Here is a 55,901-nt window from a genome sequence, read left to right as displayed (position 1 = left end):
CCACGCCAAGCGCATCACCGGCATGCCCGACGTGGTGCATCCCGACCACGAGCGGAAGATCCGGCCGGGCGGAGGAAGACAGGAACCGGAGAACGAGTGGCTGCATGCGGCAGGAATCTATCACGCCGCGTGTGCGCCGCGCCGCTAGAATGCGGTCAGGCCACGACAATCCAGGAACACGCATGGGCGACATCGACATCCGCCACCCCCATTCGCTGCCAATGCCCCGCGTACGCGAGGCGATCGAGCAGGCGGCAAGCAGGCTGTCGGAGAAGTTCGGCATCGACTACGCGTGGAACGGCGACAGCGTCGACTTCCGCCGCCCGGGCCTGGACGGCAGGATCGACCTGGCCCCCGAGGAACTGCACGTGACCGCGAAGCTCGGATTCCTGCTTTCGGCGATGAAGGGGCCGATCGAGAGCGAGATCCGCCGCGTCCTGGCCGAGCGCCTGGGCAACTGAAACCTTCAACCAGTCCCACCCCGATCCGGAGGCACCATCATGGCAACCGACAGCAAGGGCAGCAGGAAGGCGAAAGACGGCAAGTCGAAGGAGAAGAAGGCGAAGCGGGCCGCCGGCCCGGACAGCCGGACGAAGGCCGAGCGGCAGGCGGAGAAGCTGGCCAAAAGCCTGGGCGAGTCCGCCCAGCACGTCTGGCTGGCCGGCATCGGCGCCCTTGGCCGCGCCCAGGTGGAGGGCAGCCGGCTGTTTGCTTCGCTCGTGGAGGAAGGCGAGGAACTGGAGCGGCGGGCCCGCACCGCGGCAAGCGACCGTGCCGACGACGTGATGGCCGCCGTGGGCACCGGCATGGATGACGTGCGCGGCAAGGCCGAAGACACTTGGGAGCGCTGGGAAAAGGCCCTGGACGAGCGCATGCAGCGCACCCTGTCGCGGATGGGCGTGCCCAGCCGTGACGACGTGGCCGAACTGGAGCGCAAGGTCGGTGCGCTGGAAGCCGAACTGCGCCGCGAGCGCGCCGCCAGCGCCCGCAAGCCCGCCGCCCGCAAGACCGCGGTGCGCAAGGCGCCGGCCACGACCCGCACCGCGGCAGTGAAGAAGGCGGCCACCGCCAGGAAGAAATCCGCGGCCACCACCGGCACCGCCGCCAAGTCCGCCCGCTGACCGGCCCCGCGGGCCGGGGTGCGGCGGGCCTTTGGCCTGCCCTGCCCGGCCCGCGGCGCCCGATCCGTCCGGCGGTTGGGTTAACCTTCCGGTGCAAACCTTGCAGGGGGATCTGTGGTGGGCGGAATCACGCACTGGCTCGTCGCCTTGGCCGTCGCATTGCTCACGGGCGGCCTGCTGACGGTCTTCATCTGGCACGTCCTGCGCCGGCGCGACGAAACCGCGGCCGGCATCCGGGCCCTGGCCGGCACGTCCTGGCGCGAGTTCATCAACCTGGTGCTGGCGGCCCTGGCCCGGCGCGGCTACACGCGCGTGGTCGACAAGGAAACCGCTTCCGGGGACGGCGATTTCATCCTCGAACGCGACGGCGAGCACTGGCTGCTGTCCTGCAAGCACGGAAGCGCCTACGTGCTCGGCCGACCCGAAGTCGAGCAGCTGGCCAACGACATCCGCCTGGCCAACGCCGCCGGCGGCTTCCTGGTCACCCAGGGGCGGATCCTGGACGACGCGCGCGAGCCGGCCGCCCGGCGCGGGATCGAACTGCTCGACGGCCAGGCCCTGTGGCCCGAGCTGCGTGACCTGACCCGGGCCGACCAGCTGGCCTCGATCCGCGAATCGACCCACACGCTTGCCCGCCAGCGCACCCTGCTGTCCTGGCTGCTGGCCCTGCTGGCAGGCGTGGCCACCTTCATCCTCCTGCCCGAGCCCGCCGCGCAGGCGCGGCCATCGGCCCCGGCGCCCGCACCCGCAATCGCCGACGAGGCCGGACAGGCCCCGGAACCGGCGGCAACCAGCTTGACCCTGGAGCAGCAGCGCGAAGCCGTGGCCAGCGCCGTATCCACGCTGCCGCTGGTGACCCACGCGCTCTGGAGCACCCACTCCACGCTCGAGGTTCACCTGGCCGAAACCGGCCAGGACGCGATGCCCGGCATCTGCCCGCTGGTGGAGCGCTACCCCGACCTGGCCGCCTCGCGCATCCAGCTCACCCCGCCCGCCGGCAGCGGCGAGCAGGTTCGCTTCCGCCAGTGCCGCGCGTACTGACTGGAGAGCGCACAATGAAAAACCCCGGCCGCAGCGTTCGCTGGCGGCCGGGGCTGTGCTCCCAGGGGTGGGACTCGGGTCAGAAGAAGTTGCGGCGCACCGTCAGGTACCAGTTGCGCGGCGGCGCGTAGTACGCGGTCTGGATGTTGGCCACCGAGGAGAACTCCTGGCCTTCGACCTTGTAGTACTCGTCGGTCAGGTTGCGCACCCCGGCGCGGATCTGCCAGGCGTACTGCGGGGAGTCCCACGAGGTGAACAGCCCGGCCGTGGTGTAGGCGTCCTGCATCAGGCCCGGACGGTTGTCCACCGACAGCCAGGTGTCGCCGCGGTAGGCCACGTCGCCGCCCACGGTCAACAGGCCGTTGTCGCCCAGGTCGAAGCCGTGCTGCAGGGCGATGCGCGCGCTCCAGTCGGGCGAGAACGGCACGTGGTCGTGCAGGGTCGGGTTGTATTCCGGGTTGGTCGGATCGGTGGTGCGCAGGTCTTCGAAGGCCTTGTAGCTGGCATCCATCCAGCTCACCTGCCCGCTCAGCCGGGTCGCGTCGCCCAGCAGCGCGACGCCCTCGAACTCGAAGCCGTTGACCTCCATCTCGGCCGCGTTGAGCACCGGGAAGGAGAACGTCGGCACCGGCGAATCCGGGTTCAGCACCTCCGACACGCGGGCCTGGAAGTCCTCGTAGCTGCTGTGGAAGGCGGCGATGTTGGCGGTCAGGCGGCCGTCGGCCGAGCGCATCTTCACACCCGCCTCGTAAGTCCACACGAACTCGGGGTCGAACACCGCCGAGGTGGTTTCCAGCGCCGTGTTGGCACGGCCGTTGAAGCCGCCCGACTTGAAGCCGCGGTTGGCGGACACGTAGCCCATGATGTTGTCGCTGAAGGCCTTCTGCAGGCTCACCGACGGCGTCCATGCATCCCAGCTCTCCTTGCCGCTGAAGGCCACGGTTTCGTTGAGGCTGACGCCCAGGATGCCCTCCAGCCAGGGCGCCCAGTAGGTGCTGGTGGTGCGCCAGTAGTCCTTCTCGTCGCGCGAATAGCGCAGGCCGGCGGCCAGTGTCCAGGTCGGGGCGAACTCCCAGTTGACGTGGGCGAAGGCCGCGATGCTCTCGGTCGACAGGTCGTCGTTGATGGTGCGCAGGAAGTCGATCGGCGTGCCCAGGAAGCCGAAGAAGTCGCTGGCGTATGCCTCCTGGTAGGACGGCAGCTCCTCGCTCATGTAGTACGCGCCGAAGATCGCCTGCAGGTTGCCGCCGTTGTCGTACTGCAGCTGCAGCTCCTGGCTGAACTGCTCCTGGTCGACCTCCACCAGCACGTCGCCCAGCTCCCACTCGGAGGCATCGATGTCGATGAACGAGCTGGTGTCGAGCTTGCGCCAGGCGGTGATGCTCTTCAGGCCCCAGGCGCCGCCGAAATCCCATTCCAGGTTGGCGCTGACGCCCTTGTGGGTCATTTCCTGGCCCTGGCCGGGCCGGAACGAGGTGCGGGCCTCGAAGTCGTAGTCCGGATCCGGCTCAAGCAGCACCACCGGCCCCAGCGCCAGGTCGGTGCGGATCAGCGGCGCGGTCGGGTGGCCCAGGGTCAGCCCGTTGTCCTGGCGGGTGTAGTCGGCCGACAGCGTGGCGCTGAAGGTGTCGGTGGGCCGCAGCGCCAGCTTGCCGCGCAGGGCCAGGGTGTCCTCGCCGTTGTACTCGTCGCCGGTCACCGGATCGTCCACGTAGCCGTCGCTGGTCAGCCAGGCACCGGCCAGGCTGAAGGCGGCGCTGTCGCTGAGCTGTTCACCCAGGTAGGCGCGCCCGTCGATGCGGCCGAAGCTGCCCATGCCGAACTCGACCGCCGCGCCCTGGTCGTCGAACGGATTCTTGGTGTTGACCTTGATCGCGCCGCCGGTGGAGTTCTTGCCGTACAGCGTGCCCTGCGGGCCGCGCAGCACTTCGATCTGCTGCACGTCGAACAGCGAGAACAGCGCGCCGTTGATGCGCGAGTAGTACACGTCGTCCACGTACATGCCCACGCCCGGATCGAAGGTCTGCAGCGAATCGGGCTGGCCGATGCCGCGGATGAAGACGTTGACGGTGTTGGACGAGCCGCGGCCGGGCACGATGTTGAGGTTGGGCACCGCGCCCTGCAGGCCGCTCACGTCGTTGGCCTGCAGGTCGCGCAGCTGCTCCTCGCCGAACGCGCTCACCGCCACCGGCACGTCCTGGATCGACTCGGTGCGCCGGCGCGCGGTCACGGTGACGCCGTCCAGGGTGGTGGCCTGCACCTGTTCCTGCTGCCCGTCGGGCGCGGCCGTTTCCTGCTCCTGCGCGTGCGCGCCCAGCGACGCCATGCCCAGTACCACCGCCACGCTCAGAATATTGCGCTTCATCAAGTCTCTCCCCACGGGTCTGCGGATGTTGCGCCCGGCAGGGCGCGTCACGGCCGGTTCGGCCACGCTGCAAGCCTAGGGTCGGCCCCGGGGGGCGGCACTTGTACCTTCGGACAATGTAAGCGCCATCGGCGCGCGGGGACACTGGCGGCCGCTTTCGCCGGATCCCGTACCCATGTCCCTGCTGATCGTGCTCGGCGCGCTGAGCTTCCTGATGTACGTCGCCTACCGCGGCCACAGCGTGATCCTGTTCGCGCCGGTGGCGGCGATGGGCGCGGTGCTGCTGACTGATCCCGACCTGGTGGCACCGATGTTCACCGGGCTGTTCATGGATCGCATGGTCGGCTTCCTGAAACTGTACTTCCCGGTGTTCCTGCTGGGCGCGGTGTTCGGCAAGCTGATCGAGATTTCCGGCTTCTCCAAGTCGATCGTGGCCGCCACCATCCGCCTGTTCGGCCCGCAGCGGGCGATGCTGTCGATCGTGACCGTGTGCGCGCTGCTGACCTACGGCGGGGTGTCGCTGTTCGTGGTGGTGTTCGCGGTCTACCCGTTCGCCGCCGAGCTGTTCCGCCAGGCCCAGATCCCCAAGCGCCTGATCCCGGGCACCATCGCTCTGGGCGCCTTCACCTTCACCATGATGGCGCTGCCGGGCACGCCGCAGATCCAGAACATCATTCCCACCGCGTTTTTCGGCACCGACTCCTGGGCCGCGCCGGTGCTGGGCACGATCGGCTCGGTGCTGATCTTCGCCGGGGGCATCAGCTACCTGGAGTGGCGGCGGCGCAGGGCCGTCGCGGCCGGGGAAGGCTACGGCGAGAACCTGCTCAACGAGCCCGAACCCTTCGTTGGCGACCGCTTGGCCAACCCGCTGGTGGCGCTGCTGCCGCTGGTGCTGGTAGGCGTGTCCAACAAGCTATTCACCGACCTGATCCCGCACCTGTACGGCGCGACCCACAGCTTCAACCCCTCCTCGATGGGCGGCGCCGAGCCGATCGTGCAGGAGGTCTCGCGGGTGGCCGCGATCTGGGCGGTCCAGGGCGCGCTGCTGGTGGGCATACTGGCGGTGCTGTTCCTGGCCTGGAAGCCGGTGACCGCGAAGTTCGCCGAAGGCACCAAGGCCGCGATCGGCGGCGCGCTGCTGGCGTCGATGAACACGGCTTCCGAATACGGCTTCGGCGCGGTGATCGCGGCCCTGCCCGGCTTCCTGCTGGTAGCCAACAGCCTCAACGCGATCAACGACCCGCTGGTGCACGAGGCGGTGACGGTGACGGCGCTGGCCGGCATCACCGGATCGGCCTCCGGCGGCATGAGCATCGCCCTGGCGGCGATGTCGGAGACCTTCATCGCCAACGCCCAGGCCGCCGGGATCCCGATGGACGTGCTGCACCGGATCGCCGCCATGGCTTCCGGCGGCATGGACACCCTGCCCCACAACGGCGCGGTGATCACCCTGCTGGCGGTCACCGGCCTCACCCATCGCCAGTCCTACGGCGACATCTTCGCGATCACGGTGATCGGTACCTCGGTGGTGTTCGTGATGATCGGTCTGTTCTATCTGACCGGCTGGGTGTGACCCTGCCCGCGGGCTAGACTGGGCCCATGCCGCTGCACGCGGGGACGGGGGAACCCATGTTCGACGCCTTCAACATCTACGTCACGCTGGTGCTCGCCGGCCTGCTGATCCTGACTCTCGGATACATCATGCGCCGCGGAAAGCCCGGCCTGGTGCTGATGAGCATCGGCATCATCTTCCTGCTCGGAACGATCGTCTACTACGTCGCCACCGTATTGGCCTGATCGCAGCGGCCGGTCAGGCTTCGGGCAGCACCCGCACCGCCAGCACCCGGCGGAACTGGATCCGCAGCAGATCGCCGACTTCCAGTCCGTGGAGCGCTTCGCGGTGCCGCGGCTCGCGCACTTCCAGCACCTGGATGCTGCCGTTGGGGGACTCGACCGAAATCGTGCTGGCGCCGGTATCGATCGCGACCAGCGGCGACATCACCACCACCACTTCACGATCCACCACGCCCGGGCGGTCGGGATCCGGGTGCTGCCTGTCTTCCCAGATGTAGGCGCCGGGCTCGGCGCTGCCGGCCGGCTGCATGTCGAACACCAGCGAGCGGCGAAAATAGACCTCTACCCGGTCGCCCGGCTGCATGGTCTCCAGATGTTGCACCTGCTCCTCGATCCGGAACGTGCGCTCATCGCCCTGCCCATCGCGCAGCGTCACCAGCCGCTGCGCCGCATCCACCGCGGTGACCTGGCCCTGCCAGGCGATTTCGGCCTCCACCATCTGTTCCTGTGCGTTGGCAGCCTGCGCAGCTCCGGCATTGGGGACAGCCTCGCCCTGCGACTCCACCCCGGCACAGGCGGCAAGCGGCAGAAGGAGGCACAGCGCAAGCGGTGAAGCGGAGATACGGAACTTCATGACGGCTCCTGGTGTGAATGGTGGGTCGGTGCCGCGGGAGTATAGCCACAACGCTGGCAGGCGCTTCCTTCGGCTCGCTGCCGGGGGTCTCCATCCAGGCTTGCTTCTTCGGTTCACGTTGCCGCGACCTGACGGGCCCCGCCGCGGCCGGCAGGCCTTTGCGCTCCATGTCCCCCGGCCTGCGCTGCGCTACGGCCTCCTCCTTTACTTACGCGCAAAGGCCTGCCGGCTGCAACGGGGCTTCGGCTTCGGGGACGGGGACGGGGACGGGGACGGGCTTTGACAGGCAACGAAAAAGGCGGGCCGAAGCCCGCCTTTTCCGTTTCCGTTTCCGGAGTGCGTCAGGGTGTCACTCGGACACGCCCTCGCCTTCCTCCACGGCCTTCATCGACAGGCGGATGCGGCCCTGCTTGTCGACTTCCAGCACCTTGACCTTGACCACGTCGCCTTCCTTGAGCTTGTCGGAGACCTTCTCCACCCGCTCGGAGGAGATCTGCGAGACGTGCACCAGGCCGTCCTTGCCCGGCAGGATGGTCACGAACGCGCCGAAGTCCATGATCTTGACCACCTTGCCCTCGTAGATCCGGCCCGGCTCCACGTCCGAGGTGATCTGCTCGATGCGCTCCTTGGCGGCCTGCGCGGCGGCGGCGTTGACCGAGGCGATGACGATGGTGCCGTCATCCTGGATGTCGATCTGGGTGCCGGTTTCCTTGGTGATGCCCTGGATGGTGGCACCGCCCTTGCCGATCACCTCGCGGATCTTGTCCGGGTGAATCTTGATGGTCAGCAGGCGCGGGGCGTACTCGGAGAGCTCCTCGCGCGGGGTGGTCAGCGCATTGGCCATCTCGCCCAGGATATGGAGGCGGCCACGCTTTGCCTGCTCCAGCGCCACCTTCATGATCTCCTCGGTGATGCCCTCGATCTTGATGTCCATCTGCAGCGCGGTAATGCCGGCATCGGTACCGGCCACCTTGAAGTCCATGTCGCCCAGGTGATCCTCGTCACCGAGGATGTCGCTGAGCACCACGTAGTCGTCGCCTTCCTTCACCAGGCCCATGGCGATGCCCGCCACAGGGGCCTTGATCGGCACGCCGGCATCCATCAGCGCCAGCGAGCTGCCGCAGACCGAGGCCATCGAGGACGAGCCGTTCGACTCGGTGATCTCCGACACCACGCGGATGGTGTACGGGAACTCTTCCATCGACGGCATCACCGCCAGCACGCCGCGCTTGGCCAGGCGCCCGTGGCCGATTTCGCGGCGCTTGGGGCCCATCATGCGGCCGGCCTCGCCCACCGAGTACGGCGGGAAGTTGTAGTGGAACAGGAAGTGCTCCTTGTACTCGCCGCCAACCGCGTCGATGATCTGGCCGTCGCGGGCGGTGCCCAGGGTGGCCACCACGATCGCCTGGGTCTCGCCGCGGGTGAACAGCGACGAGCCGTGCACGCGCGGCAGGATGCCGACCTTGGAGCTGATCGGGCGCACCTGGTCGAGCGCGCGGCCGTCGATGCGAACCTTGGTCTCCAGCACCGCGCGGCGCATGGTCTGGTATTCCTGCTCACCGAACTCCTTGCCCAGGTCGCCGCTGGCCCACTCGTTCTGCTCGGCCTGCGGGGCCAGCGCTTCGAGGATCTGCTTCTTCAGGCCGGAAATGGTGTCGCGGCGCTCGATCTTGTCGCGCACCTGGAACGCCTCGGACAGCTTGCCGCCGATGGCGTTGCGCAGCGCGTCGACCAGGCTCTCGCTGCGGGCCGGCTGTTCCCACTCCCACTTCGGCTTGCCGGCTTCGGCAACCAGCTCGTTGATGGTGTCGATGGCGACCTGCATCTGCTGGTGACCGAACATCACCGCGCCCAGCATCACTTCCTCGGACAGCACGTTGGCTTCCGATTCCACCATCAGCACGGCGTCCCGGGTGCCGGCCACGACCAGCTCCAGATCCGAATCCTGCAGCTCGGTGGTGGTCGGGTTGAGCAGGTACTGGCCGTCCTTGTAGCCGACCTTGGCCGCGCCGATCGGGCCGGCGAACGGGGCGCCGGTCAGGGCGACGGCGGCCGAGGCGCCGAGCAGGGCCGGGATGTCACCGTCCACTTCCGGGTTCAGCGACATCACGGTGGCGATGACCTGCACTTCGTTGCGGAAGCCGTCGGGGAACAGCGGGCGGATCGGGCGGTCGATCAGGCGCGAGATCAGGGTTTCCTTCTCGGTCGCGCGGCCTTCGCGCTTGAAGAAGCCGCCCGGGATGCGCCCGCCGGCATAGAACTTCTCCTGGTAATCGACGGTCAGCGGGAAGAAGTCCTGTCCTTCGCGCGCGGTCCTGTTGGCGACCGCGGTGACCAGCAGCACGGTGCCTTCGCACGAGACGATGACGGCGCCGCCGGCCTGGCGGGCGACCTCACCGGTCTCCAGGGTGACGGTGCGATTGCCGTACTGGAAGCTCTTGGTAACTTTCGACACGTTGGATTCCTTGAAACTCTTGCGATGAACCGTATCGGGCCCCTGCCCGGTACGGGTGGCCGCGACTGCAGCGGCTCGGGAATGGTGGAGCGGAAAAACAAACCGCGGCGCATTGCTGCGCCGCGGCGTGGGTCTGGTTTACCGGCGCAGGCCGAGCTTCTCGATCAGCTCGCGATAGCGCGCGGCGTCCTTGCGGTGGAGGTAGTCGAGCAGCTTGCGACGGCGGTTGACCATCTGCAGCAGGCCGCGCCGGCTGTGGTGATCCTTCTTGTGGGCCTTGAAGTGCTCGGTCAGGTGCGCGATGCGCGCGCTGAGCAGGGCGACCTGGACTTCGGTGGAACCGGTGTCGTTGTCACCGCGCTTGTGTTCTTCGATGATCTTGCTGTTGTCGATGGACATTGGTGTGCCTCGTGATGCGCGGCCAGCAGAAACGTCCCTGCCCAGGGACGCACCACATGGCCCGCCGCGTGCGGTAGTGGCCACCAGCCCCGGGGGAGCCGGTGGAATTGCTTGAAAAAGCTCCGGAATTGTAGCCGCTGCCCCCTTTTGGGACAAGGCTCAGGAGGTTCCGGCCGGCTGCGTGCACGCCCACGAGAACAGCCGGCGGGGCCTGAGGTCGCCGTATTCATCCACCGTCCCCAGCCCCAGGGCCCGCCCTGCGGCGTTGAATATCGCCACCTCCCCGGGCTGGGCGAAGCCTCCCTCCACTGCCTGCCCGAACGACAGCCTGCGCGCCTGCGCCGGATCCACCACCAGCGGCTGCCAGGCCACCATGCCCGCCTCCACCGGCAGCAGGCAGGCGTCCAGGCTGTCCCGGCCGCGTTCGGCCAATGACTCCAGGGCTTCGAACGTCCACATCTTCGGCGTCCTGAACGGATCCACCCACAGCCGCCTCAGCTCCGCCACGTGGGCGCCGCAGCCCAGCAGCTCACCCAGGTCGCGGACCAGGCTGCGCACGTAGGTGCCCGAGCCGCACTCCACGTGCAGCCGCAGCAGCGGCTCGCCGCGGTCGAGCAGGTCGTTGGCCGAGAGCAAGCTGAATTCGTGAACCTCGACCTCGCGCGGCTCGACCTCCACCTCCTCGCCGCGGCGCGCCTTCGCGTACAGCGGTTCACCGCCGCGCTTGAGCGCCGAATAGATCGGCGGCCGCTGCATCAGCCGGCCGGTCAGTTTTTCCAGCGCGGCGTCGATGGTGGCCAGGTCGAAGGCCGGCACCGGGCGCTCGCGCAGCGGCTGGCCCATGGCGTCGTCGGTGTCGGTGACCACGCCCAGCCTGGCCACGGTGTCGTAGGCCTTGCGCGCGCCCAGCAGGCCGCCGGTGATCTTGGTCGCCTCGCCGAAGCACAGCGGCAGCAGGCCGGTGGCCAGCGGATCCAGGCTGCCGGTATGGCCGCCCTTCTCCGCCGCGAACAGGCGCCTGGCCCGCTGCAGCGCCTGGCTGGAGCTGGGGCCCTGGGGCTTGTCGAGCAGCAGGATGCCGTCGAGCTTGTGGAATTTGATGCGCGGACGCTGGGACATCGACTGATTGTAGGTGCTTGCCGATTGACCCGGATCAGGGCGATGCTGCGGGCGGTGGGGCCAGACTGGCGCCGACCTGATCACGGGAGGACGTATCAATGAAAGCGAACCTTGCAGCCATCCTGGCCCTCGCCTGCGCCACCGCGGTGCCGGGCGCCCTTGCCGCCGAACCGGCCGCCGCCATGCAGTCGGCACCCGCCGAGGACTACGTGCCCAGCCTGATCACCGATACACCGCTGCAGGGGCGCCAGCTTGCCATCACCCTGGTGCGCAAGACCATCGGCGAGATCCAGCGCGACGGCGCGGCCAAGCAGCGGGTCCGGGAAAAGTACGAGGAGGATCCGGAGATGCTGATGCAGGCGGCGGCGATGGTGACCGCCGAGTTCAGGATCATCGCCGAGGCCAACGACTACTGGCGCGGCCGCGCCCCATCCGGCTCCGACTGAGCCGGGCTATTCGTGCGCGCCGGGCTCTTCTGCCGCCGGCGGGTTCTCGCGCAGCAGCGCGTCGATCCTTTCGCCGCGATCCACCGAATCGTCGTAGTGGAAGTGCAGCTCCGGCACGTGCCGGAGCTTGACCTGCCGCGCCAGCCGGTAGCGGATTTCCCCGGCCAGCGCCTTGAGCCCGGCCAGCGCCTCGGCCGAGCGCTCCGGCTGCAGCGCGGTGACGAACACCTTGGCATGGGCCAGGTCGCGGGTCACTTCCACGTCGGACACGCTCACCGACGGCAGGCCGTTTTCATCCACCGCCGCGCGCACCAGCGTGCCCAGCTCGCGGCGGAGCTGGGCTGATACGCGGTCAGTACGTGCAAAAGGCTTCATCGCTTACAGCGTCCGCTGGACCTCGATGCGCTCGAAGCACTCGATGCGGTCGCCCGGCTGGATATCGTTGTAGGCCTTCACGCCGATACCGCACTCGGTGTTCTCGCGCACCTCGTCCACGTTCTCCTTGAAGCGGCGCAGCGACTCCAGCTCGCCCTCGAAGATGACCGTGTTGTCGCGCAGCACCCGGATGCCGCGGTCGCGGCGCACCACGCCCTCGACCACCATGCAGCCGGCGACGGCGCCGAACTTGGAGCTGCGGAACACCTCGCGCACCTCGGCGGTGCCGATGATCTCCTCGCGGATCTCCACGCCCAGGATGCCCGAGGCCACCTGCTTCACCTGGTCGATCACATCGTAGATGATCGAGAAGTAGCGCAGGTCGAGGTTGTTGGTCTCGATCACCTTGCGCGCCGAGGCGTCGGCACGCACGTTGAAGCCGATGATCGTGGCCTTGGCGGTGGCTGCGGCGTTGGCGTCGGACTCGGTGATGCCACCCACGCCGCCGACGATGATGTTGATCCGGATCTGGTCGTTGGTGAGCGCGGTCAGGGCCTGCTTCAGCGCCTCCACTGAGCCCTGCACGTCGGCCTTGACGACCAGGTTGAGCTGCAGCTGCTCGGCCTGGCCCATTTGCGCCATGATGTCTTCCATGCGGTTGCCGGCGGCCTGCACCAGGCGGGTCTCGCGGCGCTTGTGCTCGCGCTCGCCGGCGACCTCCTTGGCCAGGCGCTCGTCCTCGACGACCACGAAGTCGTCGCCCGCGTCGGGCACGCCCGAAAGGCCCAGCAGCTGCACCGGGATCGACGGCCCGGCGCCGTCGACGTTCTTGCCGGCCTCGTCGAACAGTGCGCGGACGCGGCCGAAGTGCACGCCGCAGACCAGGAAATCACCCTTGTTGAGCCGGCCCTGCTGGACCAGCACGGTGGCGACCGGGCCGCGGCCCTTGTCCAGCGAGGACTCGATCACGGTGCCGCTGGCGCGGCCCTCGGCCACGGCGCTGAGCTCCAGGAGCTCTGCCTGCAGCAGGATCGCGTCCAGCAGGTCGTCGATGCCCTGGCCGGTCTTGGCCGAGATCTCCACCATCTGGATGTCGCCGCCGAAGTCCTCGGCCACCACTTCGTGTTCAAGCAGTTCATTCTTGATCCGGCCCGGATCGGCGGTGGACTTGTCGATCTTGTTGATCGCGATGATCAGCGGCACTTCCGCGCCGCGCGCGTGCTGGATCGCCTCGATCGTCTGCGGCATGACGCCGTCGTCGGCGGCGACCACGATCACCACGATGTCGGTCAGCTTGGCGCCGCGGGCGCGCATGGACGAGAACGCGGCGTGTCCGGGCGTATCCAGGAAGCTCACCACGCCCTTGTCGGTTTCCACGTGGTAGGCGCCGATGTGCTGGGTGATGCCGCCGGCCTCGCCGGTTGCCACGCGGGTGCTGCGGATGTGGTCGAGCAGCGAAGTCTTGCCGTGGTCGACGTGGCCCATGATGGTGACCACCGGCGGCCGCGCAACGGCTTCACCGGTGGTTTCCGACACCTGCGCGATCAGCTCGCTCTCGGCGTCGTCGCTCTGGGCGCGCACCGCCTTGTGGCCGAGTTCCTCGGTCACCAGCGCCGCGGTGTCGTGGTCGATGGACTGGGTGATGGTGGCCATCACGCCCATCTTGAACAGCGTCTTGACCACGTCGCCGCCCTTCATCGCCAGCTTCTGGGCGAGGTCGGCCACGGTGATCGCGTCACCGATCTGCACTTCGCGCACCACCGGGGCGGTGGGCCGCTCGAAGCCGTGCGGGCCTGCGCCCGAGCGCGACTGCTCGACCTGGCGGCGCGGGCGGGTCTTGCGCGCGGTGGAGCGGCGCGCGCGGTCGGCGGCGCTCAGGTGCAGCTGGCCGGCGAAACGGGCCGCGTTTTCATCATCCTCCACGCCCTGCACCATCGCGTGCGAGCCGCGGTGCTGCTTCTGCTTGTGGCCGCCGCGCTCGTCGCGCGCCGGTGCCGGCTTGCCATGCCCGTGGCCGGACGACTTGCGTGCGCCGCCCGTCTCTTCGGCGGCAGCGGCGGCCGCGGCCTGCTCGGCTTCCAGGCGCAGGCGTTCGGCCTCGGCCTCGGCTTCCTTGCGCTGGCGCTCGGCCTCCTCGATCCGCTTCTGGTCTTCTTCGGCCAGGCGCTGCTGCTCGCTGAGGTTGCGCTGGCGCGACTCCTCCAGCTTGCGCAGGATCTCGGCGCGCTCGGAATCGGCGTCCGCCACCGGCGTGGCGGCGGCCTGCTCGGAAGGCTTCTCAAGCACCACCTTCTTGCGCACCAGCACGTCGACCGTCTGGCGGTTCCTGCCGCCGCCGACGGTCAGCTCCTGCTTGCGGTTGCGGCTCAGGGTGATCTTCCGGGGTGCGACCGGGTCGGCCCCGGCCTTCTCGGCCTTGCCGTGAGTCCGCCGCAGGAAGCCCAGCAGTTTCACCTTCTCGGTGCTGGTCACGACCTGATCGGGATCGCCGAACTCCATGCCGGCCTCGGCCAGCTGTTCCAGCAGTTTCTCGACCGGCGTATTCACCAGGGCGGCGAGCTTGCGGATGGTGGTTTGTTGCGACATTCGGTTTCCGTGTCCTTGGCGACGGCGTTCTGCCGCCGCGGATGAAACGATTCTAACGGGTGCCGGGGAGATGTTCCGGGCCCAGGCGCGTCGGCGGCCCCGGCGGGGCCGGCCTGGCGCGTGGCCGGCCGGTCAGCCCTCCGCCTCCAGCCTGGCGATCTCCTCGGCGCGGGCGGCCAGGATCAGCGCCGCGGCGCGCTCCTCGTCGATGCCCTCGATGTTGAGATCGACCAGCTCGTCCGTGCCCAGGTCGGACAGATCCTCGCTGGTACGCACGCCGTGCGAGGCCAGGGCGTAGGCGAGGTTCTCGTCCATGCCCTCCAGCCCGAGCAGATCCTCGGCCGGGGCGTTCTCGTTCAGCTCCTCCTCGAACGCCAGGGCGTCGTTGAGCAGCGCATCCTTGGCGCGGGCGCGCAGCTCCTCGACGATATCCTCGTCAAAGCCCTCCACCGCCAGCAGCTCGCCGACCGGGACGTAGGCGATTTCCTCGACCGAGCTGAAGCCTTCCGACACCAGGATGCCGGCGATCTCCTCGTCGACCTCCAGCTTGTCCTGGAACAGCTCGCGGGCCACGGCCTGCTCGGCCTCGGTCTTCTCGGCCACCTGATCCTGGGTCATCACGTTGAGCTGCCAGCCGGTCATGCGGCTGGCCAGGCGCACGTTCTGCCCGCCCTTGCCGATCGCCTTGGCCAGCAGCTCCTCGGCCACGGCCAGATCCATCGAATGCTTGTCCTCGTCGACCACGATCGACTGCACCTCGGCCGGCGCCATCGCGTTGATCACGAACTGGGCCGGGTTGTCCGACCACAGCACGATGTCCACGCGCTCGCCGTTGAGCTCGTTGGACACCGCCTGCACGCGCGAGCCGCGCATGCCGATGCAGGCGCCGATCGGATCGGTGCGGTTGTCATAGGCCAGCACCGCGATCTTGGCGCGGTCGCCCGGATCGCGGGCGCAGGCCTTGATCTCGACCAGGCCCTGGCCGACTTCCGGCACTTCCAGCTTGAACAGCTCCATCATGAATTCCGGGGCGGCGCGGCTGATGAACAGCTGCGGGCCGCGCGGCTCGCTGCGCACGTCGTACAGGTAGCCGCGGATGCGGTCACCGGCGCGCACGACGTCGCGCGGGATCGCCTTGTCCTTGGGGATGTACGCTTCGGCGTTGCCGCCCAGATCCACGTACACGCTGCCGCGCTCGACGCGCTTGACCACGCCGGTGACCAGCTCGCCCACACGATCCTTCCACGCGTCCACGACCTGGGCGCGCTCGGCCTCGCGCACGCGCTGCACGATCACCTGCTTGGCGGCCTGCGCTGCGATGCGCCCGAACTCGGCGTTCTCGATCTGCTCCTCGATGTAGTCGCCGACCTCGACGCCCTCGGCCTCGTCGACCGCGTCCATCAGGCGGATCTGGCGATCCGGCGACTCCATGACTTCATCATCGGCGACCACTTCCCAGCGGCGGAAGGTTTCGTAGGTGCCGTCCTTGGGGTCGATCGACACGCGGGTCAGCACGTCCTGTTCGGGATAGTGCTTCTTCGCCGCGGTCGCCAATGCCGCCTCGATCGCTTCGAGGATCACCGACTCCGGCACGCCCTTCTCGTTGGCGACCGCGTCGACGACCATCAAAAGTTCCTTGCTCATTTCCGTTACGCCTCTGGCTGTTTCTGGAATTGGTGCTTGCGCACCGCTGTCAGTGCTTGCGCTTGCCCGGGCGCGTGCGCCCGGCCCTGTCGTTCTTTTCCGGGGCGAGCCCCAGTGCCGCCCAGTCGGGCACCAGCCGCGCCTTCTCCACGTTGCCCAACGCCACCTCGAACGCCTGGCCGTCGACATCGACGCGGATGGTTTCGCCGTCGACCCCGAGGATCCGGCCCTGCAGCCTGCGGCGGCCGTCCTGCGGCAGCTTCAGCCCGACCTTCACCACCTCGCCGGTGAATCGCTCGAAGTGCGCGGGCGTGAACAGCGGCCGATCCAGGCCGGGCGAGGACACTTCCAGCGTGTAGTTGCCGCTGATCGGATCCTCGACGTCCAGCTGGGCCGACACCTCGCGGCTCACGGCCTCGCAATCGTCCACGGTTACGCCCTCTCCGTCCACCTCGGCGCCGGCTTCGGCGCCCGGGCGGTCGATGTACAGGCGCAGCAGCGAGCCGCCCGGCATCGGCAGGTACTCGATGCCCAGCAGCTCCAGCCCCAGCGCCTCGACGGTGGGTGCCAGCAGTTCGGTGATCGTGGTTGCCTTGTCGGCCAAGCGCTTACCTCTGGCTGTTTTCTCGAATGCCGGAAAAGACAAGGGGCCCGGCGGGCCCCTTGTCCGATCCACTGGATTTCGGCGTCGATGCGCGAGCAGTTGCGCAACGACTCAACCCGTTCCACGGCCGGATAATGCAAAAAAGCCTTGTTCCAAAGGCTTTTCATCGACCGCGAAAAGCTGGTAGCGGGGGCAGGATTTGAACCTGCGACCTTCGGGTTATGAGCCCGACGAGCTGCCAGACTGCTCCACCCCGCAACAGACCCGGAATTATGGCCAAGACGGCCATTTATTGCAAGACCCCGGGCCGTCCGGGATGAACGGCCCAGGCCCTTTCGATCAGCCGGCGGCAAACGCCCGCTGGCAAAGCTCCATCAGCGGGCTCCAGAACAGGCCCAGCGCCAGCAGCGACAGCGCATTGACCGCGAACATCACCCGCAGCCCCCCGCCCTCGCGCTGGCTGACCGGCTCGCCGGCCGGCTCGTCGAAGTACATCACCTTGACCACGCGCAGGTAGTAGAACGCGCCGATCACCGCGAACACGATGCCGATGATGGCCAGCCACATCAGGTCACCGGCAACCGCGGCCTGCAGCACCGCAAGCTTGGCCCAGAAGCCCAGCAGCGGCGGCACGCCGGCCAGCGACACCATGATGGCCAGCACCAGTGCGGCCATCCACGGGCTGCGGGCGTTGAGGCCGCGGAAGTCCTCGATGCGATCCGCCTCGAACCCGTTGCGCGACAGCATGATGATCGCGCCGAAGGCCGCGGCCGACATGATCGCGTAGACGATCGCGTAGAACATCGCCGCCGCCAGCCCGTCCGGGCCGCCGCCGGCGATGCCCAGGAACAGGAAGCCAACGTGGGACACCGTCGAGTACGCCAGCATCCGCTTGAGGTTGGTCTGGACGATCGCGCCCAGGTTGCCGATCACCAGCGACAGCGCCGCCAGCAGCGCCAGCAGCAGCTGCCAGTTGTCCGCCAGCGGGCCCAGGCCCTGCTCGAACAGGCGCCAGGCCAGGCCGAAGGCGGCGAGCTTGGGCGCCGAGCCGATGAACAGCGTGATCGGCGTGGACGCGCCGTGGTAGGTATCCGGCAGCCACATGTGGAACGGCGCCGCGCCGAACTTGAACGCCACGCCGGCCACCGAGAACACAAGCCCGGCCAGCAGCAGCACGCGATCCTCGCCGGCCAGCGCGGCCGCGGCGACGTTGATCTCGTCCAGGTACAGGCTGCCGGTGGCGCCGTAGATCAGCGACAGGCCGTACAGCAGCAGGCCCGAGGACAGCGAGCCGAGCACGAAGTACTTCATGCCCGCTTCCGACGCCAGCTTGCTGTCGCGGTCGATCGCCACCAGCGCGTACGAACACAGCGCCATCAGCTCCAGGCCCAGGTAGATCATGGTCAGGTTGCCGGCCGAGACCAGCAGCATCATGCCGATGACCGCAAACAGCACCAGCACCGGGATCTCGCCCCGGTACAGCCCGCGCTCGCGCATGAACGGCCACAGGTAGGCCAGCGCCGCGGCCGAGACCAGCAGCATCACCACCTTGAGCGCGTCCGAGGCGGTGTCGCGGAAGAACAGGCCTTCCATCACATCGCCCTGCCCTCCGACCCCGAGCGCGATCATCGCCGCGGCCAGCAGCAGGGTCACGATCGACAGCGCGTGGGTCAGCACCCGGCGGCGATCGTCCAGGAACAGATCCAGCATCAGCAGTGCGAACGCACCGAACACCACCACCAGCTCGGGCACAAGCGGCGCGAACTCGGCGAAGGTACGAACGGGGGGCGTCATTGCAGCGACGGTCATCGCGTCATCATCCTCAAAGCTTGGTGGCGGCCAGCAGCTGGGCCAGTTGCGCGATGGACGGCTCCATCAGTTCGGTCAGCGGCCGGGGCCATACGCCGATCAGCAGCACGCCGGCGGCGAAGACGCCCAGTACCAGGGCCTCGCGCCCGCCGATGTCCTTCAGGCTGGCGACGTGGGCATTGCCGATCTCGCCGTAGAAGATCCGCTTGACCAGCCACAGCGAGTACGACGCGCCGATGATCAGGGTCAGCGCCGCGGCGAACGCGATCAGCGGGTGGGCCTGGAACGAAGCCACGATCACCATGAACTCGCCAACGAAGCCCGAGGTGCCCGGCAGGCCCGAGTTGGCCATGCTGAACAGTACGAAGAAGGCGGCAAACCACGGCATCACGTTGGCCACGCCGCCGTAGTCGCGGATCATGCGGGTGTGCATGCGGTCGTACAGCACGCCCACGCAGGTGAACATTGCGCCGGAAATGAAGCCGTGGCTGATCATCTGCACCATCGCGCCCTGCAGGCCCAGGCGCGCGGCGTCCACGTTGCCCTGGTCGCGCACCAGCGCGAAGGCGATGAAGATGCCCAGGGTCACGAAGCCCATGTGCGAGACCGACGAATAGGCGATCAGCTTCTTCATGTCGTTCTGCACCAGCGCGACCATGCCCACGTAGACCACCGCGATCAGCGACAGCGCGATCAGGATCCAGGCGTACTCGTGGCCGGCGTCGGGCACGATCGGCAGGGAGAAGCGCATGAAGCCGTAGCCGCCGATCTTCAGCATGATCGCCGCCAGAATCACCGAGCCGCCGGTGGGCGCCTCCACGTGCGCGTCCGGAAGCCAGGTGTGCACCGGGAACATCGGAATCTTGATCGCGAAGCCGGCCATGAAGGCGAAGAACAGCCACATCTGCTCGGTGGCCGTGAGCGGCAGCGCGTACAGGTCGGGCAGCTGCCAGCTGCCGCCCTTCAGGTACAGGTAGATCAGGCCGACCAGCATGAAGATCGAGCCCAGGAACGTGTACAGGAAGAACTTGATCGTGGCGTAGACCCTGCGCGGCCCGCCCCACACGCCGATGATGATGAACATCGGGATCAGCATGGCCTCGAAGAACACGTAGAACAGCATCGCGTCCACGGCCGAGAACACGCCGATCATCAGGCCTTCGAGCACCAGCATCGCCGCGAAGTACTGGCTGACGCGGGTGTTGATCGAGGCCCAGGCGCCGATCAGCACCAGCACCGTGGTCAGCGTGGTCAGCACGATCAGCGCCACCGAGATGCCGTCCGCACCCAGGTGGTACTGGATGTCGAACGCGGGGATCCATTCGCGCCGTTCCAGGAACTGCAGCCCGGCATTGGCGAAATCGAACCCGGTTAGCAGCAGCAGGCTGACGGCGAGCACCAGCACGCCGGTGCCCAGCGCGACCCAGCGGGCCGTCGCGGGCCGTGCGTTGCCGCAGGCGAGCGTGAGGAGGCCGCCGAGGATCGGCAGCCAGATCAGGAGACTGAGTAGAGGCCAGTTGGACACGTATCTTTTTCCGTCAGCGCCAGTGGCGGATGAGGATGGCCAGCAGCACAACCAGGCCGATGATCATCACGAATGCGTAGTGGTAGAGCATGCCGGACTGGGCACGGCGGGAGATGGCGGCCACCAGGCCGATCACCTTCACCGTGCCGTTGACGAACACGCCGTCGACGATCTTCTCGTCGAACCAGCGCGACACCTTGCCCAGATCCAGGCCGCCGCCGGCAAACCCCTTGATCCACAGGTCGTCGGCCCAGTACTTGTTCTCCAGCACCTTGACCGGGAACCGGAACGCCTGGCGCGCGCGCGTGGCCATCTCCGGCTTCCACCAGTACATCAGCGTGGCCAGCACGAAGCCCGCCGCGGTCAGCCAGAACACCGGGGTCACGAAGCCGTGCAGCGCGTAGCCCACCGGCCCACCGGTCCACAGCCGCTCGCCCAGCGCCGCCACCGTGTCGCGGGCTGCCGCCAGGTCGATCGCGCCGAAGAAGAACGGCACCTGCTCTGCCTGCCCGCTCCAGTCGGTGCCGAACAGCATCGGCCCGGCGGTGAAGAAACCGACCAGGATCGACGGGATCGCCAGCAGCACCAGCGGCACGGTCACCACCCACGGCGACTCCTTCGGCTCGACCGGGCCGTGGCCGTGGTCGTCGTGGCCCTCGTCATGGGCCGGCGCGTCGCGGAAGCGCTCCTTGCCGAAGAACGTCAGGTACAGCAGGCGGAAGCTGTAGAAGCTGGTGACGAACGCGCCCAGCAGCACCGCCCAGTAGCCGTAGGTGCCGACCCAGCCCATCCGCTCGGCGGCGTGGCCGGCCGCCTCGATGATGGTGTCCTTGGAGTAGAAGCCGGACAGGAACGGCGTGCCGATCAGCGCCATGGTGCCGATCACCATCGTCCAGAAGGTCACCGGCATGTACTTGCGCAGGCCGCCCATGCGGCGCATGTCCTGCTCGTGGTGCATGGCGATGATCACCGAGCCCGCGCCCAGGAACAGCAGCGCCTTGAAGAAGGCGTGGGTCATCAGGTGGAACACCGCCGCCGAGTACGCCGACACGCCCAGCGCCACCGTCATGTAGCCCAGCTGCGACAGGGTCGAGTACGCGACCACGCGCTTGATGTCGTTCTGGACGATGCCGATCAGGCCGGTGAAGAAGGCCGTGGTGGCGCCGATGAACAGCACGAAGGCCAGCGCCGCGTCGCTGAATTCGAACAGCGGCGACATCCGCGCGACCATGAAAATGCCCGCCGTGACCATGGTGGCGGCGTGGATCAGGGCCGAGATCGGGGTCGGGCCTTCCATCGAGTCGGGAAGCCACACGTGCAGCGGCACCTGCGCCGACTTGCCCATCGCGCCGATGAACAGCAGCACGCAGATCAGCGTGGCCACCGACCAGGCCTGCCCCGGGATGATCTCGACCACCTGTTCGCCGCCGATGGTGGCGCCGGCGTTGGCGAACACGGTGGCGTAGTCCAGCGTGCCGAACCAGTACGCCACCGCGGCGATGCCGAGCAGGAAGCCGAAGTCGCCCACCCGGTTGACCAGGAACGCCTTCATGTTGGCAAACACCGCGCTGGGCTTCTTGAACCAGAACCCGATCAGCAGGTACGACACCAGGCCCACCGCTTCCCAGCCAAAGAACAGCTGCAGGAAGTTGTTGCTCATCACCAGCATGAGCATGGAGAAGGTGAACAGCGAGATATAGCTGAAGAACCGCTGGTAGCCCGGGTCATCCTTCATGTAGCCGATGGTGTAGACGTGCACCAGCAGCGAGACGAAGGTGACCACGACCATCATCATCGCGGTCAGCCGGTCGACCATGAAGCCCACGTGGGCCGAGAAGCTGCCGACGTCGAAGAAGGTGTAGACGTTCTGGTTGTACGGCGCGGCGCCCTGGACGAGCTGCCAGAGCACCCAGGCCGACACCGCGCAGCTGACCGCCACGCCCAGGATGGTGACCACGTGCGCGCCGGTGCGGCCGACCTGGCGCCCGAACAGGCCCGCCACGATCGAGCCCAGCAGCGGCGCCAGCACGATGATGAGCAGGTGGGATGTCGAGAATTCCATTGACCGCCTACCCCTTGAGCAGATCGATGTCGGCGACGTTGATCGTGCGCCGGTTGCGGAACAGCGACACCAGGATCGCCAGGCCGATCGCCGCTTCGGCGGCGGCCACCGTGAGGATGAAGAACACGAACACCTGTCCCGAGGCCTCGCCGAACTCGCGCGAGAACGCCACGAAGTTGATGTTGACCGAAAGCAGCATCAGCTCGATCGACATCAGCAGCACGATCACGTTCTTGCGGTTGAGGAAGATCCCGGCGACGGAGATGCAGAACAGCACCGCGCCCAGCACCAGGAAATGCCCGAGGGCCAGGCCCTCGCCCAGGAAACTCATGGCTTGCCCTCCCCGGCCGGAGCCTGGCCGTCTGCGGGCACGTCGCGCGTGCTGCGCGTCGCCTCCGCCTGCATCTTCACCATGCGCAGGCGCTCGCCGGCGGTGGTGCGGGACTGTTCGCCCGGGTTCTGGCGCTTGGTGCCCTCGCGGTTGCGCAGGGTCAGCACCACCGCCGCGATCACCGCCACCGTCAGGATCAGCGCGGCGATCTCGAACGGCAGCAGGTAGTCGGTGAACAGCGTGTAGGCCACCCACGCGGTGTTCATCTCCTCGGCCATCCCGGGCAGCGCCTCGTACGGCGTGCTGCGGGCGCGCACGCCGATCACGGTGAGGATCTGCACCAGCATCACCACCGCCACCAGCAGGCCCACCGGCAGGTAGCGCACGTAGCCGTCGCGGACCGCGGCGATGTCGACCTCGAGCATCATCACCACGAACAGGAACAGCACCATGATCGCGCCGACGTAGACCAGGATCAGCGCCAGTCCGAGGAACTCGGCGCCGGCGATGATCCAGGTGCAGGCCACCGAGAAGAAGGTCAGCACCAGGAACAGCACCGAGTGCACCGGGTTGCGCACGCTGATCACGGCCACGGCGGCCATGACCGCGATCGCGGCGAACACATAGAAGGCGGGCAATACGAAGTCCATGGCTTACCTGTAGGCCGAGTCTGCGGCGCGGCGCTCGGCGATCTCGGGTTCGAGCCGGTCGGCGATCGCCAGGAGCTGCGGCTTGGTGACGATGTTCTCGCCGCGGTTTTCAAAGTGGTACTCGTGCACGTGGGTCAGCACGATCGAATCGACCGGGCACGACTCCTCGCAGAAGCCGCAGTAGATGCACTTGAACAGGTCGATCTCGTAGCGCGTGGTGCGGCGGGTGTTGTCCTCGCGCTGCTCCGAATCGATCGTGATCGCCAGCGCCGGGCACACCGCCTCGCACAGCTTGCAGGCGATGCAGCGCTCTTCCCCGTTGGGATACTTGCGCAGCGCGTGCAGCCCGCGGAAGCGCGGCGACTGCGGCACCTTCTCCATCGGGTACATCAGCGTGTACTTGGGCCTGACCATGTATTTCAGGGTCAGCCCCAGGCCCTGGAGCATTTCCAGCAGGAACAGGCTCCGGAACCAGCTTGCAAAGCGGCTCATCGCTGCACTCCTTCCAGGATTCCGAAGTACGCCATCAGCGCGGTCACCACGATCCAGGCGATGCTGATCGGGATGAACACCCGCCAGCCCAGGCGCATGATCTGGTCATAGCGGTAGCGCGGGAACGATGCACGGAACCAGATGAAGCAGCTGGCGAAGAAGAACACCTTCAGGAACAGCCACCACCAGCCCGGCCCCAGCAGCACCGACAGCACCGGCACGTCGGGCACCCAGGACGCCGGGATCGGCGAGAGCCAGCCGCCGGTGAAGAACAGCGCCGTGAGGAAGCTGATCAGGATCATGTTCGCGTATTCGGTCAGGAAGAACAGCGCGAACGCCGAGCCCGAATATTCGACCATGTGGCCGGCCACGATCTCCGACTCGCCCTCGACCACGTCGAACGGCAAGCGGTTGGTCTCGGCCAGGCCGGAGACGAAATAGATCACGAACAGCGGCAGCAGCGGCAGCCAGAACCAGCCGAAGAAGCCGCCCCCGCGATCCTGCGCCATGACGATGTCGGTCAGGTTCAGGCTGCCGGCGGCGATCAGCACGCCGACCAGCGAGAAGCCCATCGGGATCTCGTAGCTGACCATCTGCGCGGCCGAGCGCATGGCGCCGAGCAGGGCGAACTTGGAGTTGGAGGCCCAGCCGGCCAGGATCACGCCGTACACGCCCAGCGCGGTCATCGCCAGCAGGTACAGCAGGCCGGCGTTGGCGTTGGACAGCACCAGCTGGGAGTCGAACGGCACCACCGCCCAGGCCGCGAACGCCGGCACCAGGGCCAGCATCGGCGCCAGGAAGAACAGCACCGGGTTGGCCTGGGTCGGTCGGATGATCTCCTTGAGCAGGAGCTTGATGACGTCGGCGATGGTCTGGAACAGGCCCTTGCCCACGTACATCGGCCCGTGGCGGATGTGCATCCAGCCGATGAGCTTGCGCTCCCACACCACGTAGAACGCCACCGCCAGGATCACCGGCACCGCGATGGCCAGGATCTTGAGTACGATCCAGATCACCACGCCGATCGCGCCCAGGCCCATCAGGGCCTCGTGCAGCGGCGCCGTCCATTGAGAAAGAAGCTGTGCAGTGTTCATGCCTGCTGCACCTCCACGCGGCCGGCCACCAGGGCGGCGGTCGCGCCGTAGCCGCGCTCGACCCAGGCAGAGCCTGCGGCAACGCTGCTGCTGACCGACACCTTGAGGGTGGCGGTGCCGGCGTGGTTGGACACCTTCGCCATGGCCTGGTCGGCCACGCCGATGCGCTGCGCGTCTTCGGGGTTCAAGGTGACCTGCGGCCCGAGGGTCAGCGGATGCGCCTGCAGCGCGGCGGCGCGGCGGACGACCGCGTCGCTGCGGTAGATGGCCGGCGCCGTGGCCAGCTCCAGGCCGTCGCCGGAGTCGGGCACGCGCGCCTCCTGCGCCGCGGCCGGTGCCGCCGTGGCGGCCTCCATGCCCGCACGCAGGCCGGCGATGTCCATGAAGCCGAACCCGTCCAGCCCCAGCTCGGCGCCCAGCGTACGCAGCACCCGCCAGCCGGCGCGCGCCTGGCCGGGGAGCTTGGCGCCCGCCATCGCCTGCTGTTCGCGCCCGTCCAGGTTGGTCAGGGTCGCGTCGATCTCGGGCAGTGCCCCGATCGGCAGGATCACGTCCGCCACCGCGCGGGTGGACTCGCATGCGAACTGACTGAACGCCACCACCTGTGCCCCCTTCAAGGACTTCAGGGCCTGCGCCTGGTCGGCGAAGTCCAGCCCCGGTTCGATGCCGTACAGCACGTAGGCCGAGCACGGCTGCTCCAGCATCGCCCGCGCATCGCGCGAGATGGGCAGCACGCCGGCATTGGCCAGCCCAAGCGCGTTGGCGCCCTGCGGGATGCGGCACAGCGCGGCGCCGGTGGCCGAGGCCAGCGATTCGGCCGCGCTGCGGATCGCCGCGGCGTGCGGGCCGGCTTCGGCCAGCGCGCCCACGATCACCGCTGCGCGGTCGCCGTTGCGCAGCGCGCCGGCCAGCTCGCCAGAGCCCAGCGCGTCGGCGAGCCTGGACGGCGCCACGATCTGCTTGCCGGCGATGTCGAAGGTGAATTCGAAATCGACCGGGTTGACCACGTGCACCTTCGCGCCCTTGCGCCAGGCCTGACGCACGCGCTGGTGCAGCAGCGGCACCTCGTGGCGCAGGTTGGAGCCCACGATCACGATCACGTCGGCGCTGGCGATGTCGGCCACCGGCATGCCGAAGGCCGCAGCGGCGCCGGCACCGGCCGGATCCACCTGGCCGATGCGATGGTCGATGTTGCCGGTGCCCAGGCCCCTGGCCAGGCGCGCCAGCAGCGTGCCCTCCTCGTTCGAGGTCGCCGGGTGCGCCAGCACGCCCAGGTCGTCGGCGGCGTTGTCGCGCAGGATCTGCGCGGCGCGTGCCAGCGCCTCGTCCCAGCTGGCCTCGCGCCAGCCGTCGCCTTCGCGCAGCATCGGCGCGGTGGCACGGTCTTCGGCGTACAGGCCCTGGTGCGAATAGCGGTCGCGGTCGGACAGCCAGCACTCGTTGACGTCTTCGTTGTCACGCGGCACCACGCGCATCGCCTCGCCGCGGCGCAGGTGCACGAACAGGTTGCTGCCCAGCGGGTCGTGGTAGCCCAGCGACTGCCCGGCGACCAGCTCCCACGGACGCGCCCGGAAGCGGAACACCTTGTTGGTCAGCGCGCCCACCGGACACACGTCGATCACGTTGCCCGACAGCTCGGTGGTCAGCGGCTTGCCATCGTAGGTGCCGATCTGGCGGTTCTCGCCGCGGTACATGGTGCCCAGCTCGTGGGTGCCTGCGATCTCGTCGGTGACCCGCACGCAGCGCGTGCAGTGGATGCAGCGGGTCATCTCGGTGGCCACCAGCGGGCCCAGATCCTCGTCGGGCACCGAACGCTTGCGCTCGACGAAGCGGCTGACCGAGCGGCCGTAGCCCAGCGACAGATCCTGCAGCTCGCACTCGCCGCCCTGGTCGCAGACCGGGCAGTCCAGCGGATGGTTGATCAGCAGGAACTCCATCACGTTGCGCTGCGCCTTGAGCGCCTTGTCGCTGCGGGTGGAGACCTTCATGCCGTCCATGACCGGCGTGGCGCAGGCCGGCGCCGGCTTGCCCATCTTCTCCACCTCGACCAGGCACATGCGGCAGTTGGCCGCGATGGACAGCTTGTCGTGGTAGCAGAAGCGCGGGATCGGGATCCCGGCGCGGTCGGCGGCCTGGATGATCATCGAGCCCTTGGGCGCGGCCATCTCCACGCCGTCGATGAAGACGGTGACGTGGTCGGGCGGCAGGTTCGGGTTGACGGGCTGCGCGCTCATGCCACCTCCGCCTTCGGCACCACGGTGCCATTGCGCTCGTCGTCCACAAGGAAGCGCCCGTTGACGATCCTGTATTCGAACTCGTCCCAGAAGTGGCGCAGGAAGCCCTGCACCGGCCACGCCGCGGCCTCGCCGAAGGCGCAGATGGTGTGGCCCTCGATCTGGCCGGCGGCGGCCTTCAGCACGTGCAGGTCATCCACCGTGGCCAGGCCGTCAACCACCCGGGTGATCATGCGCCACATCCAGCCGGTGCCCTCGCGGCACGGAGTGCACTGGCCGCAGCTTTCCTGCATGTAGAAGCGGGCGATGCGCTGGCAGGCGCGCACCATGCAGGTGGTGTCGTCCATCACGATCACCGCGCCCGACCCCAGGCCCGACCCCGCCTTCTGCAGCGCGTCGTAGTCCATGGTCAGGCCCATCATGGTGTCGCCCGGCAGCACCGGCATCGACGAACCGCCCGGGATCACGCCCTTGAGCTTGCGCCCCGGGCGCAGGCCGCCGGCGGTTTCCAGCAGTTCGGAGAACGGCGTGCCCAGGCGGATCTCGTAGTTGCCCGGCTCCTGGATATGCCCGGAGACCGAGAAAATCTTGCAGCCACCGTTGTTGGGCTTGCCCAGGTTGAGGAACCACTCCGAGCCGTTGCGGATGATCGCCGGCACCGAGGCGAAGGTCTCGGTGTTGTTGATCGTGGTCGGACGCCCGTAGAGGCCGAAGTTGGCCGGGAACGGCGGCTTGTAGCGCGGCAGGCCCTTCTTGCCTTCCAGCGACTCCATCAGCGCGGTTTCCTCGCCGCAGATGTAGGCGCCCGCGCCCAGCGCGTTGTAGATGTCGATATCGACCCCGGAGCCGAGCACGTCCTTGCCCAGCCAGCCGTGCGCGTAGGCCTCGGCCAGCGCCTCTTCGATGTGCTCGAACGGCTCGTGGTGGAACTCGCCGCGCATGTAGTTGTAGGCCACGCTGGAACCGGTGGCGTAGCAGGCGATCGCCAGGCCCTCGATCACCGAATGCGGGTTGTAGCGCAGGATGTCGCGATCCTTGCAGGTGCCCGGCTCGGACTCGTCCGAGTTGCACAGGATGTACTTCTGCATGCCCGACTCCTTGGGCATGAAGCTCCACTTCAGCCCGGTCGGGAAGCCTGCGCCGCCGCGGCCGCGCAGGCCGGACTGCTTGACCATCTCGATCACGTCGGCCGGCGGGATCTTCTCCTCCAGCACCTTGCGCAGCGCGCTGTAGCCGCCGGTCCTGAGATAGTTCTCGTACGACCACGGCTTGTCGAAGTGCAGCGTCGTGTAGACGGCCTGGTGCTCCTGCGGAGCCGGGCCGACCGGCCCGTAGCCTTCGGAAACCTTGGGGGTGTGATGCGCCATCTCGCTTCGACTCACTTCAGTCCGTCGAGCAGCTCGTCCACCTTCGCGGTGGTGAGCTTCTCGTGGTAATGGCCGTTGATCAGGACCACCGGCGCGCCGCAGCAGGCGGCCACGCACTCTTCTTCGCGCTTGAGGTACACGCGGCCGTCGGCGGTGGATTCGCCCAGCTTGGCGCCCAGCTTCTGCTCGGCGTGCGCGACAAGCTTGTCGGCGCCGTTGAGCCAGCAGCTGATGTTGGTGCAGAAGGCGACATTGTGGCGGCCGACCTCTTCCAGCACGAACATCGAGTAGAAGCTGGCCACCTCGTACGCCCACACCGGCGGCAGATCCAGGTACTTCGCCACCGCGGCGATGATCTCGTCGTTGAGCCAGCCGCCGTTCTGCTCCTGGGCGGCGAACAGCCCCTGGATCACCGCCGAGCGCTTGCGGTCGGGCGGGAACTTGGTGACCCAGTGGTCGATGGTGGAACGGGTGTCGTCGCTCAGCACGACCATCGGGTCGACGTTGCGCGCGTTCTCGAAATTGCCGGTTGCTTTCATTGCCTTACCTGTCGATCTCGCCGAACACGACGTCGTAGGTGCCGATCATGGCCACCACGTCCGACAGCATGTGTCCCTTGACCACCGTGTCCATCGACGACAGGTGGGCGAAGCCGGGGGCGCGCAGATGCACGCGGAACGGCTTGTTGGCACCGTCGGAGACCAGGTAGCAGCCGAACTCGCCCTTGGGCGCCTCGACGGCCTGGTAGGTCTGTCCTTCCGGTACGCAGTAGCCCTCGCTGAAGAGCTTGAAGTGGTGGATCAGCGCTTCCATGTCGTCCTTCATCTCCTCGCGGGAGGGAGGCGCGACCTTGAAGTTGTCCACCATGACCGGGCCGGGGTTGGCCTTCAGCCACGCCACGCACTGCTCGATGATGCGCGCGGACTGGCGCATCTCGGCCACGCGCACCAGGTAGCGGTCGTAGCAGTCGCCGCCGGTGCCCACGGCCACGTCGAAGTCGACTTCGGCGTACTTGGCATACGGCTGCTTCTTGCGCAGGTCCCACTCCACGCCGGAGCCGCGCAGCATCGGGCCGGTCATGCCCCAGGCCAGCGCCTGCTCGGGCGGGATCACGCCGATGCCGACGGTGCGCTGCTTCCAGATGCGGTTGTTGGTGAGCAGGGTCTCGTACTCGTCCACCCGGCTCGGGAAGTCCTTGGCGAAGGCCTCCAGGTAATCCAGCATCGAGCCTTCGCGCCATTCGTTGAAGCGCTTGAGCTTGGCGCCCTTGCGCCACGGCGACTCGCGGTACTGCGGCATGCGGTCAGGCAGGTCGCGGTAGACGCCGCCGGGGCGGTAGTAGGCCGCGTGCATGCGCGCGCCGCTGACCGCCTCGTACACATCCATCAGCTCTTCGCGCTCGCGGAAGGCGTACAGCATCACCGCCATCGCGCCCAGGTCCAGGCCGTTGGCGCCCAGCCACATCAGGTGGTTCAGGATCCGGGTGATCTCGTCGAACATCGTCCGGATCCACTGCGCGCGCTCGGGTGCCTCGATGCCCATGAGGGTCTCGATGGCGCGCACGTAGGCATGCTCGTTGCACATCATCGACACGTAGTCGAGGCGATCCATGTAGCCGATCGAATGGTTGAACGGCTTGGATTCGGCGAGCTTCTCGGTGCCCCGGTGCAGCAGGCCCACGTGGGGGTCTGCGCGCAGGACGGTTTCGCCCTCCATCTCCAGGATCATGCGCAGCACGCCGTGCGCGGCCGGATGCTGCGGGCCGAAGTTCAGCGTGTAGCCGCGGATCTCCTGCTCGGGCGACGCGATGTCGCCGCGGGAAACCGCGCCGGGGAAATCGGGTACCGCACTCATTTCACTGCTCCTGCATCGGCCGGGCCGATGCCGGGGGCCGGACTGTAGTCGCCCTCCTCGCCCAGCGAGGTGGCGTAGCGGGCGTCGTCGCGGATCACCCGCGGCACGGTCACCCGCGGCTCGACCGAGGTCACCGGCTCGTACACCACGCGCTTGCGCTCGGGGTCGTAGCGCACCTCGACGTTGCCGATCAGCGGGAAGTCCTTGCGGAACGGATGGCCGACGAAGCCGTAGTCGGTCAGGATCCGGCGCAGGTCCGGATGACCCTGGAAGACAATGCCGAACAGGTCGAACGCCTCGCGCTCGTACCAGTCGGACACCGGCCAGACGCCGGTGATCGAATCCAGCATCGGCAGCGCGTCGTCCGGCGCGAACGCGGTCACCCGCATGCGCAGGTTGTGCTGCACCGACAGCAGCTGCACCACCGCGGCGAAGCGGCGCTCCGGCTCTGCCACTGCACCCTCGCCCGCCGGCTGCGGCATCTGCTGACTGGGCTGCTGGCCGAAACGGAACCGCCCCGGGCCGCGCCCGACCACGCCGCGGCTGTAGCCCTGCGAGGACACGCCGGTGTCCCACTCGTCGGTGCCGTAGCCCAGGGTGTCCACGCCGCACAGGTCGATCAGCTGTTCAAAGCCGAACTCGTCGCGCAGCACCCGGCAGCCTTCCTGCCAGGCGGCGGCCGGGAACTCGATTCCGACCTCGGCGCGCGAGCCGTCCACGCTCACGGTTGCCTCGCCGAAGCGCTCGCGCAGGCGCTCGGCCAGGGCGGCATGCCGGTCAGCCATTGCGCAGCCCCGTCTTGTTCTCGCCGAAGTTGGAGGCGCGGCGGATCTTGCGCTGCAGCTGCAGGATGCCGTACACCAGCGCCTCGGCGGTGGGCGGGCAGCCGGGAACGTACACGTCCACCGGGATCACCCGGTCGCAGCCGCGCACGGTCGAGTAGGAGTAGTGGTAGTAGCCCCCGCCGTTGGCGCAGCTGCCCATCGAGATGACCCACTTGGGATCGGTCATCTGGTCGTACACCTTGCGCAGCGCCGGGGCCATCTTGTTGACCAGGGTGCCGGCCACGATCATCACGTCCGCCTGTCGCGGCGAGGGACGGAAGATCACGCCGTAGCGATCCATGTCCATGCGCGCGGCGCCGGCATGCATCATCTCCACCGCGCAGCAGGCCAGGCCGAAGGTCACCGGCCACATCGAGCCGGTGCGCGCCCAGTTGAGCAGGGTGTCGGTGTTGGTGGTCAGGAAGCCCTGCTCCAGCAGCGGGTTGTCGCCCTCCGGCCGCAGGATGTCATCCACCCGGCCATCGGGCAGCGGGTTGCTGGCGAAGTCCGAGACCTTCTGGATCGCGCGCGTCACTCCCATTCCAGGGCTCCCTTCTTCCACACATAGATGAAGCCGAGCAGCAGCAGGCCGGCAAAGATCCCCATCTCCACCAGCCCGACCATGCCCAGGTCGCGGAACACGGTGGCCCACGGGAGGATGAAGATGATTTCCAGGTCGAAGACGATGAACTGGATGGCAATGAGGTAGTAGCGCACGTCGAACTGCATGCGCGCATCGTCGAACGCATCGAAGCCCGATTCGTAGGCCGACAGCTTGGCCTCGCTCGGACGCTTGGGCCCCAGGGCCCAGCCGATCAGCAGCAGGGCGATCCCGATACCGACCGCGACGATCAGGAACAGCAGGGTGGGCAAATATTCGGCCAGCACGTTGTTGTTCTCTCGGCTACCGGCCGCACCGCGGCCGTTGCTGGGCGCCTTGGCGCCGGGTCGCCTGTCCGGGCGTGGCCGGATGGCGAAAAAAAACGGATCCGGGGTTACCGATCCAGTGCGTCAATTGTAACTAATTATGAACTGGCGAGTAAACGATCCCGAAGCCCGAAACCACTTCAAAAAAAGCCCCGCGCGTGGCGGGGCCGTTGTTCCGGGGCGTGCTGCGCTCCGGCCATCTGCTTGGTGCCCAAGAGGGGACTCGAACCCCTACGACTCTCGTCGCTACCACCTCAAGGTAGTGCGTCTACCAATTCCGCCACCTGGGCATGATTCTGCGCGCCGGGAGCGCGCCGCCGGGACTTGCCCGGTCAGTTGCCTCCCTGCTCTTCTTCCACCGGCTGCGGCGCGGCCGGCACGCTGGATCCGGCCGGCTCGCCGGCCGGCGCCTGCGGCACCGCGGAGTCCGCCGGCGGCACGGGCACGGCCGGCGCTGCCGGCGTGGCGTCCTGGGGCGCTACCGGGATCGAACCCATCAGCCCCATGTCCTGCTGCGCCTGCACCTGGGTGGCGTTGCGGGTCGCGTACCAGGCCATCGCCAGGGTGATGACGAAGAATGCGATCGCCAGCCACTTGGTGGCCTTGGTCAGGAAGCTGGCCGAGCCGCGCGCACCGAACACGGTGGCCGAGGCGCCGCCGCCGAAGCCGGAGCCGGCCGCCGCGCCCGATCCCTTCTGCATGAGGATCAGCACGACCATGGCGATCGAGACCAGGACGAACAGGATGTTGAGGATGTACAGCAGCATCGGATTGGATCCGTTGGTTTCAGCGCGCCGCAGCGTCGATGATGGCGAGGAAATCGGCGGCCGCCAGCGAGGCGCCTCCGATCAGTCCGCCGTCCACGTCCTGCTGCGAGAACAGCGCGGGGGCATTGTCGGGTTTGCAGCTGCCTCCGTACAGGATCGGCAGCAAGCCGGAGATTGTAGCATCGCGGCGGGCCGCCTCGCCACGGATGAATGCATGGACGTCCTGGGCCTGCCCGGGGGTGGCGGTCAGGCCGGTTCCGATCGCCCAGACGGGCTCGTAGGCCACCACTGCGCCTTCCAGGGCCTGGTCGCCGCAGGCGTCGAAGACGGGATCGAGCTGGGCGGCGATGACGGCCTGGGTGCTGCCGGCCTCGCGCTCCTCGCGCGACTCGCCCACGCACAGCACCGGGACGAGGCCGGCGGCCTTGGCGGCGGCGAATTTGCGCGCCACCAGCGCGCTGTCTTCACGGTGGTACTGGCGTCGTTCGGAGTGGCCGACGAGGGTGTGGGTGGCGCCGATGTCCTTCAGCATGGCCGCGGAAACTTCGCCGGTGTAGGCGCCCTTGGCGTGCTCGCTGACGTCCTGGGCGCCAAAGGCGATACCTTTCTCCGCCCATTCAGCGGCAAGGGCGGCCAGGTACGGGAAGGGAGGCATGACGATGGCCTGGACGTTCTTCGGCAGCTCGGCGCCGGCCAGTTCGCCCACCAGCGCAGCGGCGAAGTCGCGGTCGCCGTTCATCTTCCAGTTTCCAGCCACGATCCTTGGGCGCATGTCGTCTCCAGCAAAGCCTCGGGGGCGCCAATTCTAGCCCTCGCGGGGATATTTCGCTCCGATCTCGGTTCCGGAGCGGGAAGCTCAAGTAGGCGCCGATGGCAATGCCTGGCTTCGGTTGGACGCCGCGACCTCCCGGCGAGGCTTCGGTTGGACGCCGCGACCTCCCGGCGAGGGGGTATCGCTTTTCGCGCGGCAAGGCGTCGTGCCTTGACGCGCGCGCAATACATCCATGTATTGCTTGTCGCGATACCCCCTCGCCGGGAGGGCGCGGCTCACCCCATCCGGGATTTCGGTGCTTCGGTGTGGAACAGCCCGGGTTTTCTCGCTCCACCCGCAGTCAGGCTTCTTGCACCATCCGGAGCCTCGCTCCGCCGTGGCCGGGAGGCCTTTGCGCGTAAGTAAAGGAGGAGGCCGTAGCGCAGCGAAGGCCGGGGGACATGGAGCGCAAAGGCCTGCCGGCCGCGGCGGGGCCCGTCAGGGCCCGACGAAGTCCATCACGCCACCACTAGCCTCACCAGCCTCCGACGAGAGCCTATCCCGCAGCGGCCAAGGCTCGCCGGGCCGTGACGGAACCCGACCTACGTTGCAAGCGGGCTTCGGCTACGGCGCGGTGTCCGAAGCCACGCGGTGCCGCCTGTATTCACGCAGCTTCGCGCGCATCGCGCGCTCCTACTTGAGCTTGATTTCGCGCAGGCGCTCTTCGAGGAAACCCTGTGCGGTGATGGGCTCGGGGTTGCGGTTGGGGTTATCGGGAGTGATGCACGAGGGCAGCACTTCGATCAGGAAGTCCGGATTCGGATGCAGGAAGAACGGCACCGAGTAGCGCGCCTTGCGCGCTTCCCCGCCCGGCGGGTTCACCACCCGGTGGATGGTCGACGGATACACGTGGTTGGTCAGCCGCTCGAGCATGTCGCCGATGTTGACCACGATCGTGTCCGCGTCCGAGGTGAACGGCACCCACCCACCGTCGCGGGACTGCACCTCGAGCCCCGCCGCGCTCGCCCCCACCAGCAACGTGATGAGGTTGATGTCGCCATGCGCGCCCGCCCGGACGTTGGGAATGTCATCGGCCGTGATGGGCGGATAGTGGATCGGCCGCAGGATCGAATTGCCGTAATCGGTCTTGTCCGCGAACCAGTCCTCCGGCAGCCCGATGTGCAACGCCAGCGCCGACAGCACCCGCGACCCCAGCGCATCCAGCGCCTGGTACAGCCCGTAACCGTGCTCGCGGAAACCCGGCACCTCTTCCGGCCACTGGTTGGGCGGCATGACGTCGCGGTGCGGAAAATCGTCCGGCACCTCACGGCCGATGTGCCAGAACTCCTTCAGGTCGAAGTGCTTGGAACCCTTGGCGGTCTCCACCCCGAACGGCGTATAGCCGCGCGCCCCGCCGCTGCCCGGCACGTGGTACTTCAGCTTCGTTTCCTCGGGCAGGGCGAAGAATGCCTTGAACGAATCGTAGGCGGCATCGATGTCCGACTGCGCGATGCCGTGGCCGTTGATGCCCGCGAAACCCCATTCGCGGTAGGCCGCGCCAAGTTCGGCCACGAAGGCGTCTCGGTCAGTGTCGAAGCGGCGGATGTCGAGGGTGGGGATGCGGGGGGACATGCTGCTCTCCGTGAAGGGTCAGGCCGCCGCCGCGCGCACCGCGGCGGAAAGCTCATCGAGGGTTTTCTGCATCAGCGCGGCGTCGTCGGCTTCCACCGTCACCCGCACCACCGGCTCGGTGCCCGAAGGGCGCAGGAACGCGCGTCCCCTGCCCTGCACGGCGGCCTGAGCCTCGGCCAGGGCCTGCTGCACCTGCGGCGCCTCCACCGGACGGGCGCCGTTGCCGTAGCGCACGTTGACGGTCTTCTGCGGCACCTTGTCCAGGCCCTGCAGCGCCTCTTCCAGGCTGATGCCGCGGCGCTGCAGCACTTCCAGTACCTGCAGCGCGCTGACGATGCCGTCGCCGGTGCTCGACCTGTCCAGGCACAGCAGGTGGCCGGAGGCCTCGCCGCCGAGCACGCCGCCGTGTTCGAGCAGCGCCTGGTGCACGTAGCGGTCGCCCACCTTGGCCCGGATGAAGCCGATGCCGCGCTCATCGAGCGCGCGCTCGAAGCCGTAGTTGGTCATCAGGGTGCCGACCACCGGCCCTGCCAGCCGTCCGGTTTGCTGCCAGTCGCAGGCGAGGATGTAGAGCAGGTCGTCGCCATCGACGATGCGGCCGTCGCGGGCCACGAACAGCACCCGGTCGCTGTCGCCGTCGAAGGCGACCCCCAGCTCGGCGTCGGTTGCGGTGACGCGTTCCACCAGCGCCTGCGGGTGGGTGGAGCCGACGCCGTCGTTGATGTTCAGCCCGTTCGGCTCGATGCCGATCGCATCCACCCGCGCGCCAAGCTCGCGCAGCACCAGCGGCCCGACCTCGTAGGCGGCGCCGTTGGCGCAGTCCATGGCGATGCGCATGCCGTCTAGGTCGAAGCCGCGCGGCAGCGAGTTCTTGCACGCCTCCAGGTAGCGGCCGATCGCGTCGCGGGTGCGTACCGCCTTGCCCAGCTTGTCCGATTCCACTGTGCGGAACGGCTGATCCAGCGCGGCCTCGATCGCCAGCTCGGTGGCGTCGTCGAGCTTCTCGCCCTCGGCGGAGAAGAACTTGATGCCGTTGTCGTAGTGCGGGTTATGCGATGCGGAGATGACGATGCCGCCGTCGGCGCGCAGCGAGCGGGTCAGATGGGCGACTGCCGGCGTGGGCATCGGCCCCATCAGCTGCACGTCCACGCCCGCGGCCACCAGGCCCGCTTCCAGCGCGGCTTCGAACATGTAGTTGGAGATCCGGGTGTCCTTGCCGATGATCACCAGCGGCTTGCGCCAGGCTCCGTCGCCCTCGTGCAGGGCGTGGCCGTAGGCGTTGCCCAGGCGCAGCACGAAATCCGCCGAGATCGGCGATTCGCCCACCCGGCCGCGGATGCCGTCGGTGCCAAAATACTTCCGGCTCATGCCACGGCCTCCGCGTCGGACACCGCCGCGGGCTGCTTCATCAGCATCGCCAGCAGGCGGGCGATGCGCTCGCGCAGTTCGCGGCGGTCGCAGATCTGGTCGATGGCGCCGTGCTCGACCAGGAACTCGCTGCGCTGGAAGCCCTCGGGCAGGGTTTCGCGCACGGTCTGCTCGATCACCCGCGGGCCGGCGAAGCCGATCAGCGCCTCCGGCTCGGCGATGTTGATGTCGCCGAGCATCGCAAAGGACGCCGACACCCCGCCGGTGGTGGGATGGGTCATCACCGAGATGTACGGCAGGCCCGCGGCGCGCAGGCGCCCGAGCGCGGCCGAGGTCTTGGCCATCTGCATCAGCGAAAACAGGCTCTCCTGCATGCGCGCGCCGCCGCTGGCGGAGAAGCACACGAACGGGCATTCCAGCTCGAGCGCGCGCTCGGCGGCCAGGGCGAAGCGCTCGCCGACCACCGAACCCATGGAGCCGCCCATGAAGGCGAAATCGAACGCGCAGGCAACGATCGGGTGCTGCTTGAGCGTGCCTTCCATCGCCACCAGCGCGTCACGCTCGCCGGTGGCCTTCTGCGCGGTGCGGATGCGGTCGGAATACTTCTTCTGGTCGCGGAACCGGAGCACGTCGGTGGGCCCGAGCGAGGCGCCGATCTCGGCGCCGGCGCCCGGATCCAGGAACCCGCGCAGCCGCGCCCGCGCGCGGATCGGCCGGTGCGCATTGCACTTGGGGCACACCTCCAGGTTCTGCTCCAGCTCGGGGCGGTACAGGATGGCGCCGCAGCGGTCGCACTTCTCCCACAGGCCCTCGGGCACGTTGCGTTTGCGCGGCGCACCGGTCTCGGTGCGGATCGTTCCGGGCATCAGTTTCTTGATCCAGCTCAATGGGTTCCCATCCGTACTGTCAGCGGGTGGCGGCAGCGGTCGCGCCGCGGTGGCGCAAGTCTAGCAGGCAGCCAGTCGCCCCTGCGGCTCCGGCCGTCCTTGAAAAGTGCGCCCCAGGCCCTTGATTTTCAAGCGTCCAGGGCGTGTCGAAGCGGGGCCAGGAACGCGCCTGCGGCATCAGCCGCATCCTCTGGAGTCGTCGCCTTTTCCATCGCGGTGACCAGCGCACTGCCCACCACCACCCCGTCCGCGTCCGCCGACATTGCCCTGGCGCTGGCCGCGTCGCCGATGCCGAAACCCGCGACCACCGGCACGCCCGCCGCGGCCCGGATCGCCCGCAGCCGCTGGCCGGCCGCGGCGGGATCCAGCCGTTCCGACGCGCCGGTAACCCCGGCAAAGTTCACGTAGTACAGATAGCCGCCCGCGCGTTCGCACAGCATCCGCAGGCGCGCCTGGCCGGTGGTCGGGGACACGAGCAGGATCAGCGCCAGGCCGGCGGCTTCGAACGCCCCGCCCACCTCCGCCGCCTCCTCCGGCGGCAGGTCGACCAGCAGCGCCCCGTCGATGCCGGCATCCGCAAGCTGCGCGGCATAGCGTTCGGCCCCGCGGATCTCGACCGGGTTCAGATACCCCATCAGCACCACCGGAGTATCCGCGTCATCGGCCCGGAACCGGCGCACGCACGCCATGATCCAGTCCAGGCTCGCCCCGCGCTCCAGCGCCCGCTCCGAGCTGCGCTGGATCGTTGGGCCGTCGGCCATCGGATCGGAGAACGGCACGCCCAGCTCGATCACGTCCGCACCCGCGGCCACCAGCGCGTGCATCACCGGCACCAGCGCCTCCAGCGAGGGGTCGCCGGCGGTGATGAACGGGATCAGCGCCTTGCGCCCCTGCCCGCGCAGCGCCGCGAACCTGCGATCCAGGCGGCTCATACCTCCACCCCTTCGCGCGCGGCGATGGTGTGCACGTCCTTGTCGCCGCGGCCGGACAGGTTGCACAGGACGATGCCGTCGCGCGGCAGCTCGCGCGCCAGCTTGATCGCCTGGGCCACGGCGTGACTGGACTCGAGCGCGGGCAGGATGCCCTCGGTGCGGGCCAGGGTGTGGAACGCGGCCAGCGCCTCCGCGTCGGTCACGCCCGCGTACTCGGCGCGCCCGGTGTCCTTGAGGAAGGCGTGCTCGGGGCCGACGCCCGGGTAGTCCAGGCCGGCCGAGATCGAATGGGTTTCGGTGACCTGGCCGTCGTCGTCGCACAGCAGGTAGGTGCGGTTGCCGTGCAGCACGCCCGGCCGGCCGGCGCTGAGCGAGGCCGCGTGGTGGCCGCTGTCGATGCCCTCGCCCGCCGCCTCGGCACCGACGATGCGCACGCCGCGGTCGTTGAGGAAGGCGTGGAAGATACCGATCGCGTTGCTGCCGCCGCCCACGCAGGCGGTGACCGCGTCCGGCAGCCGGCCGTACTGCTCCAGCAGCTGCGCGCGCGCCTCGCGCCCGACCACCGCGTTGAAGTCGCGCACCATGCGCGGGTACGGGTCGGGCCCGGCCACGGTGCCGATGATGTAGAAGGTGTCGGCGACGTTGGTCACCCAGTCACGCATGGCTTCGTTGAGCGCGTCCTTGAGCGTGGCCGAGCCGGAGGTCACCGGCACCACCCGGGCGCCAAGCAGCTTCATCCGATACACGTTGATCTTCTGGCGCTCGATGTCGGTCGCGCCCATGTAGACCACGCACTCCAGGCCCAGGCGCGCGGCCACGGTGGCGCTGGCCACGCCGTGCTGGCCGGCCCCGGTCTCGGCGATGATCCGCGGCTTGCCCATGCGCGCGGCCAGCAGCGCCTGGCCGATGGTGTTGTTGATCTTGTGCGCGCCGGTGTGGTTGAGGTCTTCGCGCTTGAGCAGGATCCGCGCGCCGCCGGTTTCCTCGCTCAGCCTGCGGGCGTGGTAGACCGGGCTGGGCCGGCCGACGTAGTGCTTCAGGTCGTGGTCGAACGCGGCCATGAAGGCGGGGTCGGCCCGCGCCGCGTCATAGGCCGCGGCCAGCTCTTCGAGCGGGCCGATCAGGGTCTCGGCCACGAAGCGGCCGCCAAAACGCCCGAAGCGCCCTTGGGCGTCGGGCCAGTCGTTGTAATCGATGTGGTTGGTCATGATTGTCGTGCAGTGTCGCCGATTTCCTGGCAGTCGGCCCGCCGTACCTCTTCCACGAAGCGCCGCATCAGCTCTCCGTCCTTGATCCCCGGGGCGCTTTCAATGCCGCTGGCCACGTCCACGCCCCAGGGCAACGTCGCCAGCGCGGCGTCGAAGACATTGTCCGGGTTGAGCCCGCCGGCCACCAGGTACGGCATCTCGCCGCCCACCGGCAGCCGCGACCAGTCGAACCGCTGCCCGGCCCCGGGCGCCACGCCGCCGCCGTGGGCGTCGAACAGGAAGCCCGACGCCGCGGGCCAGCGCAGCCGCAGCCGGCCCATGTCCACCGGCCCCGGCTCCCCGCCCATCGGCACGCCCTTGATGTAGGGCACGCCGAAACCGCGGCAGAACGCGTCGTCCTCGTCGCCGTGGAACTGCAGCAGCGACGGGCGTACCTGGCGCACCACCTCGCGCACCTCGGCCTGGTCGTTGCCGCTGAACACCGCCACCGGAGTCACCATGGGCGCCAGCGCCACGCGCATGGTACGGGCCTCTTCCGGCTCCAGCCGCCGCGGGCTGCCGGCGGCGAACACGAAGCCGACCGCGTCCACGCCCAGCTCGCCGGCCAGGCGCACGTCGCCCGGGCGGGTCATGCCGCAGAACTTGATCCGGGTGCGGAACAGCACGCGCGTCACTGGCTCACTTCTCCTGGCAGGTTCCACTGCCCACCGTACAGCGGGCCGATGAACAGCAGCCCCGCCGCCCGCGCGGTCGGGCCGGCAACGGTGCGGTCGCGGGCCTGGAGCAGCGCGCCGATCCAGCCTTCCGCCTGCTCGCCGGCGCCCACCTCCAGCAGCGAACCGACGATGTTGCGCACCATGTGGTGGAGGAAGGCGTTGGCCTGCACGTCGACCACGACCTCGTCGCCATCGCGACCCACGGCGATCTTATGCAGATTGCGGCGGGCGTGCGGGGCCTGGCAGTGCACGGTGCGGAAACTGGAGAAATCCTGCTCGCCCACCAGCGCCTGGGCGGCGCGGTGCATGGCCGCGGCGTCCAGCGGACGCCGCTCCCAGGACAGGTACTGGCGATGCAGCGCCGGGCGCACCGCGCGGTTCAGGATCCGGTAGCGGTAGCGGCGGGCGTGGGCGGAAAAGCGGGCGCTGAAGTCGTCTGCGACCGGCACGCACCAGCGCACCGCGATGTCCCGCGGCAGGTGGCCCATGGTGCCCAGCACCCAGGCGCGGTCGCTGCGCCCGGCGTCGCTGTCGAAGTGGGCCACCTGGCAGCGCGCGTGCACGCCGGCATCGGTACGGCCGGCGCAGACGGTTTCCACCGGCGCGTCGGCGACCCGGGACAGGGCCTGCTCAAGCGCCGCCTGCACGGTGGGCGGCCCCGGCTCCCCCGGCTGGCTCAGCCGCTGCCAGCCGTTGAACCCGGTGCCGTCGTACTCGACGCCGATCGCGTAGCGCATGGCCGGCCGGCTGGCCTAGGCCAGTTCGGACAGCAGGCGCGCGGCCTCGCTGCTTTCGGGCGCGCCGGTCTCCCGGGCCACTTCCTGCAGCAGGGCGCGCGCGGTATCGACGTCGCCCAGCTCGATGTAGGCCTTGGCCAGTTCGAGGCGTTCGCCCGCGCCGGTCAGCAGGTCGCCGACGGGGTCAGCGTCCTCTTCGGCCGCCGACAGGGGCTCGGGTTCGGGTTCGGGCTCTTCCGCGATGACCGTTTCGACCCGCGGCTCGGATTCCGGCTCGGGCCCGGGTTCGGACGCAACCGGGGGTTCCGGTGCCGGCGGGGCTTCGGGAACCGGAGCCGGCGCGGGTGAGGACGGCTGCGGCGTGGCGGCGGCGGCTCCGCCCGCATGCCAGGTCGGGCCGCCGGCTGCCGGAGCCGCTGCCGGAGCCACCGCGCGCCTGACGGGCGTATCCGCACCCTCGCGGCGGATCCGGGCCCAGGCCAGCGCCGCCGCGATCACCAGCACCAGCCCCAGGCCGATCCACAGCCAGGGCAGCCCCGCCTCCTGCGGCGCCGGGCCGCCGGCCGGATCCTGGTTGGCCTGGGCCAGGGTCGGCGCCGCCTGCTCGTTGGACTCGGCCAGGCGCTGCTGCACCGTGGCCAGTTCGCTGTCCTTGAGCTCGATCAGCTGCTGCTGCTGCGCCTGCAGCTGCTCCAGATCGGCCAGCCGCGCCTTGAGTTCCTCGACTTCGGCATCGCGGGCGGCCAGCGATTCCCGGGTTTCCTGCAGTTCCTGTCGCAACATCTCGCCCTCGCCACCGGCGGTGATGCCGGATCGTGTTCCTGCCTGCTGGCCGCCTTCACCGGTGGCCGGCGCGATTTCCAGCCGCGCGTCGGCCACGGCCGCTCCCGCCGCCGGTGCCGGGGCGTCCCCGCCGTCGGCCGCTGCGTCCGCGGTGGCGGTGCCCCCGGCGGCGTCCACCGCGTCGGCGGCCGGCTGCGGGCGCGGCCCGGACATCTCCCGCCAGCGCGCGACCTGGCTGCGCACCTCGGCAGTGGCCTCGGCCATGGACACCTGCTGCGCACTGCCGGCCTCCGGCATGCGCAGCACCGCGCCCTCGCGCAGCAGGTTGACGTTGCCGCCGATGAAGGCCTGCGGATTGGTGCGCACCAGCGCCAGCATCATCTGGTTGACCGAAACGCCGTCCTCCAGGGCCATGCCCTGGACGATCCGGCTCAGGGTGTCGCCGGCCTGGATCGGGCCGTATTCGCCCGGAACCGACGCAGTGGTGGCCACTGGCGCGGGAACAGGTGCGGGTGCGGGCACGGCGGGAGCCGGCGCGGCTTCGGGTTCGACCGGATCCGGTTCGGCGGCCTCGGCGACCGGCGCGGCGGCGGGTTCGGGATCCGGCTCGACCGCCGGCCCGGGTTCGGGTGCCGGGGTTTGCTCCGCGGTTGCAACGGGCTCGGGCGCGGACGCCGGCCGGATGATGCGGTCGCCGGTCTCCACCACCGGCGCCTGGATCGGCGGCTGGGCCGGCGCGGCGATCGTGTCCGGGGCATCGATCAGCGCCGAGTATTCGCGCACCAGACGCCCCTGCCCCCAGTCGGCCTCGATCAGGAAGGTCAGCAGCGGCTGTTCCACCGGCGCGGCGCTGGTGACCCGGATCACCGGGCGGCCGGAGGCGTCCAGGGCAACGTTGAACTGCAGATCCTGCACCAGCCCCTGCGGCGGCTGCAGGCCGATGCGGGCGAAGGTTTCAGGCGAGGCCAGCCGCGCCTGCAGCTGGCGCAGCTCGGCCGGATCGCTGGAGACGATCGGGATCTCGGCCAGCAGCGGCTCGCCGTACTGCGAGCGCACCTGGATCTGGCCCAGGCCCAGGGCGAACGCCGGCCCCGCCAGCAGCGCCAGCGCCATGACCCAGGCCAATCTCCATCTCAACAGCATCGCCTTCCCCCTTTTCGCGCCACGACTCTAGCCGCCTGCGGCGCGTATCCGCAATGTTTCAGGCGGATTGTGCGACCAGTTCCGCGACCTGCACCGCGTTCAGGGCCGCGCCCTTGCGGATGTTGTCGGCCACGATCCACAGGTCCAGCCCGCGCGGATGGGACAGGTCTTCGCGGATGCGGCCGACGAACACGGCATCATTGCCCGAGGCGTGGGTGACCGGCGTCGGGTAGCCGCCGGCGGCGCGCTCATCGACCACCGTCACCCCGGGCGCCGCTTCCAGCAGGGCGCGCGCGGTGGCGGCGTCGATCTTCTCCCGGGTTTCGATGTGCACCGCTTCCGAGTGCCCGTAGAACACCGGCACCCGCACCGCGGTGGGGTTCACCTGGATGGTGTCGTCGCCGAGGATGCGCCGGGTCTCCCACACCAGCTTCATCTCCTCGCGGGTGTAGCCGTTGTCCATGAAGTCGTCGATGTGCGGGATCAGGTTGAAGGCGATCTGCACCGGGAACCGCTCCGGCTCCGCGCTCTGGAAACCGAGCAGCGCGCCGGTCTGGCGCCCCAGCTCCTCCAGCGCCGAGCGCCCCGCCCCGGACACCGACTGGTAGGTGGCCACGTTGATGCGCTCGATGCCCACCGCGCGGTGGATCGGCGCCAGCGCCACCACCAGCTGCATGGTCGAGCAGTTGGGGTTGGCGATGATCCCGCGCGGGCGCTGCGCGGCCGCCTCGGGGTTGACCTCGGCCACCACCAGCGGCACGTCCGGCTCCTGGCGGAAGACGGAGGAGTTGTCGATCACCACGGCGCCGGCTTCGGCGAACCGGGGCGCGTGCTCCCTGGAAACATCCCCGCCGGCCGCGAACAGCGCGATGTCCACGCCGGCCGGATCGAACCCGGCCAGGTCGTGCACCAGCAGCTCGTCGTCGCCGAAGTCCACGTAGCCGCCGGCCGAGCGCGCGCTCGCCAGCGCCACTACGGCGGAAGCCGGGAACCGGCGCCCGGCAAGGATCGAGAGCATGGTCTCGCCCACCGCGCCGGTGGCGCCCACCACCGCGACCCTGAAGCGCTTGTCAGACATCCGCGCCTCCCGCGGCATCACCCGGGATGCGCGGGGTGACCGCGCCCACGTCGCCGCACTGCGCGCGGTGGCGCAGCGCCTGGTCGATCAGTTCCAAAGCCATCATCGCCTCGCAGATGGGGGTCGCGCGGATGCCCACGCAGGGGTCGTGGCGGCCGGTGGTGACCACCTCGACCACGTTGCCGTCCACGTCCACGCCGGGCGCAGGCAGGCGCAGGCTGGAGGTCGGCTTGAACGCCACCGAAGCCACCACCTGCTGGCCGCTGCTGATCCCGCCGAGCACGCCGCCGGCGTGGTTGGAGAGAAAGCCTTCCGGCGTCATCAGGTCGCGGTGTTCGCTCCCCTTCTGCGCCACGCTGGCGAAGCCGTCGCCGATCTCCACGCCCTTGACCGCGTTGATCGACATCATCGCCGCGGCCAGGCCGGCGTCGAGCTTGCCGTACACCGGTTCGCCCCAGCCCGGGGGCACGCCATCGGCCACCACCCGCACCCGCGCGCCGACCGAATCGCCGGACTTGCGCAGCGCGTCCATGTACGCCTCCAGCTCCGGCACCTGGGCGGCGTCGGGCCAGAAGAACGGATTGTCCTCGACCACGGCCCAGTCGTGGCCGCGCGGAACGATCTCTCCGATCTGCGCCATGTGCCCGCGCACGCGCACGCCGTGGCGCTCGGCCAGCCATTTCTTCGCCACCACCGCCGCCGCGACCCGCATGGTGGTCTCGCGCGCCGAGGAGCGGCCGCCGCCGCGCGGATCGCGGATGCCGTACTTCTGCCACCAGGTGTAGTCGGCATGGCCGGGCCGGAACTGGCCGGCGATGCGGTCGTAGTCTTTGCTGCGCGCGTCGGTGTTGCGGATCAGCAGCGCCAGCGGCGCGCCGGTGGTCACGCCTTCGTACACGCCCGACAGGATCTCCACCCCGTCCTGCTCGCGCCGGGCCGATGTGTGCCGGCTGCGACCGGTGGCGCGGCGCTCCAGATCGCGCGCGAAGTCCTCCACCGCGATTGCGATTCCCGGCGGACAGCCGTCGATCACGCAGCCGATCGCCGGCCCGTGCGATTCGCCGAAGGTGGTGACGCGGAACAGCTGGCCGGTGGTGTTGGACACGGGCTCAGAACAGCCCGCCGGGAGCTTCCGCCCGGCCCGCGGCCGGGGCAGCCGGCGCCACGCCGCCCTCGCGCCCGGCGGCCAGCGCGGCGATGCGCGCGTTGTGCGCCACCAGGTCGTGGCATTCGGCGATAAACACGCCCATCTGGCCGACCTTGAACTCCACCCACGCCAGCGGCAGCTCCGGCAGCAGGGCCGCCAGCGCGCGCTCGGACTCGCCCACCTCGCACACCAGCAGCCCGTCCTCGTGCAGGTGCAGCGGCGCGTCGCGCAGGATCTTCAGCACCAGATCCAGGCCGTCGTCGCCGGCGCGCAGGCCCAGCTCCGGCTCGTGGGCGTACTCGGGCGGCAGCGCATCGGTTTCGTCATTGGTGACGTAGGGCGGATTGGTGACGATCAGGTCGTAATGTTCCCCCTGCAGGCCCGAGAACAGGTCGGATTGCAGGAAGCGCACGTTGTCCACGCCCAGCCGGTCGGCATTCTCGTGGGCCAGATCCAGCGCGTCGCCGCTCAGGTCGGCGCCGTCCACGTGCCAGTCCGGATTGTGGTGGGCCATGGCGATGGCGATGCAGCCCGAGCCGGTGCACAGATCCAGCGCCCGGCGCACCTCGCGCCCGCCCAGCCACGGCTCGAAGCCGGCCATGATCAGCTCGGCGATCGGCGAGCGCGGCACCAGCGCGCGCGGGTCGGATTTGAACGACAGCCCCGCGAACCACGCCTCACCGGTCAGGTAGGCCGCCGGCACCCGCTCCTCGATCCTGCGCAGGAACAGCGCCAGCACGTCCTCCTTCTCGGCCAGCGTCACCCGCGCCTGGCCGTACACCGGCGACAGGTCGTGCGGCAGGTGCAGGGCGTGCAGGGTCAGCTGGGTGGCCTCGTCCAGGGCGTTGTCGTAGCTGTGGCCGAAGGTCAGCCCGGCAGCGTTGAAGCGGCTGGCGCCGTAGCGGATCAGGTCGATGATCGTGCGCAGTTCGTCGGTCATTTCGGCGCGGCCGGTCTGGGGCAAGGGAGCCGGGAAGTATATCGGCGGCGCGGGTATCATGCGCGCAGCCAAACCGGATCCAGCCATGTTCAACCGCACCACGCTGATCGTGCTCGTCGTCGCCCTTGCCGCCGCCCTGGGGCTGATTGCCGCGCAGAAGATCCTGTCGCCGGCCGCGCCGGCGGGGCAGCCTGAAACCAGCGCCATCACCCTGTTCCCGCAGCCGCGCGAGCTGCCCGACTTCAACCTGCGCCAGTCCGACGGCACCCAGCTGATCCCGGGCGAGCTGCACGGCCACTGGACGGTGGTGTTCATCGGCTTCACCTTCTGCCCGGACGTGTGCCCGATGACCCTGGCCGAGCTGGCCCAGGCCCAGCGCCAGCTGGAGGACATCCCCGAGGCGATCCGGCCGCGGGTGCTGTTCGTCTCGGTCGACCCCGAGCGCGACAGCCCGGAGCGCATCGGCGAATACCTGACCGCCTTCCATCCCGACACCCTGGGCGCCACCGCCGACATCCCGGCGCTGGAGGAACTGGCCCGCTCGATGTCGCTGGTGTTCATGAAGGTGCCGCCGCCCGAGGGCGCGCCGGCGGATCAGTACAGCATCGACCACTCCTCGGCGATGGCGATCCTGGATCCGCAGGCGCGCATGGCCGGCGTGCTGCAGGGCCCGCTGGATCCGGCCGCGATCGCCGCCGACCTGCGCATGCTCACCGAAGCCGGCCGCAACTGAGCCGCACCCGGATGGACGCCGTCACCGCGCTGACCTGGGTGCTGCCGCACCGGCTGCTGTCCTCGCTGGCGCGGCGGCTGGCCTACTCGCGCAGCCCGCGCACCAGCCGCTGGCTGATCGACACCGTGGTCAGGCGCTTCGACGTGAACCTGGCCGAGGCCGCCGAGCCCGATCCGCGCGCCTACGAGAGCTTCAACGCCTTTTTCACCCGCGCCCTGCGCCCCGGCGCGCGCGTGGCCGACCCGGATCCGGATGCCCTGCTGATGCCCGCCGACGGCCGCATCAGCCAGTGCGGGCCGATCGGCCACGCCGACGAGCGCGGCCGCATCTTCCAGGCCAAGGGCCGCTCGTTCACCGCCGCCGAGCTGCTGGGCGACGAAACCGCCGCCGAAGCCTTCGAGGGCGGCGTGTTTGCCACCGTCTACCTGTCGCCGCGCGACTACCACCGCGTGCACATGCCCTGGAGCGGCACCCTGCGCGAAACCGTGCACGTGCCGGGCCGCCTGTTCAGCGTCGGCCCGGCGGCCGTGCGGCACGTGCCGCGCCTGTTCGCCCGCAACGAGCGCCTGGTGTGCCACTTCGACACCGATTTCGGCCCCATGGCCGTGGTGATGGTCGGCGCGCTGCTGGTCTCGGGCGTGGAAACCGTCTGGAGCGGCGAGGAGATCCCCGCCTACGGCAAGCGCATCACCCGCAAGGACTACCGCGGTCGGAGCATCGCGCTGGAGCGCTTCGCCGAAATGGCCCGCTTCAACTACGGCTCCACCGTGATCGTGCTGCTGCCGCCGGGCGTGGCCGAACTCTCACCGGAGCTCGCTGCCGAAGCCCCGGTGCGGCTTGGCCAGCGCCTGGCTACCCGCGCTTCGCGGCCGGACTAGCTGCCGCAGGACGCCAGCGACAGCCGCTGGCCGACCCTCAGCCTGTAGGCCGGCGCCCGCAGGTTGTTGGCGCGGGCCAAGGCCTGCAGACTGCAGCCGTAGCGCTGGGCGATCCGGCCCAGGGTTTCGCCGCGGCTCACGCGATGGACGCGGGGCGCATCGGTGGACGCCTGCGCTGCCGCAGGCGCCACCGGGCCCGAGCGCACGATCGCATTGCCCGGGTCGCTGTTGACCAGTTCGCGGGCGATGTCGGCGCGGGCGCTGCGGGTGCACCAGCGGCCGTAGTGTCGAACCACGTCGCTGGTGGCGTTGAGGGTGGTTCCCGCGGGGATCACGTCGTCGGCCTGGTAGCGCGGGTTGAGGTTGCGCAGCATGCGCATGTAGCCGTAGCGGGTGCCGCCGTTGCCCAGGCAGATGGTCAGCTCGTAGATCGAGGCCGCCCGCTCCAGGGTCAGCGGCGCGGGCCGCGCGCTGACCTTCTCGAACTCCAGCCCGTAGCGGCGCGGATGCAGGAACAGCCACGCCGCGGCGATCACCATCGGCACGTAGTCGCGGGTCTCGGGCGGGAACTGGTTGTAGACCGACTCGTCCCAGAAGCTGCGGCCGCCGTTCTCGCTGTGGATCCGGCGCGCGCGCCCTTCCCCGCCGTTGTAGCCGGCCAGCGCCAGCTCGATGCTGTTGTTGAGCTCGCGCAGGCGCTCGTTGAGATAGGACGCGGCCGCCTCGGCCGAGCCATAGGGGTCGTAGCGGGTGTCGAAGCCGGTCGCGTCCGGCCCCAGGCCGAAGCGCCTGCCGGTGGCCGGCATGAACTGCAGCGGCCCGGCCGCGCCCGCGCGCGAGGTCGAGTGCACCCGGCCGGTGGATTCCTTGGCCAGGATGCCGAACAGCAGCGCCTCCGGCAGCCCGTGGTTCTCGAACTGCGGCCACATCAGGTGGCGCATGTACTGGTAGTTCTCGTGGCTGACGATCAGCGAGTGGCGCATGTCGGTCAGCCAGCGGCGGATGCCCTCCTGCACCGCCGGGTTGAACTGCACCATTTCAACGAAGCGGCGGCCGTCGCTGAGCAGGGCCGCGGCGCGCGCCGCCTCGGGCACGTCGGCACCGACGCTGGTGGCCAGCATGCCGTCCGGATCCGGGTCGAACGGGTCGATGTCCTCGTCCGCGCCCAGGGTCGCGTCGTCGGCCTCCTCCTTGAGCAGGCGCTTGAAGGTGGTCACGAAGCCGGCCGGATCGCAGCCGCGAAGCCCGCCGCACTCCACCATCACGTCCTCCATGTCCTCCAGCGCAGCATCGCTTTCGGCGATTGCTTCGGGCTCGTTGTTGCGCACCCGCACCAGCGCTTCCCGGTAGCGGGTTTCGGCCGCGTCCATGCGCTGCTGCAGGACGGCGGCGGCTTCGCGGTCGCGGCGCGACTGGGCATCGGCGGAGAGCGGAACCAGGAGCAGCAGGGCCAGCCCGGCGATGGCGAGCGGGCGGAAGGCGAAGGGCGTGGAAACGGGCATGGGAACCGGAGCGGCAGGCGGGTGCGCAGGTTAGCCGCCGCGGCCGCGGCCCGGCAAATGCCGGCGGCCGGACTCCCGGCGATGGCATAGAATTCCGCCAATCCATCGCCAGGACGCCCCATGCAGCCCGATCCCATCCTCCTCGGCCGCTCGGTCACCACCCCGGAAAGCGGCAACGTCTACCTGCTGCCCCGCTACGGCAACCGCCACGGCCTGGTGGCCGGCGCCACCGGCACCGGCAAGACCGTGACCCTGATGATGCTGGCCGAGTCGTTCTCGCGCGCCGGGGTGCCGGTGTTCATGGCCGACATGAAGGGCGACGTGGCCGGGCTGGCGGTGCCGGGCACGATGAGCGAGGGCCTGCAGAAGCGCGCCGACCTGATGGACATCGACGGCTTCAGCGTGGAGGGCAGCCCGACCATCCTCTGGGATCTGTACGGCAAGCTGGGCCACCCGGTGCGCACCACCGTCACCGAGATGGGCCCCACCCTGCTGTCCCGGATCCTGGAGCTCAACGACACCCAGTCCGGGGTGATGGACATCGTGTTCAAGCTGGCCGACGACCGCGGCCTGCTGCTGCTGGATCTGGACGACCTGCGGGCGCTGCTGGGGCTGGTGCTGGAGGAGCGCAAGGCGATATCGGCCGAATACGGCCTGGTCAGCCCGCAGTCCGTCGGCGCGATCCAGCGCGCGCTGCTGCGCCTGGAGCAGGACGGCGGCGGCGACTTCTTCGGCGAACCGGCGCTGGAGCTGGACGACCTGATGCGCACCACCACCAATGGCCGCGGCGTGATCGGCATCCTCGCCGCCGACCAGCTGCTGATGCGCCCGCGCCTGTATTCCACCTTCCTGCTGTGGCTGCTGTCGGAGCTGTTCGAGACCCTGCCCGAGGTCGGCGACCTGGACAAGCCGAAGCTGGTGTTCGTGTTCGACGAGGCCCACCTGCTGTTCGACGACGCGCCGGCGGCGCTGGTGCAGCGGATCGAGCAGGTGGTGCGGCTGATCCGCTCCAAGGGCGTGGGCGTGTACTTCTGCTCGCAGTTCCCCGACGACGTGCCCGACGAGATCCTCGGCCAGCTCGGCAACCGGGTGCAGCACGCGCTGCGCGCCTACACCCCGCGCGACCAGAAGGCGGTGCGCACCGCGGCCCAGACCTTCGTGGCCAACCCCGACCTGGACGTGGTGGACACCATCTCGCGCCTGGGCACCGGCGAGGCGCTGGTGTCAACGCTGCAGGAGAAAGGCATCCCGATGGCGGTCGAGCACACCGTGATCGCGCCGCCGCGCTGCCGCATGGGCGCGATCAGCGACGAAGAGCGCGCCCGCGTGCGCGCCGCAAGCCCGGTCGGGGCCAGGTACGACACTCCGGTCAACCGTGAATCGGCGGAAGAGATCCTGGCAAAGCGCGCGCAGGAGATTTCCGAACAGGCCGAGGCGCCCGAGGCCAAGGCCGACAAGCCGGCCGACGGCCAGCGCGGCCTGGGCCAGGTGGCGCGCGACGCGCTGTTCGGCACCGGCAGGCGCCAGGGCATGATCGAGACCATGGGCAAGCAGGCCGCCCGCCGGGTCGGCAACCAGATCAGCCGCCAGGTGATGCGCGGGATCATGGGCGTGTTCGGCGGCAAGCGCTGAGGCTGCGATGGGACGCTGGCGTCCGCCGCCGGAGAAGAGCACCGCGCTGATCACGCCCGAAGGCCACGCCCGGCTCAAGGCGGAGCTGGACGACCTGTGGCGGGTGCAGCGCCCGGAGGTGGTGAAGGCGCTGGCCGCCGCCGCGGCCGAGGGCGACCGCTCCGAGAACGCGGAATACACCTACCGCAAGAAGCAGCTGGGCGGCATCGACCGCCGGGTGCGCTACCTCAGCAAGCGGCTGGAGTCGCTGCGGGTGGTGGACGCCCCGCCCGCCGATCGCGAGGCGGTCTACTTCGGCGCCAGCGTGGAGCTGGAAGACCAGGACAGCGGCGAGGCCGTCCGCTACCGCATCGTGGGACCGGACGAGACCGACGCCGCCCGCGGCTGGATCAGCATCGACTCGCCGCTGGCACGGGCGATGCTCAAAAAGCGCGTTGACGACGAGTTCCAGGCCCGCCTGCCGGGCGCCAACGCGCACTTCGTGGTGGTCTCGGTCGACTACCCCCACGGCGGCTGAGCCCGCCCGCGCGTACCCACTGCGCTAACAACGGGAGTGGTAGGTTCCGCTGCGGCTGTCACTGGCGCTGCGGAAGTCCTCCATGTTCGAAAACTCCGACGCCGTCTTCCTCGCGAGGCTGCAGTTCGCGTTCACCATCAGCTTCCACTTCATCTTCCCGGCCTTCACCATCGGCCTTGCGAGCTACCTGGCGGTGCTGGAGTGGCGCTGGCTGCGGACGAAGGAGCAGGTCTACCTGGATCTGTTCCGGTTCTGGGTGAAGATCTTCGCCGTCGCGTTCGCGATGGGCGTGGTGTCGGGCATCGTGATGACCTACCAGTTCGGTACCAACTGGGCGGTGTTCTCCGACCGCGCCGGGCCGGTGATCGGGCCGCTGATGGCCTACGAGGTGATGACCGCGTTCTTCCTGGAGGCCGGCTTCCTGGGGGTGATGCTGTTCGGGCTCAACCGGGTCGGCCCGCGGCTGCACTTCATCGCCACGCTGATGGTGGCCATCGGCACCTTCCTGTCCGCGTTCTGGATCCTCAGCGCCAACAGCTGGATGCAGACGCCCACCGGGTTCGACATCAACGACGCGGGGCAGTTCGTGCCGGTCAGCTGGATGGAGATCATCTTCAATCCCAGCTTCCCCTACCGGCTGGCGCACACGCTGACCGGCGCCTACCTGACCACCGCGCTGGCGGTGGGCGGTGTCGGTGCCTGGCACCTGCTGCGGCACCGGCGCGCCGGCACCCGCCTGGATGGCGATGATCCGGCGGCCACCAGCTCGCTGGCCGGCGCGCGCACGATGTTCTCGATGGCGATGTGGATAGTGCTGGTCGTGGCGCCGCTGCAGGCCGTGATCGGCGACCTGCACGGGCTCAACACGCTCGAGCACCAGCCGGCCAAGGTCATGGCGATGGAAGGCCACTACCGCAGCCATCCGGAGGGCGCGCCGCTGATCCTGTTCGGGATCCCGGATTCGGCGGCCGGCACCGTGCGCTATGCGGTGCAGGTGCCCAAGCTCGGCTCACTGATCCTCAAGCACGACCCCAACGCGCCGATGGACGGGCTGGAGACCATCCCCGCCGAGTCCCGGCCGCCGGTGGGCATGGTGTTCTGGTCGTTCCGGATCATGGTCGGGATCGGCCTGCTGATGATCGCCCTGGGCGCGTGGAGCCTGTGGGCGCGCTGGCGCCGGCGGCTGCACGGATGGCCGGCGCTGCACCGGGCGGCGCTGGTGATGGCGCCATCGGGCTTCGTGGCGGTGATCGCCGGCTGGGTGACCACCGAGGTCGGCCGCCAGCCCTACACCGTCTACGGCCTGATGACCACGGCCGAAAGCGCTTCGGCGCTGGACGCCTCGGCGGTGGGCGCCTCGCTGGTGGCCTTCATCATCGTGTACTTCATCGTGTTCGGCCTGGGCACGCTGTACATCCTGCGGCTGATGGCGCGCGGGGTGCAGCCGGCCGAACGGCCGATGGACGAGGACGATGCGCCGATCCGTTCGGCCGGCCTCACCCCGGGGCCGGCGATCCGGATGGCCGGGGAGGAGGACTGAGCGCATGGACTTCGACATCGCCCTGGTGTGGGCCCTGATCCTGCTGTTCGCCGTGTTCGCCTACGTGGTGATGGACGGTTTCGACCTGGGCATCGGCATCCTGTTCCCCGGCATTGACCCGGGAGAACAGCGCGACACCGCGATCAACACCGTGGCGCCGGTCTGGGACGGCAACGAGACCTGGCTGGTGCTGGGCGGCGGCGGGCTGATGGCGGCGTTCCCGCTGGCGTTCGGCATCATCATGACCGCGGTGTACCCGCTGGTGATCGCGATGGTGCTGGCGCTGGTGTTCCGCGGGGTGGCGTTCGAGGCGCGCTGGCGCGATCCGTTGCACCGGCGCTGGTGGGACGCGGCCTTCCAGGGCGGCTCCACCGTGGCCGCGCTGGCCCAGGGGATCATCCTGGGCGCGCTGGTGCAGGGAATCGCGGTGGACGGGCGCGAGTACGCCGGCGGCTGGTGGGACTGGCTGACCCCGTTCAGCCTGCTGACCGGGGTCAGCGTGGTGGTGGGATACGCCCTGCTGGGCGCGACCTGGCTGGTGCTCAAGACCGAGGGCGAGCTGCAGGCGCGGGCCCGCCGCCACGCCTCGCGCCTGGGCGTGGCGATGCTGGCCGGCATCGTCGCGGTGAGCCTGGCCACCCTGGGCCTGGACTACGACTACCACCACCGCTGGACAACCATGCCGGCGGTGCTGGTAACCGCCCAGGTGCCGCTGCTGACCGCGGTGATGGGCTACGCGTTCTGGCGCTCGCTGCGCCGCGGCCGCGAGCTGGCGCCGTTCCTGCTCACCCTGGCCCTGTTCGCGCTGACCTTCGTGGGCCTGGGGATCAGCGTGTTCCCCTGGGTGGTGCCGCAGGCGGTGACCATTGCCGATGCCGCCTCGCCCGATTCGAGCCTGGTGTTCATGCTGGTGGGGGCGGTGGTGCTGATTCCGGTGATCCTGCTCTACACCGGCTGGTCGTACTGGGTGTTCCGGGGCAAGGTCGGCGACGAGGGCTACCACTGATGGCCGCTCCGGCGCCCGGGCCGCTGTGGAAGCGGCTGGCCTGGTTCGCGGGGCTGTGGCTCGCCGGCCTGGCCGTGGTGGGCACGGTGGCGTGGCTGCTGCGGCTGTGGATCGCCTGATCCCGCGGGATCCGGGAGACGGGGAGACTTTCAGCGCGCAGCCATTGATAATCACGCTTTCCAGACCCTGAACACGGCCCGGGTGCTGCAACACCTGGACGCTCTGTCATCGATCTGTAACAAAAACATCATTTCATACCCGGATCAGCCGGCAACGCCGGCCCAACGTCGTGGAGTTCCCATGAAACTGCAGCCCGCTCGCCTCGCCCTCCTCGCCCTGCCGCTGGCTTTCGGGCTTTCCGCCTGCTCGCCTTCCGACAACGGCGCGGCCGCCGGCGACGGTTCTGCCCGCGCGGAGATCTCCGGCGCCGGTGCCTCGTTCGTGTTCCCGCTGATGTCGCGCTGGTCGGCCGATTACAACGCCGCCACCGGCCACCGGCTCAACTACCAGTCGATCGGCTCGGGCGGCGGCATCGCCCAGATCAAGGCGGCCACGGTCGACTTCGGCTCCTCCGACGCCCCGCTGTCGAGCCAGGAGCTCGCCGAGGCCGGCCTGGGCCAGTTCCCGTCCACCATCGGCGGCGTGGTGCCGGTGTTCAACCTGGCCGGCTTCGAGCCCGGCCAGCTGCGCCTGACCGGCCCGGTGCTGGCCGACATCTTCATGGGCGGCATCACCGCGTGGAACGATCCCGCGATCGCCGAGCTCAACCCCGGCACCGACCTGCCGGACACCCAGATCGGCATCGTCCACCGCTCCGACGGCTCGGGCACCACCTTCAACTTCAGCAACTACCTGTCCAAGGTCAGCCCGCAGTGGCAGGAGCGGATCGGCGAAGGCACCCAGCTGCAGTGGCCCTCGGGCGTGGGCGGCAAGGGCAACGAGGGCGTGGCGTCCTACGTGAAGCAGATCAACGGCGCGATCGGCTACGTCGAGCTGGCCTACGCGCTGCAGAACGACATGCCCTACGCCTCACTGCAGAACGCGGCCGGCAACTGGGTGGAGCCCAGCGAAGCCAGCTTCTCCGCCGCCGCGGCAACCGCCGACTGGGCCGGCACCAGCGACTTCCACCTGGTGATCACCGACGCGCCCGGCGCGGACGCCTGGCCGATCACCGCCACCAACTTCATCCTGATGCACAAGCAGCCGTCCGACCCGGCGCGCTCCCAGTCCACCCTGGCGTTCTTCGACTGGGCGCTCAACAACGGCGCCAGCCAGGCCAGCGCCCTGCACTACGTGCCGCTGCCGGCCGAGCTGGTTGAGCAGGTCGAGGCGTACTGGGCGAGCGAGCTCGGCTACACCAGCGCCGACTGACCGGGACTGGCCCCGCGATGAACGCCACCGTTCTCCCCGACGGCCGCAAGGCCGGCCGCGACCTGCGCGACGCCCGGGCCGACCGCCTGTTCCGGCTGATCCTGGGCGCCACCGTGGTACTGGTGATGCTGGCCCTGGCCGCAGCCGCACTGTCGATGCTGTGGGGCGGGCGCGACGCCCTGTTCTCGCAGGGCTGGCGGTTCTTCTTCACCGCCGACTGGAACCCGGTGCAGAACCGCTACGGTGCCCTGGCGCCGATCTACGGCACCGTCGTCACCGCGGTGATCGCGATGATCATCGCGGTGCCGGTGAGCTTCGGCATCGCGTTCTTCCTGACCGAGGTGGCGCCGCGCTGGATCCGCGGCCCGATCAGCACCGCGGTCGAGCTGCTGGCGGCGATCCCGTCGATCATCTACGGCATGTGGGGCCTGTTCGTGCTGGTGCCGGTGATGACCACCCACGTCACCCCGTGGCTCAACGACACCCTCGGCGCGATCCCCGGCCTGGGGATGCTGTTCCGCGGCCCGCCGCTGGGCATCGGCCTGCTCACGGCCGGCCTGGTGCTGGCGATCATGGTGATCCCGTTCATCACCTCGACCATGCGCGAGGTGTTCCTGACCGTCCCCACCCGGCTCAAGGAGTCGGCCTATGCGCTGGGCTCCACCAAGTGGGAGGTCAGCTGGGACATCGTGCTGCCCTACACCCGCTCGGCGGTGATCGGCGGCATCTTCCTGGGCCTGGGGCGCGCACTGGGCGAGACCATGGCGGTGGCGTTCGTGGTCGGCAACAGCGTGCGCCTGTCCCCTTCCCTGCTGGAACCGGGCACCACCATCGCGGCGCTGATCGCCAATGACTTCGGCGAGGCCACCGAGACCTACCGC

General features: G+C 69.2%; 52 protein-coding genes, 2 tRNA genes and 1 pseudogene (2 of these 55 running past the window's edge). 15 read left to right on the top strand and 40 right to left on the bottom strand.

Translation table 11 applies throughout. From position 1 onward, the window contains the following. Nucleotides 1-106: the beginning of an FHA domain-containing protein gene (locus tag ACOZ90_RS00555; RefSeq protein WP_422891687.1), read on the bottom strand. 695 nt of this gene lie to the left of the window's left edge; only the first 106 of its 801 coding nucleotides appear in the window; the start codon lies at nt 104-106; the stop codon falls past the left edge of the window. Nucleotides 107-182: 76 nt separating this feature from the next. Between ACOZ90_RS00555 and ACOZ90_RS00550 the strand changes: the two genes are divergently transcribed. The 3 genes from ACOZ90_RS00550 (at nt 183) to ACOZ90_RS00540 (ending at nt 2,162) form a co-directional block, all read left to right on the top strand. Continuing rightward, entirely contained in the window at nt 183-461 is a 279-nt protein-coding gene (locus ACOZ90_RS00550) for a polyhydroxyalkanoic acid system family protein (RefSeq protein WP_422891686.1), read from the top strand. Between the two features lie 39 nt (nt 462-500). Continuing rightward, nucleotides 501-1,121, top strand: a complete 621-nt coding sequence (locus ACOZ90_RS00545; RefSeq protein ID WP_422891685.1) for a phasin family protein — start codon at nt 501-503, stop codon at nt 1,119-1,121. 117 nt (nt 1,122-1,238) lie between these two features. Then, on the top strand, nt 1,239-2,162 hold the full coding sequence (locus tag ACOZ90_RS00540; protein ID WP_422891684.1) for a restriction endonuclease: 924 nt from the start codon (nt 1,239-1,241) through the stop codon (nt 2,160-2,162). Nucleotides 2,163-2,241: 79 nt separating this feature from the next. Here the strand turns inward: ACOZ90_RS00540 and ACOZ90_RS00535 are convergent, their stop codons facing one another. After that, the gene (locus ACOZ90_RS00535) at nt 2,242-4,527 is read right to left on the bottom strand and encodes a TonB-dependent receptor (RefSeq protein ID WP_422891683.1); all 2,286 of its coding nucleotides are present in this window, start codon (nt 4,525-4,527) and stop codon (nt 2,242-2,244) included. Between the two features lie 175 nt (nt 4,528-4,702). On the opposite strand from ACOZ90_RS00535, the gene ACOZ90_RS00530 reads away from it, so the two are divergent. Beyond that, nucleotides 4,703-6,100 carry a GntP family permease gene (locus ACOZ90_RS00530; RefSeq protein WP_422891682.1) on the top strand — a complete coding sequence of 466 codons (1,398 nt, stop codon included), beginning with the start codon at nt 4,703-4,705 and terminating at the stop codon, nt 6,098-6,100. Between the two features lie 56 nt (nt 6,101-6,156). Next, complete coding sequence (locus tag ACOZ90_RS00525) at nt 6,157-6,324, top strand: hypothetical protein (RefSeq protein ID WP_422891681.1); 168 nt, start codon at nt 6,157-6,159, stop codon at nt 6,322-6,324. Between the two features lie 13 nt (nt 6,325-6,337). Here the strand turns inward: ACOZ90_RS00525 and ACOZ90_RS00520 are convergent, their stop codons facing one another. The 4 genes from ACOZ90_RS00520 to truB all read right to left on the bottom strand — a co-directional run bounded on the left by ACOZ90_RS00520 (nt 6,338) and on the right by truB (nt 10,928). Then, a complete protein-coding gene (locus ACOZ90_RS00520) occupies nt 6,338-6,955 on the bottom strand; it encodes a hypothetical protein (protein ID WP_422891680.1) in 618 nt (205 codons plus the stop codon). A 349-nt stretch (nt 6,956-7,304) separates the two neighbouring features. Beyond that, nucleotides 7,305-9,410, bottom strand: coding sequence for a polyribonucleotide nucleotidyltransferase (pnp, locus tag ACOZ90_RS00515; RefSeq protein ID WP_422891679.1), 2,106 nt, complete (start codon nt 9,408-9,410; stop codon nt 7,305-7,307). 138 nt (nt 9,411-9,548) lie between these two features. Beyond that, nucleotides 9,549-9,809: a 30S ribosomal protein S15 gene (gene rpsO, locus ACOZ90_RS00510; protein ID WP_422891678.1), complete on the bottom strand. Its 261-nt coding sequence runs from the start codon at nt 9,807-9,809 to the stop codon at nt 9,549-9,551. A 159-nt stretch (nt 9,810-9,968) separates the two neighbouring features. Beyond that, nucleotides 9,969-10,928, bottom strand: coding sequence for a tRNA pseudouridine(55) synthase TruB (truB, locus tag ACOZ90_RS00505; RefSeq protein ID WP_422891677.1), 960 nt, complete (start codon nt 10,926-10,928; stop codon nt 9,969-9,971). Nucleotides 10,929-11,026: 98 nt separating this feature from the next. Here truB and ACOZ90_RS00500 point away from each other — a divergent pair, with 98 nt between their 5' ends. Then, nucleotides 11,027-11,374 (top strand): hexameric tyrosine-coordinated heme protein, encoded by a 348-nt coding sequence (locus tag ACOZ90_RS00500; RefSeq protein ID WP_422891675.1) that lies wholly within the window; start codon nt 11,027-11,029, stop codon nt 11,372-11,374. Between the two features lie 6 nt (nt 11,375-11,380). On the opposite strand, the gene rbfA is transcribed toward ACOZ90_RS00500, so the two are convergent. The 33 genes and pseudogenes from rbfA to prmB form a co-directional block, all read right to left on the bottom strand. Then, nucleotides 11,381-11,749: a 30S ribosome-binding factor RbfA gene (gene rbfA / locus ACOZ90_RS00495; RefSeq protein ID WP_422891674.1), complete on the bottom strand. Its 369-nt coding sequence runs from the start codon at nt 11,747-11,749 to the stop codon at nt 11,381-11,383. A 3-nt stretch (nt 11,750-11,752) separates the two neighbouring features. Further along, nucleotides 11,753-14,335: a translation initiation factor IF-2 gene (gene infB / locus ACOZ90_RS00490; protein WP_422891673.1), complete on the bottom strand. Its 2,583-nt coding sequence runs from the start codon at nt 14,333-14,335 to the stop codon at nt 11,753-11,755. Nucleotides 14,336-14,467: 132 nt separating this feature from the next. Continuing rightward, nucleotides 14,468-15,979, bottom strand: coding sequence for a transcription termination factor NusA (gene nusA, locus ACOZ90_RS00485; RefSeq protein WP_422891672.1), 1,512 nt, complete (start codon nt 15,977-15,979; stop codon nt 14,468-14,470). A gap of 49 nt (nt 15,980-16,028) precedes the next feature. Beyond that, the gene (gene rimP / locus ACOZ90_RS00480) at nt 16,029-16,583 is read right to left on the bottom strand and encodes a ribosome maturation factor RimP (protein WP_422891671.1); all 555 of its coding nucleotides are present in this window, start codon (nt 16,581-16,583) and stop codon (nt 16,029-16,031) included. 181 nt (nt 16,584-16,764) lie between these two features. Beyond that, a tRNA-Met gene (locus ACOZ90_RS00475) sits at nt 16,765-16,841 on the bottom strand. Nucleotides 16,842-16,922: 81 nt separating this feature from the next. Then, entirely contained in the window at nt 16,923-18,392 is a 1,470-nt protein-coding gene (gene nuoN / locus ACOZ90_RS00470) for an NADH-quinone oxidoreductase subunit NuoN (RefSeq protein WP_422891670.1), read from the bottom strand. Nucleotides 18,393-18,405: 13 nt separating this feature from the next. Further along, nucleotides 18,406-19,917 (bottom strand): NADH-quinone oxidoreductase subunit M, encoded by a 1,512-nt coding sequence (locus ACOZ90_RS00465; protein ID WP_422891669.1) that lies wholly within the window; start codon nt 19,915-19,917, stop codon nt 18,406-18,408. A 13-nt stretch (nt 19,918-19,930) separates the two neighbouring features. Beyond that, nucleotides 19,931-21,979 (bottom strand): NADH-quinone oxidoreductase subunit L, encoded by a 2,049-nt coding sequence (nuoL, locus tag ACOZ90_RS00460; RefSeq protein WP_422891668.1) that lies wholly within the window; start codon nt 21,977-21,979, stop codon nt 19,931-19,933. A 7-nt stretch (nt 21,980-21,986) separates the two neighbouring features. Beyond that, nucleotides 21,987-22,310, bottom strand: a complete 324-nt coding sequence (gene nuoK, locus ACOZ90_RS00455; RefSeq protein WP_422891667.1) for an NADH-quinone oxidoreductase subunit NuoK — start codon at nt 22,308-22,310, stop codon at nt 21,987-21,989. Beyond that, nucleotides 22,307-22,960, bottom strand: a complete 654-nt coding sequence (locus ACOZ90_RS00450; protein ID WP_422891666.1) for an NADH-quinone oxidoreductase subunit J — start codon at nt 22,958-22,960, stop codon at nt 22,307-22,309. Before ACOZ90_RS00450 ends, nuoK begins: the two co-directional genes overlap by 4 nt. A gap of 3 nt (nt 22,961-22,963) precedes the next feature. Then, entirely contained in the window at nt 22,964-23,452 is a 489-nt protein-coding gene (nuoI, locus tag ACOZ90_RS00445; RefSeq protein WP_422891665.1) for an NADH-quinone oxidoreductase subunit NuoI, read from the bottom strand. Then, on the bottom strand, nt 23,449-24,546 hold the full coding sequence (gene nuoH, locus ACOZ90_RS00440; protein WP_422891664.1) for an NADH-quinone oxidoreductase subunit NuoH: 1,098 nt from the start codon (nt 24,544-24,546) through the stop codon (nt 23,449-23,451). Before nuoH ends, nuoI begins: the two co-directional genes overlap by 4 nt. Then, nucleotides 24,543-26,780 (bottom strand): NADH-quinone oxidoreductase subunit NuoG, encoded by a 2,238-nt coding sequence (nuoG, locus tag ACOZ90_RS00435; RefSeq protein ID WP_422891663.1) that lies wholly within the window; start codon nt 26,778-26,780, stop codon nt 24,543-24,545. The genes nuoH and nuoG overlap by 4 nt, the downstream gene beginning before the upstream one ends. Further along, a complete protein-coding gene (gene nuoF, locus ACOZ90_RS00430; RefSeq protein ID WP_422891662.1) occupies nt 26,777-28,147 on the bottom strand; it encodes an NADH-quinone oxidoreductase subunit NuoF in 1,371 nt (456 codons plus the stop codon). Before nuoF ends, nuoG begins: the two co-directional genes overlap by 4 nt. Before the next feature lie 11 nt (nt 28,148-28,158). Continuing rightward, on the bottom strand, nt 28,159-28,686 hold the full coding sequence (gene nuoE, locus ACOZ90_RS00425; RefSeq protein WP_422891661.1) for an NADH-quinone oxidoreductase subunit NuoE: 528 nt from the start codon (nt 28,684-28,686) through the stop codon (nt 28,159-28,161). 4 nt (nt 28,687-28,690) lie between these two features. Beyond that, complete coding sequence (locus ACOZ90_RS00420; RefSeq protein ID WP_422891660.1) at nt 28,691-30,001, bottom strand: NADH-quinone oxidoreductase subunit D; 1,311 nt, start codon at nt 29,999-30,001, stop codon at nt 28,691-28,693. Next, the gene (locus tag ACOZ90_RS00415) at nt 29,998-30,786 is read right to left on the bottom strand and encodes an NADH-quinone oxidoreductase subunit C (RefSeq protein ID WP_422891659.1); all 789 of its coding nucleotides are present in this window, start codon (nt 30,784-30,786) and stop codon (nt 29,998-30,000) included. Before ACOZ90_RS00415 ends, ACOZ90_RS00420 begins: the two co-directional genes overlap by 4 nt. Continuing rightward, the gene (locus ACOZ90_RS00410) at nt 30,779-31,366 is read right to left on the bottom strand and encodes a NuoB/complex I 20 kDa subunit family protein (RefSeq protein WP_422891658.1); all 588 of its coding nucleotides are present in this window, start codon (nt 31,364-31,366) and stop codon (nt 30,779-30,781) included. Before ACOZ90_RS00410 ends, ACOZ90_RS00415 begins: the two co-directional genes overlap by 8 nt. Beyond that, on the bottom strand, nt 31,357-31,713 hold the full coding sequence (locus ACOZ90_RS00405; RefSeq protein WP_422891657.1) for an NADH-quinone oxidoreductase subunit A: 357 nt from the start codon (nt 31,711-31,713) through the stop codon (nt 31,357-31,359). Before ACOZ90_RS00405 ends, ACOZ90_RS00410 begins: the two co-directional genes overlap by 10 nt. Nucleotides 31,714-31,957: 244 nt before the next feature. Then, nucleotides 31,958-32,042 (bottom strand) — tRNA-Leu (locus ACOZ90_RS00400). Between the two features lie 42 nt (nt 32,043-32,084). Further along, entirely contained in the window at nt 32,085-32,519 is a 435-nt protein-coding gene (gene secG / locus ACOZ90_RS00395; protein WP_422891656.1) for a preprotein translocase subunit SecG, read from the bottom strand. Nucleotides 32,520-32,538: 19 nt separating this feature from the next. Then, nucleotides 32,539-33,291: a triose-phosphate isomerase gene (tpiA, locus tag ACOZ90_RS00390; RefSeq protein ID WP_422891655.1), complete on the bottom strand. Its 753-nt coding sequence runs from the start codon at nt 33,289-33,291 to the stop codon at nt 32,539-32,541. A 672-nt stretch (nt 33,292-33,963) separates the two neighbouring features. After that, complete coding sequence (locus ACOZ90_RS00385) at nt 33,964-34,902, bottom strand: isopenicillin N synthase family dioxygenase (protein ID WP_422891654.1); 939 nt, start codon at nt 34,900-34,902, stop codon at nt 33,964-33,966. Nucleotides 34,903-34,920: 18 nt separating this feature from the next. Beyond that, the gene (gene glmM, locus ACOZ90_RS00380; RefSeq protein WP_422891653.1) at nt 34,921-36,270 is read right to left on the bottom strand and encodes a phosphoglucosamine mutase; all 1,350 of its coding nucleotides are present in this window, start codon (nt 36,268-36,270) and stop codon (nt 34,921-34,923) included. Further along, nucleotides 36,267-37,157, bottom strand: coding sequence for an acetyl-CoA carboxylase, carboxyltransferase subunit beta (accD, locus tag ACOZ90_RS00375; protein WP_422891652.1), 891 nt, complete (start codon nt 37,155-37,157; stop codon nt 36,267-36,269). The genes glmM and accD overlap by 4 nt, the downstream gene beginning before the upstream one ends. A 128-nt stretch (nt 37,158-37,285) precedes the next feature. Continuing rightward, nucleotides 37,286-38,089 (bottom strand): tryptophan synthase subunit alpha, encoded by an 804-nt coding sequence (gene trpA, locus ACOZ90_RS00370; RefSeq protein ID WP_422891651.1) that lies wholly within the window; start codon nt 38,087-38,089, stop codon nt 37,286-37,288. Next, nucleotides 38,086-39,297 carry a tryptophan synthase subunit beta gene (trpB, locus tag ACOZ90_RS00365; protein ID WP_422891650.1) on the bottom strand — a complete coding sequence of 404 codons (1,212 nt, stop codon included), beginning with the start codon at nt 39,295-39,297 and terminating at the stop codon, nt 38,086-38,088. Before trpB ends, trpA begins: the two co-directional genes overlap by 4 nt. Continuing rightward, nucleotides 39,294-39,971, bottom strand: coding sequence for a phosphoribosylanthranilate isomerase (locus tag ACOZ90_RS00360; protein ID WP_422891649.1), 678 nt, complete (start codon nt 39,969-39,971; stop codon nt 39,294-39,296). Before ACOZ90_RS00360 ends, trpB begins: the two co-directional genes overlap by 4 nt. Beyond that, on the bottom strand, nt 39,968-40,750 hold the full coding sequence (gene truA, locus ACOZ90_RS00355; RefSeq protein ID WP_422891648.1) for a tRNA pseudouridine(38-40) synthase TruA: 783 nt from the start codon (nt 40,748-40,750) through the stop codon (nt 39,968-39,970). Before truA ends, ACOZ90_RS00360 begins: the two co-directional genes overlap by 4 nt. Before the next feature lie 15 nt (nt 40,751-40,765). Further along, the gene (locus tag ACOZ90_RS00350; protein ID WP_422891647.1) at nt 40,766-42,670 is read right to left on the bottom strand and encodes a motility hub landmark protein FimV; all 1,905 of its coding nucleotides are present in this window, start codon (nt 42,668-42,670) and stop codon (nt 40,766-40,768) included. 64 nt (nt 42,671-42,734) lie between these two features. Then, the gene (locus ACOZ90_RS00345) at nt 42,735-43,754 is read right to left on the bottom strand and encodes an aspartate-semialdehyde dehydrogenase (RefSeq protein ID WP_422891646.1); all 1,020 of its coding nucleotides are present in this window, start codon (nt 43,752-43,754) and stop codon (nt 42,735-42,737) included. Next, nucleotides 43,747-44,859, bottom strand: a complete 1,113-nt coding sequence (aroC, locus tag ACOZ90_RS00340; RefSeq protein WP_422891645.1) for a chorismate synthase — start codon at nt 44,857-44,859, stop codon at nt 43,747-43,749. The genes ACOZ90_RS00345 and aroC overlap by 8 nt, the downstream gene beginning before the upstream one ends. Before the next feature lie 70 nt (nt 44,860-44,929). Next, nucleotides 44,930-45,841 (bottom strand): annotated as a pseudogene (gene prmB / locus ACOZ90_RS00335) (50S ribosomal protein L3 N(5)-glutamine methyltransferase); the annotation flags it as partial. Between the two features lie 85 nt (nt 45,842-45,926). Here prmB and ACOZ90_RS00330 point away from each other — a divergent pair. Both ACOZ90_RS00330 and asd read left to right on the top strand, forming a co-directional pair. Continuing rightward, a complete protein-coding gene (locus tag ACOZ90_RS00330) occupies nt 45,927-46,574 on the top strand; it encodes an SCO family protein (RefSeq protein ID WP_422891644.1) in 648 nt (215 codons plus the stop codon). An 11-nt stretch (nt 46,575-46,585) separates the two neighbouring features. Further along, entirely contained in the window at nt 46,586-47,452 is an 867-nt protein-coding gene (asd, locus tag ACOZ90_RS00325; RefSeq protein WP_422891643.1) for an archaetidylserine decarboxylase, read from the top strand. Here asd and ACOZ90_RS00320 read toward each other — a convergent pair. Continuing rightward, nucleotides 47,449-48,954, bottom strand: a complete 1,506-nt coding sequence (locus ACOZ90_RS00320) for a transglycosylase SLT domain-containing protein (RefSeq protein ID WP_422891642.1) — start codon at nt 48,952-48,954, stop codon at nt 47,449-47,451. The two genes, asd and ACOZ90_RS00320, sit on opposite strands and share 4 nt — an antisense overlap. Before the next feature lie 120 nt (nt 48,955-49,074). Here ACOZ90_RS00320 and ACOZ90_RS00315 point away from each other — a divergent pair, with 120 nt between their 5' ends. The 7 genes from ACOZ90_RS00315 to pstC all read left to right on the top strand — a co-directional run. Continuing rightward, nucleotides 49,075-50,586, top strand: coding sequence for a helicase HerA-like domain-containing protein (locus tag ACOZ90_RS00315; protein WP_422891641.1), 1,512 nt, complete (start codon nt 49,075-49,077; stop codon nt 50,584-50,586). Nucleotides 50,587-50,593: 7 nt separating this feature from the next. Then, nucleotides 50,594-51,103: a transcription elongation factor GreB gene (greB, locus tag ACOZ90_RS00310; protein WP_422891640.1), complete on the top strand. Its 510-nt coding sequence runs from the start codon at nt 50,594-50,596 to the stop codon at nt 51,101-51,103. Nucleotides 51,104-51,185: 82 nt separating this feature from the next. Further along, entirely contained in the window at nt 51,186-52,643 is a 1,458-nt protein-coding gene (locus ACOZ90_RS00305) for a cytochrome ubiquinol oxidase subunit I (RefSeq protein ID WP_422891639.1), read from the top strand. Nucleotides 52,644-52,647: 4 nt separating this feature from the next. Next, the gene (gene cydB / locus ACOZ90_RS00300; RefSeq protein ID WP_422891638.1) at nt 52,648-53,649 is read left to right on the top strand and encodes a cytochrome d ubiquinol oxidase subunit II; all 1,002 of its coding nucleotides are present in this window, start codon (nt 52,648-52,650) and stop codon (nt 53,647-53,649) included. Next, entirely contained in the window at nt 53,649-53,768 is a 120-nt protein-coding gene (locus ACOZ90_RS00295; protein WP_422891637.1) for a DUF2474 domain-containing protein, read from the top strand. Before cydB ends, ACOZ90_RS00295 begins: the two co-directional genes overlap by 1 nt. Nucleotides 53,769-53,949: 181 nt before the next feature. Beyond that, nucleotides 53,950-55,020, top strand: a complete 1,071-nt coding sequence (pstS, locus tag ACOZ90_RS00290) for a phosphate ABC transporter substrate-binding protein PstS (RefSeq protein ID WP_422891636.1) — start codon at nt 53,950-53,952, stop codon at nt 55,018-55,020. Between the two features lie 17 nt (nt 55,021-55,037). After that, on the top strand, nt 55,038-55,901 hold the 5' portion of the coding sequence (gene pstC / locus ACOZ90_RS00285; RefSeq protein ID WP_422891635.1) for a phosphate ABC transporter permease subunit PstC. 105 nt of this gene lie beyond the right edge of the window; 864 of the gene's 969 nt are visible here — the first part of the coding sequence; the start codon lies at nt 55,038-55,040; its stop codon lies beyond the right edge, outside the window.

The organism is Luteimonas dalianensis (assembly GCF_049339425.1).
In the GTDB taxonomy this organism is placed as follows: Bacteria; Pseudomonadota; Gammaproteobacteria; order Xanthomonadales; family Xanthomonadaceae; genus Luteimonas; species Luteimonas dalianensis.
The sequence above is the reverse complement of the archived record's forward strand: the minus strand, read 5'-3'. Positions and strand labels throughout refer to the sequence as shown.

What these genes read in the sequence shown, in the direction of transcription:
- infB (WP_422891673.1), bottom strand. Translation starts at nt 14,335, where the DNA reads ATGTCGCAACAAACCACCATCCGCAAGCTCGCCGCCCTGGTGAATACG.
- ACOZ90_RS00520 (WP_422891680.1), bottom strand. Translation starts at nt 6,955, where the DNA reads ATGAAGTTCCGTATCTCCGCTTCACCGCTTGCGCTGTGCCTCCTTCTG.
- ACOZ90_RS00385 (WP_422891654.1), bottom strand. Translation starts at nt 34,902, where the DNA reads ATGTCCCCCCGCATCCCCACCCTCGACATCCGCCGCTTCGACACTGAC.
- ACOZ90_RS00330 (WP_422891644.1), top strand. Translation starts at nt 45,927, where the DNA reads ATGTTCAACCGCACCACGCTGATCGTGCTCGTCGTCGCCCTTGCCGCC.
- ACOZ90_RS00545 (WP_422891685.1), top strand. Translation starts at nt 501, where the DNA reads ATGGCAACCGACAGCAAGGGCAGCAGGAAGGCGAAAGACGGCAAGTCG.
- nuoH (WP_422891664.1), bottom strand. Translation starts at nt 24,546, where the DNA reads ATGAACACTGCACAGCTTCTTTCTCAATGGACGGCGCCGCTGCACGAG.
- asd (WP_422891643.1), top strand. Translation starts at nt 46,586, where the DNA reads ATGGACGCCGTCACCGCGCTGACCTGGGTGCTGCCGCACCGGCTGCTG.
- ACOZ90_RS00305 (WP_422891639.1), top strand. Translation starts at nt 51,186, where the DNA reads ATGTTCGAAAACTCCGACGCCGTCTTCCTCGCGAGGCTGCAGTTCGCG.
- ACOZ90_RS00530 (WP_422891682.1), top strand. Translation starts at nt 4,703, where the DNA reads ATGTCCCTGCTGATCGTGCTCGGCGCGCTGAGCTTCCTGATGTACGTC.
- greB (WP_422891640.1), top strand. Translation starts at nt 50,594, where the DNA reads ATGGGACGCTGGCGTCCGCCGCCGGAGAAGAGCACCGCGCTGATCACG.
- nusA (WP_422891672.1), bottom strand. Translation starts at nt 15,979, where the DNA reads ATGAGCAAGGAACTTTTGATGGTCGTCGACGCGGTCGCCAACGAGAAG.
- nuoF (WP_422891662.1), bottom strand. Translation starts at nt 28,147, where the DNA reads ATGGCGCATCACACCCCCAAGGTTTCCGAAGGCTACGGGCCGGTCGGC.
- ACOZ90_RS00450 (WP_422891666.1), bottom strand. Translation starts at nt 22,960, where the DNA reads ATGGACTTCGTATTGCCCGCCTTCTATGTGTTCGCCGCGATCGCGGTC.
- pstS (WP_422891636.1), top strand. Translation starts at nt 53,950, where the DNA reads ATGAAACTGCAGCCCGCTCGCCTCGCCCTCCTCGCCCTGCCGCTGGCT.
- truB (WP_422891677.1), bottom strand. Translation starts at nt 10,928, where the DNA reads ATGTCCCAGCGTCCGCGCATCAAATTCCACAAGCTCGACGGCATCCTG.
- secG (WP_422891656.1), bottom strand. Translation starts at nt 32,519, where the DNA reads ATGCTGCTGTACATCCTCAACATCCTGTTCGTCCTGGTCTCGATCGCC.
- nuoN (WP_422891670.1), bottom strand. Translation starts at nt 18,392, where the DNA reads ATGACCGTCGCTGCAATGACGCCCCCCGTTCGTACCTTCGCCGAGTTC.
- ACOZ90_RS00500 (WP_422891675.1), top strand. Translation starts at nt 11,027, where the DNA reads ATGAAAGCGAACCTTGCAGCCATCCTGGCCCTCGCCTGCGCCACCGCG.
- ACOZ90_RS00320 (WP_422891642.1), bottom strand. Translation starts at nt 48,954, where the DNA reads ATGCCCGTTTCCACGCCCTTCGCCTTCCGCCCGCTCGCCATCGCCGGG.
- ACOZ90_RS00345 (WP_422891646.1), bottom strand. Translation starts at nt 43,754, where the DNA reads ATGTCTGACAAGCGCTTCAGGGTCGCGGTGGTGGGCGCCACCGGCGCG.
- ACOZ90_RS00420 (WP_422891660.1), bottom strand. Translation starts at nt 30,001, where the DNA reads ATGAGTGCGGTACCCGATTTCCCCGGCGCGGTTTCCCGCGGCGACATC.
- ACOZ90_RS00535 (WP_422891683.1), bottom strand. Translation starts at nt 4,527, where the DNA reads ATGAAGCGCAATATTCTGAGCGTGGCGGTGGTACTGGGCATGGCGTCG.
- ACOZ90_RS00525 (WP_422891681.1), top strand. Translation starts at nt 6,157, where the DNA reads ATGTTCGACGCCTTCAACATCTACGTCACGCTGGTGCTCGCCGGCCTG.
- ACOZ90_RS00295 (WP_422891637.1), top strand. Translation starts at nt 53,649, where the DNA reads ATGGCCGCTCCGGCGCCCGGGCCGCTGTGGAAGCGGCTGGCCTGGTTC.
- nuoL (WP_422891668.1), bottom strand. Translation starts at nt 21,979, where the DNA reads ATGGAATTCTCGACATCCCACCTGCTCATCATCGTGCTGGCGCCGCTG.
- nuoI (WP_422891665.1), bottom strand. Translation starts at nt 23,452, where the DNA reads ATGAGCCGCTTTGCAAGCTGGTTCCGGAGCCTGTTCCTGCTGGAAATG.
- trpB (WP_422891650.1), bottom strand. Translation starts at nt 39,297, where the DNA reads ATGACCAACCACATCGATTACAACGACTGGCCCGACGCCCAAGGGCGC.
- ACOZ90_RS00415 (WP_422891659.1), bottom strand. Translation starts at nt 30,786, where the DNA reads ATGGCTGACCGGCATGCCGCCCTGGCCGAGCGCCTGCGCGAGCGCTTC.
- cydB (WP_422891638.1), top strand. Translation starts at nt 52,648, where the DNA reads ATGGACTTCGACATCGCCCTGGTGTGGGCCCTGATCCTGCTGTTCGCC.
- nuoG (WP_422891663.1), bottom strand. Translation starts at nt 26,780, where the DNA reads ATGAGCGCGCAGCCCGTCAACCCGAACCTGCCGCCCGACCACGTCACC.
- rbfA (WP_422891674.1), bottom strand. Translation starts at nt 11,749, where the DNA reads ATGAAGCCTTTTGCACGTACTGACCGCGTATCAGCCCAGCTCCGCCGC.
- glmM (WP_422891653.1), bottom strand. Translation starts at nt 36,270, where the DNA reads ATGAGCCGGAAGTATTTTGGCACCGACGGCATCCGCGGCCGGGTGGGC.
- ACOZ90_RS00550 (WP_422891686.1), top strand. Translation starts at nt 183, where the DNA reads ATGGGCGACATCGACATCCGCCACCCCCATTCGCTGCCAATGCCCCGC.
- trpA (WP_422891651.1), bottom strand. Translation starts at nt 38,089, where the DNA reads ATGAGCCGCCTGGATCGCAGGTTCGCGGCGCTGCGCGGGCAGGGGCGC.
- nuoE (WP_422891661.1), bottom strand. Translation starts at nt 28,686, where the DNA reads ATGAAAGCAACCGGCAATTTCGAGAACGCGCGCAACGTCGACCCGATG.
- truA (WP_422891648.1), bottom strand. Translation starts at nt 40,750, where the DNA reads ATGCGCTACGCGATCGGCGTCGAGTACGACGGCACCGGGTTCAACGGC.
- ACOZ90_RS00315 (WP_422891641.1), top strand. Translation starts at nt 49,075, where the DNA reads ATGCAGCCCGATCCCATCCTCCTCGGCCGCTCGGTCACCACCCCGGAA.
- ACOZ90_RS00410 (WP_422891658.1), bottom strand. Translation starts at nt 31,366, where the DNA reads ATGGGAGTGACGCGCGCGATCCAGAAGGTCTCGGACTTCGCCAGCAAC.
- tpiA (WP_422891655.1), bottom strand. Translation starts at nt 33,291, where the DNA reads ATGCGCCCAAGGATCGTGGCTGGAAACTGGAAGATGAACGGCGACCGC.
- nuoK (WP_422891667.1), bottom strand. Translation starts at nt 22,310, where the DNA reads ATGAGTTTCCTGGGCGAGGGCCTGGCCCTCGGGCATTTCCTGGTGCTG.
- rpsO (WP_422891678.1), bottom strand. Translation starts at nt 9,809, where the DNA reads ATGTCCATCGACAACAGCAAGATCATCGAAGAACACAAGCGCGGTGAC.